This is a genomic window from Corynebacterium sp. HMSC077G07 (assembly GCF_001809225.1).
GTDB classification, from domain to species: Bacteria; Actinomycetota; Actinomycetes; order Mycobacteriales; family Mycobacteriaceae; genus Corynebacterium; species Corynebacterium jeikeium_D.
The window spans coordinates 56,868-114,538 of the sequence record NZ_KV796533.1 but is presented as its reverse complement, the minus strand read 5'-3'; the positions used below and the strand labels follow the sequence as shown (position 1 = coordinate 114,538).

Below are 57,671 nucleotides of genomic sequence, written 5' to 3'. Positions count from 1 at the left end.
CGGCAGCTGCCAGCTCAAACTCCGTCATGCCGGGCAACGCCGGTGCGTCGGCAAGCGTGAGCCCCGGCAGCATGCCCTCACTTTCCGTCGCCGCCACGCCCGCCGCCCACAGTGCTTGACGACGGTCAATCCCCAGCGACCCAAGTGCTCCTGCGCGCGCCAGTGCTTCCATGTGCCCAACACCCAGCCGAGCTCTGCGGGCGACATCTGCTGCGTTGACAAATGGCCGCGCTGCGACGATACGTTCCGCCACGTCATTGCCCACACCGGCAATGGCACCGATCCCCAAACGAATACGACCATCGATGACGCTGGCTTCCACGCCTGAAACTGCGATATCCGGACCATCGCAGCCGATACCGTGCCGGCGGGCATCGGCAATCAACGACTGCGGAGAGTAAAACCCCATGGGCTGAGCACGGAGCAACGCTACACAGAACTCCGCCGGATAGTGGTACTTAAACCAGGCCGAGAAATACACCAAGGAGGCAAACGACTGCGCGTGTGATTCAGGGAAACCGTAGGCGGCAAAGGCCACTATCTTGTTCCACAGTTGTTCCCCAATATCCGCATCAATGCCACTGGTGCGCTCCAGCCCAGCCAGAAAACGGGCATGGAGCGCTTCCATTTTGGCCACTGAGCGCTTCGACCCCATAGCGCGGCGCAGCGAGTCCGCTTCCGCCCCGCTGAAATCCGCCGCATCGACGGCCATTTGCATCAGCTGCTCTTGAAATAGCGGAATGCCCAGTGTCTTCCCGAGAGACTTCTCCAACACCGGATGCTCATAGGTCACCGGTTCGAGTCCATTTCGGCGGCGAATGTAGGGGTGCACGCTACCGCCTTGAATGGGGCCTGGGCGAATGAGTGCCACCTCCACCACCAGATCAAAGAACTCCCTCGGCTTCAGTCGGGGCAAGGTGGCCAGCTGCGCGCGCGATTCCACCTGAAACACGCCCACCGCGTCCGCGCGTGCCAACATCTCGTAAACCTCCGGTTCAGCGACATCTATTTCCCACAGGTTCACTCGGCGCCCATGCTGTTCATAGACCAAGTCAATGCAATGGTGGATGGCCTCCAGCATTCCGAGGCCAAGCAGGTCGAACTTCACCAGTCCCGCTGCCGCACAGTCATCCTTATCCCACTGCACTACTGAGCGCCCCTCCATGCGTGCCCATTCCACTGGCACGACATCCGCAATCGGCCGATCACAAATCACCATTCCGCCAGAGTGAATGCCTAAATGACGAGGCTGCCCACGAAGCTGCTCCGCCAGTTTTCGCACCGGCTCCGGCGGACACGCTTCCCGGTCTCTGACCCACGCATCGATAACGCCCGGCGAGTATCCCAACACCCGCGCCGCATCGCGCAATGCGCCGCGCCGCCGGTAGGTAATGACATTGGCTACCTGCGCGGCATTGTCACGACCATACTTTTCATAGACGTATTGGATAACCTCTTCCCTACGACCAGACTCGATGTCTACATCAATATCCGGCGGACCATCCCGTTCTGGCGACAAAAACCTCTCGAACAACAGCCCGGCACTAATGGGGTCAACATTGGTGATCCCCAGCGCAAAACACACCACCGAGTTAGCGGCCGAACCGCGCCCCTGCGCCAGAATTCCCGCCCGGCGACAGAACTCACAGATGTCGTGCACGATGAGGAAGTAGCCCGGAAAGCCCAACTCTCGAATCACAGTCAGCTCATGTTCTAACTGCGCCCACGCCCGCGCTTGCACGGAGCCGTCCCCAGCTCCATCGACCGGACCATACCGCCGCCGTGCCCCCGCACGGGCAATTTCCCGCAGCCAGGAGTCCTCATCGTGGCCCTCTGGCACTTCCCAGCGAGGCAACTCAGGCGCAATGAGGTCAAGCGTAAAAGCACACTCACCTGCAATGTCCTGTGTTGACCGCAGCACCTGCACCCCCAGATACCGTGTTGCCGCCGCTAGCTCCTCCCACGAACGCAACCAAGCTCCGCCTGCCGGCTCCAGTCGTGACTCGAACCCGCCTAAGTCCTCTCTCACAGCAAGAGCCTGTTTAGCCCCAGCCAACCGGCTTGTCGCAGGCGAAGCTGACGTCGCAGCAGAGGAAACCACCTCCCGCAGGCCATACTTCACAGCTGCGGCTGAAATAGCTTCCGCGTCATCGGCCGCCTGCGCGGTGGGGCTCACGCGGTGTTCGAGTGCCACATTCTCCGCACCGAAGGCCGCAATAAGTTCTTCCAGGTCGCCGAGCCAGTTAACGTCGGCAAGCACCTGCCAGAAACCACCTGCAGCCTCCCCCAACTTTGGCAGTGGAGGATAGCGGACGACGGACTTCTCCCCTGCCGACATATGCGCATCACACAGCGCGTGGCTCAGGCGCCGATAGCCCTCGGGCCCCCGCCCCAGCACCGTGAGGGGCCGCTGCGGAAGCCCCAGCTCCGCGCCGATGATTGTGGCAATACCAGCCTCCGCTGCAGCCTCGGCAAAACGAGCGATTCCATAGAAACCATCGCGATCTGTCAGCCCCAACACGTTTAACCCCAAACGCACAGCCTCGGACACCAATTCTTCCGGATCCGATGCGCCATGCAGGAACGAATAACTCGAACGACAGTGCAATTCCGCCTTAATATCCGCAGGCGTAAATGACATGCCACCTCTGCCACCAGCGCCGCTTTCCGGAGCTTCAAAAGCCCCAACGATGGAATCTGACAGCTGTCCCCGCCAGCCGTTGAAGCTACCATTAGGCTGTAGTTTTCCTGAAAATTTACCCGATAGAATACGCTCAATCCGCGACCAGCTCAGTGGCCGACCGGACTGCTCCGACTGTCCGTCCGAGATGTTTTCCATGCCACGAACATTAACCCACACCGCGGACTGCATTCAAACGTACTTTCGACTGGCATCTGCATTAAACGTCACCCCCGGGACGCATCCGTAAGTCACATCTCAGCCACGCTCGACTGTTTAGGCTGAAGTTGAATTTTCAGCACTACCTGGGCAAGTGCTAGCCTTAACCCCAGAATTAAAGACAGCTTGGTCTAGTTCTGCCTTAAAACTTCAGCTAACAAATCCCATTAAATAAGGAGACCCCTCGATGAACCTCAAGCGTTTTTCCGCCGGTGTACTCACTGTCGCATTCGCCGCAACCGGCCTTACTGCCTGCGGCAGCTCGGATGATGCCATTCGCATCGGCACCACGGATGCCAGCAAGAAGGCCTGGACCGTTTTCGAGCAGAAGGCTTCTGAACAGGGCATTGACCTGGATGTTCAGAACTTCTCCGACTACCAGACCCCGAACCGCGCACTCGATGAGGGCCAGCTCGACGTCAACCTCTTCCAGCACATCAAGTTCCTGGCTGAGTACAACGTCGGCGCTAAGTCGGACCTGACTCCGATTGGTTCGAGCGAGATTGTCCCGCTGGCTCTGTTCTGGAAGGACCACAAGTCGGTTGATGAGCTGAAGAAGGGCACCGAGGTCGTTATCCCGAACGACCCTTCCAACCAGGGGCGCGCTATTAACGTGCTGGCTCAGGCTGGCCTGCTAAAGCTGAAGCAGGATGACCTGCTGACTCCGTCCCCGGCCGACATCGATAAGGAAGCTTCCACAGTCACGGTCCTGCCAGTGGATGCCGCTCAGACCCCGGCCGCTTACGGCGAGGGCAAGCCTGCCATTATTAATAACTCCTTCCTGGACCGCGCCGGCATCGACCCGAACACCGCCATCTTCCAGGATGACCCGAACTCCACGGAGGCAGAGCCGTACATCAACGTCTTTGTCACCAAGGCTGAAAATGCTGACAACCCGAAGTACGCGGAGCTCTCCAAGATCTGGCACTCCAAGGAGGTCCAGGACGCAGTCGCAGAGGACTCCAAGGGCACCTCGGTTCCGGTTGACCGTTCGGCTAAGGAGCTGCAGGACATTTTGGACCGCGTCGAAGAGCAGCAGCGCGAGCAGAACTAACGCCACTGCCACTTAAGTACCGCCCAACACCAGGGAACACAGACCAAGGGGCACTGATTCATTCGTGACCAACAGGGGAACGAAGCTCGAATTCCGCGAGCTGAACAAGCAATTCGGCGACGTCACCGCGCTCGCCGACATCAACCTAACCGTTGAACCCGGCGAAATCCTCGGCGTCATCGGTTATTCCGGCGCCGGTAAATCAACGCTCATCCGTATGATTAACGGCCTGGAAAAGCCAACCTCCGGGCAGGTTTTGCTAGATGACACCGACATCGTCGGCATCTCCGAGCGCCAGCTACGGGGCTTGCGCCGCAATATCGGCATGATTTTCCAGCACTTCAACCTCTTCCATTCGCGCAACGCGATTCGCAACGTTGAATACCCGCTGGAACTGGCCGGTATGCCGAAGGCCAAGCGCCGCGCTCGCGCCCAGGAACTGCTGGAGTTCGTCGGTCTCGGCGACAAGGCGGAGTCCTTCCCCGAGCAGCTCTCGGGTGGGCAGAAGCAGCGTGTCGGCATCGCCCGTGCGCTCGCCACCGAACCGACGCTCTTGCTTGCCGACGAAGCCACCTCGGCACTCGACCCGGAAACTACTTCCGGCGTCCTGGATCTGCTGCGTCGCATCAATCGCGAAATGGGTGTCACTATCGTGCTGATTACTCATGACATGTCGGTTGTACGCGGTATCGCTGACCGCATGGCCATCATGGAAAATGGTCACATCGTCGAAACCGGTACGGTCCACGAGGTCTTTGCCAACCCCAAGACTGAGGTTGGCCGCCGCTTCGCCACCACCGCACTGCGCGATGTTCCAATTGGCCGTGAACGCGATTCGGTGAATCAGTCTGCCGAGAGCGCAGCGGCTCGCCTGGTCACCATCACTATCAATGACGGTGTTGACCTCGGTGCCCTAGCACAGGCCACTAGTGCCCACGGTGTCGCCGCCTCGGTGGCACACGGCGCAGTCGCCAATGTGCAGGCGAAGTCCTATGGTCGCCTTACTTTGCGGTTGACTCCGCTGACAGGTAATTCCGCCTCGGATTCCTCTGATTTCGATGCCGCCATTGCTGCTATTTCCGAACTGACACAGGTAGAGGAGCTTGCATCATGATCGGTCTCTTAAACTCTCTGCCATCGGTGAGTGGCAAGGACACCAACTGGGATAGCCTCGGCCCAATGCTGGGCGAGGCATTCGGCCAGACGCTCTACATGGTCTGTGTCGCCATGCTGATTGGTGGTGTTGCAGGTCTGGCAATCGGCGTGCTGCTCTACACCACCCGCGACGGTGGCGTGTTGCGCAACAAGTTTGTCTACCAGGTCCTCAATGTCCTGATTAACTTTGTTCGCCCAATCCCGTTCATCATCTTGGTTACGGCCATCGGCCCACTGACAAAGAACGTGGTCGGCACCACGATCGGCACCGAAGCCGCGGTGTTCGTCATGTCGATTGCCGCCACATTCGCCATCGCGCGACTGGTGGAGCAGAACTTGATGTCCATCGACCCCGGCGTGATTGAGGCCGCCCGTGCGATGGGCGCAAGTCCGTGGCGCATCATCCGCACGGTCGTCGTGCCGGAGGCACTGGGCCCGCTGGTACTGGGCTACACCTTCGCCTTCATCGCCGTGGTCGACATGTCAGCTATGGCCGGCTACATCGGCGGTGGCGGACTGGGCAACTTCGCAATCACCTACGGTTACCAGGCATTCGACTGGAACGTCACCCTGGTGACAACCCTGGTCATCATCTTCATCGTCCAGTTGGCGCAGATCTTCGGCAACTGGCTCTCCAAGAAGATTATGCGCAGGTAGCCGCGCACATTAGCTAGCCACTAGCTAGCGGCGGGTTACTTCGACCGCAGCCCAGCCCTTCTTTGGCCCTGGAGCATCACCGCAGGAAGACACAACGCCTTCCGTGGTGATTTTCTCCAGGGCCACTTCATATTCCACGACCTTGTCGCGGTCGCTGGGGCCGTCGTAAAGCGCGACGACTGCAGTCGTGCCGTCGACGTCAACGCGTGCGACATCGTCTACGCCCCACGTATCGGCTTGACGACGCACAGCCAACTCGGCCGCCTGCCCCTGCGGGGTGTAGATACCACGGCCGCGGCAGCCCTCTGCATGCACGATGCCCTGCTGAGCGTCTTCGATGACCCCCTTGGCATCCACCGCACTCAGACGTCCAAAGCTGTAATTCCATGGCAACAGCACACTCGCCGGCGCAAAGCGGTGCCCCTTAGAGTGCGAGGTTTCCCACACGACCTCTGGGTAGAGATTGTGCATCGCAGCAGCGAGCGGGCGACCTTTAATCGCACAGCAACGATCGCGCTTACCGTGCGTACAGATGAGAAACAGTGGATGGTCCAGACGAGTGGCCCCCTCGGTGGGCTGGCCAGGGCGGATATCCAGAGTCATCAGGTCTTCAACATCAGCAACCATGCGATGTTCGAGAAAAACCTCAGAGCCATCCACTGATTCACAATGCGCGATATAGACGTTAACGCCATCACACGGCTGCTGGCCGATTCGGCCTGGCTTTCGAATCAGCTGCAACGCGCCGCCGCGTTCAGACAACCAGGCCTCTACCTGACCGGTGATCTCTGCTCCCCATACCCCGCCGTCAAAAATATCGTGCGACCAACCGAGTTGGTGCTCCAACGCAATAAAGAGCTTTCCGGTCTTCGCAGTACCGGGAAGCGGCTCAGTCATCTGAGCAGAACAGGTGGTATCAAATTTGGCCTGGCTCATACGCCTAAGCGTAATTGAGTGCTCCCTGCGATTGGGTCTTAGGTCGCAGCGTTCACCCCTGTTTTATTACTATTGTGCAACACTTTGACAACAAATACTTCTGACCTCGACTTTTGTAGTTCAGCTTGTTGAAATTCCGTAACTGCGCACATACCGTCAGACGTATGAATACGAAATCGCTGGATGTTTCGCGCACCCGTACCCGTATCGCGGCATCCCTGTGCCTCGCATTGGGCCTGGCTCTCGGCGCTTGCTCCTCTGACTCATCCCCAGACTCGGCTGCTGCAGTGTCTATGAAGACTGACTCAACCGCTGGCACCTCCGATTTGTCAAGCAGCTCTAGCAGCTCCACTAGCTCGTCTGCGGCAGCGCAAACCACCATGGATGACGATGCTGCTCCGGAGGGCGATTTCAATAGTTCCTCCTCAGAAGCTGCCCCTTCCGATGGCGCTTACTTGGGTATTGAAGATGTTCGTGTCGGTTCCCACGACGGTTACGACCGCATTGTCTTTGAACTCACGGGCGAGGGCACTCCGGGATATTTCGTCCGTTACGAGGATGTGCCGACCCAACAGGGCTCCGGCAAACCGATTTCGGTCGACGGCACAGCCAAGCTGGTAATCGACTTGCGGGGCATGGGCTACCCCTTTGATTTCCAGATGGAGGACTTCCCCTCTGACTCGGTCAAGCCGACATCAACTTCCGTTATTAAGGAAGTCGTCGGCGCCGGCACCTTCGAGGGACAGACTCAGTATGTCGTCGGGCTCAAGGGAGATAAGACCCCATTCAAGGTTTTCTCGTTGAGCAATCCGAACCGCCTGGTTATTGACTTCCAATCGAAGTAATCGGGTTGCCCATCCCCGGTGCCGGCCCCTCGCTACGCCTCTACGCGTAAGCCCCCTCGATTCTCCATGCGCCGGCATGCCCTATGAGCAACCAGGCGGCGATGGTACCGTCATGCGCTACCGCACGGATTTGTAGTCTTGCCGCTCGGCGAGCCTCATCGGGTACCCACCAGCGCTCGTCAATCGGCCAGGGCCCAGCCCACGATGACACGCGGTACGTTGTCACTCCATGCCGCACCAGAGATGGTTCCGCCGTCATGGTCGCTCGCCCAGTTACGCCCACGATCTGCCCATTGGCATCGAGCACTTCCACCTCAGCATTAGCAGTCGCGGGAATAGTTGCCGGATTGGGAGCAAGAACGGCTCCCGGCCACGGCTGATTATTTTCCGCGGTTTTTGTGTTTTTGGGGTTTTCTCCGAAAGCGACAAATCCCACTCTTTCCCCTGGGCCACGCCCGCCCTGCATGATTGGTTGCTGTACTGCCTCTGACCCCAGTAACCCCTGCACACGCTCGGCAGCCCGGCGCGCTTTGGCTCGCGCATCATCACTACCGTGCCACAGATCCTGCTTTACGGCCCCGGCGGCGACCACATCCAGTGGCTCTAACTGCAGCTCTACAATTCCGCGGCTGTCATCTCCATCATTTTCCTCAGCGCCGTCAACAGTTCCAGCAACAGTGCCGCTGTCCCCTCGTGGCTGCTGCCGATTCCTGTTATTCAGCCAGCCATCGAGCTGCCACCGAACCCTGTCAGCCGTAGTCTGTTCTGCCAGTGGCTCAGTGCAGCGCCATACTCTGCGCACCTCTGAGCCGTCACTAAATTGCGCCACTACCGCTAAGCGGTAACACGAATACCCATGGTTAAAAAGTTTTTCATGCAGTTGCCCAGCTAGAAAGCGCGCGACGAATGAGGCCTCATCCACTCTCCGGAGTGGACTCTCCCAAGACTGGTAACTCACAGCCAGTCCGGGCGGCAAAGATCGCGGCGCCACCAACCGCACTTCCCCACGGCAGGCCAAATCGTGCCATCTAGCCCCCTGCGCCCCAAACCTGTTGGCTATATCCCGCTTCGGTAACGCAGCGACATCCCCCAATGTGCGCAGGCCGAGTTCCTGCCACGACTTCGCAAGCTCTGCGGGCATCTCCAGTGCACTTTCCGCCCTCAGCTCCACCAGAGAGATTCCCTGCCGAAATCTTTTGCCTTCATCTTCCCCGGGAGCTACCAGCACTCCCCTGCGCGCTGCCAAAATAGCTGTCACAATATCGTCCGCGAGCCCCAAGCTGCAGTCCACGCCCGGTACCGCAGCGGCATCAAGCAGCTTTTCCAAGGCCACATCCTGTCCGCCGTAATAACGCATTACCCCTCGCGCTGCCACAACCGCCAAGCCTGGCCGTAGAGCTTCGACCCCAGCTGCCACCGCCTCCAACCGTTGCAGCACGGACTCGAATTCCGCAGCGTCGCGCACCGCACTTTCCTCGACAACCTCCAGCTCCGGGCACAACGCTTCCGCATGGCGACGGCTTTGCCCGCGCCGTACCCCTGCACGGCGCGCACTCGGAGAACAAGCAGCTACTCCGCTATCACCCACAATCGCAACTGGACTGAGCGGATTAGCCTGCGACGTCACAGATGCTAGATGTGCTGCCTGCACTGGCCAATCAGGAAGCCATAGCGCCACCACACGGCTCGATTCCGCCGCTACCACTAGGACCTCCTCTGCGCGGGAAACGCGACCACATTGTTCTGTTCCACCTGTTCCCCCACCCGCCAACGGCACTGCCTCCGCGGAAACCGCGTCCCCGACACACTGACTTGGTAATCCACTGCTCGAATCCGGCCATAACCAGTGCCAAGCCCGGAAACACCAGCGACAGAGCTGGAAATTTCCGCAGCAGCGCCCGGCCACTGCTGCCCGACAAAAACCAGAGCACAACCACTCGTGCGCAGTCGTGCCTGCAGCGGACGTGCCTGCGACGGCGGCGGAGTGCGCGCCAACGAAGCCACCACCAAGTCAACGCCGTCCGCCAACAGCCCAATTACTTCAAGCGGCTGCATTCCAGGATCTGGCACACAGACAATGTTCGATAGCTTCCCGCCCAACTCCACCACGGAGAGCAACCCCTGTTCAGCGAGTCCAACTAGCGCAACATGACCTGTCTTCGTAACTTCCGCGATTAGACCTGCCAATACCGCACCGGGCTGTTCAATGACACTGACAGCCCCTTTTCGCACTGCTCCCGCCAACGTATTTTCCAACGCCTCCGGCACCGGCAGAGCCTCACCGAGCCCAAAGGTTGCACCAGTTGCAGTCCCACCAGACTGGGCTGCCATCGCCTGCCGCAATGCCGCAATAGTCTGTTCCTTAGACTGCCCCGCAGCAATATTGACCGCCGTTGTCACTTCTTGTTCCACCTCATCCCGCTGCTATCCCACTGCCATCTCACTGCCATCCCCACTGCCCTGCCCACCACGAACACTGCTCGAATATTCTTTCCCAACAAGCGGATTAAACACTACCCTAAATAGAATGTACGTTCGATATTAATGTGCGAAGAAAAGCGCCGCACACCACCGCGCGACGCTCTAACCTCAGCCGAGTACTACATTTCGTACTACTTAGGCCTTCACATCGAGAACTACATCGAATTCGAGCAAATCAGCCGACGACGACACCGGCTTGCGCTTTTCGCCCTCATGCGAAGCCTTGAAGGCACGGCCCTCACGCCACCCCTGGTAGGCCTCCTCGCTCTCCCACTCGGTAAAGACAAAGTAGCGGCTCTCTCCTGCAGTTGGACGCAGCAGCTGGAAACCAATGAAGCCCGGCACATCGCTCATCTTTGAAGAGTTTGCGGAAAAGCGACGTTCGAGCTCTTCTCCCGAACCCTCAGGAACGGTAATAGCGTTAATTTTTACAATGCTCATGGTCATAACACTAGCCACACAACTCTCAACAATCTATAGTTCCATCGCTACTAAAATTAAGAAGTATGACAGATTCCAGCCGGCACCAACACTCTTCAGGCTCTTACCAAGACGGGGCCGAACGCACGACAAAATTTATCAATAGTCCCGTGCGCCTGGGGACGGCAATTGGCGTCACCACCGCAGTGATCGCACTGCTCGCATTGCTTAAAGCCCACATCATCGGCTCCATTGGCTGGTGGATCATGATAGCGCTTTTACTGGTACTCATCGGCACCACACTTTTCGTGCGCCAGGCAAAAACACCCACCAAAGAAACTCGGCCCTCCTACTTCGCAGAGCCGATGCGTGAGTCACCAAACGACATCTCGTGGAATAGCAGTATAAGCGTGCTGCTCATCTTCCCCGGAGCATGGATCATTGCCGCCGTCGCCGAACGAATTTCCTCTACACCGGTCGCCTGCATAATGACCCTAGTTCTGTCCGCCATCACCGCTACCTGCGCAATCCTGCCGCGGCAATTCGGATTCCTCCCTCTCGCCGCGCATCTTCCTGACAATTTCGCCCAGCGCTGCCCCTACCCCGCCGACTCACCAGAGGCCCGCATCCTCACAGTCCTCTTCATCGCACGTCTACGCGACGGCTACGTCTTCTTCACCGACCAGCTCCCCTATTTCGCCATGCTTGACGACGATACCGTGAGCGCAGCTCTCCACACCCTAGCCGCCGATAAGCGCATCACCATCGCCAAGAACAATTCGGCCCTGACGGAAAAGGGCCGTGCCCGCGAGTTTGCACAACTCACAGACACGGCCCTTGCCAACTAGTGGCTTACTCCCACTCAATGGTTCCCGGTGGCTTGGAAGTCACATCCAGGACCACGCGGTTGACCTCAGGCACCTCGTTGGTGATACGAGTGGAGATTTTCTCCAGCGTATCGTAGGGAACACGAGTCCAGTCAGCGGTCATCGCATCCTCAGAGGAAACCGGGCGCAGCACGATTGGGTGGCCATAAGTACGACCATCACCCTGGACACCAACCGAGCGGACGTCGGCAAGCAGGACGACCGGGCACTGCCAGACAACCTCGTCCATACCTGCGGCCGTCATTTCCTCGCGTGCAATGGCGTCGGCGCGACGGAGGGTATCCAGACGCCCCTCATCGACAGCGCCGATGATGCGGATACCAAGACCCGGACCCGGGAACGGCTGGCGAGCGACGATTTCTTCCGGCAGCCCCAGTTCGCGACCGACCGCACGGACCTCGTCCTTAAACAGCAGGCGCAGCGGCTCAACGAGGGTGAACTCAACGTCATCCGGCAGACCGCCGACGTTGTGGTGGCTCTTAATGTTGGCGGTACCAGAACCGCCACCGGACTCAACCACATCCGGGTACAGGGTGCCCTGGACCAGGAAGTCCACGGTCTCGCCCTCCGGAGCGCCCTCCAGCGCCTGTGCGACAGCGCGCTCGAAGGAGCGGATGAACTCACGGCCGATGGTCTTACGTTTGGTCTCCGGATCGGTGATACCAGCCAGAGCATCCAGGAAGACCTTGGAATCGTCGACGGTAATCAGCTTCGCACCAGTTGCGGCAACGAAATCCTTCTCAACCTGCTCGCGCTCGCCCTGGCGCAGCAGCCCATGGTCGACGAAGACACAGGTCAGACGGTCACCAATAGCGCGTTGCACAAGTGCGGCGGCAACTGCGGAGTCAACGCCGCCAGACAGAGCGCAAATTGCGCGACCGGTCTCACCGACCTGATTACGGACCTGCTCAATCAGCTCTTCCGCGATGTTAGCGGCAGTCCAGTCCGGCTCCAGGCCAGCAATCTCATACAGGAACTTCTCCAGAACCTGCTGACCATACGGCGAGTGGTTGACCTCCGGGTGGTACTGCACACCGGCCATGCGCTTTTCCAAGCACTCGAAAGCCGCTACCGGAGCACCCTTGGTGGACGCCGTAACGGTGAAGCCCTCCGGCGCCTTAGACACCGCGTCACCGTGGCTCATCCACACCTCGTGTGTCTCCGGCACACCAGTGTGAGCGACACCGCCACCGTCGACGACGTTCAGCTGCGTGCGGCCGTACTCACGGTCACCGGTAGCAGCAATCGTGCCGCCGAGCACCTCAGTCATCGCCTGGAAGCCGTAGCAAATACCAAACACCGGAATGCCCAGCTCAAGCCACTCTGGGTTGAGCTTCGGGGCACCTTCGGCGTAGGCACTGGACGGGCCGCCGGACAGCACCAGCGCAGCCGGGTTCTTGGCCTTAATTTCTTCGGTCGTCGCATCATGCGAGACCACTTCGGAATAAATTTTTGCCTCGCGCACACGTCGCGCGATGAGCTGCGCATACTGCGCACCGAAGTCCACGACGAGGACGGGCTTAGTCACCTGTTCAGACACGCCCTAAAGCTTATCAAGACTTACGGACTGCAGGCATACCCAGGTTCAGTGCAGCCGGAGCATCTTCCGGCACAGCCGGGTTCACCGGAGCAATCGGATCCAGGCGCACGTAGGACTCACCCTGCGCCGGACGCTGATCTTCCTCACCCTTATTCGGCCACAGCGACGTTGCACGCTCCGCATTCGCGGAAATCGACAGTGACGGGTTCACTCCCGGGTTGGCTGCCATCGCCGAACCGTCGTGAATCGAGAGCGTCGGGTAACCCCACACACGCAAGTACGGATCAACAACGCCGTTTTCGGGTGAATCCGAAATCGTTGCGCCGCCAATGAAGTGAGCTGTCAAAGGAATGTTTGCCAACTCACCGATAGTGCCCCCAGCCAGCACACGACCATTCCGACCACGTGCACTGAGCTTGTCCGCCGCACGTTGCGTAGCTTCGTTACCCGACGGAATCCACGTCGGATTCGGCTCCCCCTCGCCCTGCTTACTCATCAGGAAACGCACCGGCCCGATCTTTTGCAGGTACGTCGTAATCGAGTTGTCGCGATTCTGCATCACCAGAGAAATCACGGTGCGCTGCGACCACTTACGCAGATTCACGAGCTGCGTCAGGTAGTTAGGATGCTTTACGACGGTTCCCACAGCCTGCAACCATCGCGGAGTCCGACGACCTCCTTCGGTCATAATCATCTGCAGCATTGCGATGGCATTAGAGCCCTTACCGTAGCGCACTGGCTCGATATGGGTGTCCTCGTCCGGGAAGAATGACGAAGTGATGGCTACACCGTTAGAGAAGTCATTTTCCGGGTCCACCTTCGTACCCATCGCGCCCAAAATAGCCTCGGAGTTGGTGCGGGTCAGCTTGCCCAAAGATTTCGGCAGCAGCGGCAAGTGCCCATCGGCCTGCTGGCGATGCAACAAATTCTGTGTGCCCCAGGCACCGGCGGCGAGAATGACGCGCTTAGCGCTAAACTGCTGCTTGTCCTTAGCTACCCAACGGCCAGTGCGCTCAGTGTCAATAACCCAGGAGCCATCAGCCTGAGGATGCAGGCCAGTAACGGTAGTGCGGTCAAAGACCTGCGCACCAAACTTCTCCGCCAAGTAGAGGTAGTTCTTAACCAGGGTGTTCTTGGCATTGTGACGGCAACCAGTCATGCACTCACCACATTCCGTACAAGCAGTACGGTCCGGGCCGATCCCCCCGAAGTAAGGATCGGAAACTGTTTGCCCTGGCGCACCCTGTCCACCTGTCTTGGCTCCGAAGAACACACCCACCGGAGTCGAGCGGAAAGTATGACCCACCCCCATATCTTCGGCTACCTCACGCATGACGACGTCGGCAGGCGTGTCGGATGGGTTGGTGACCACCCCGAGCATGCGAGATGCATTGTCATAGTGCGGAGTGAGTTCTGACTCCCAGTCGGTAATGTGCCCCCACTGACGGTGCTGGAAGTATTCAGTACCCGGCTTATACAGAGTGTTTGCGTAGTTAAGAGAACCACCGCCGACGCCGGCACCAGCGAGAATCATGACATCTTTCAACATGTGCACACGCTGGACACCAAAGAGTCCCAGCTTAGGAGCCCACAGGTACTTGTGAAGCCGCCAGCTGGTCTTGGCAAAGTCTTTATCTTCGAACCGTCGACCAGCTTCGAGAACTGCCACTCGGTAGCCCTTTTCGGTCAACCGCAAAGCAGAAACAGAACCACCAAAACCGGAACCGACGATTACAACATCGAAATCACGTTGTTTACTCATGGGAAAAGCCACCTTCTCTAAGGGCGTAACGCTAATGCGCGGAACTCATGTTCCTAACCCTAAGCGGAGGTGGCTTTTCAGTAAGGTAGTTTTGCGAAAAAACCATCCGATTACTTTAATTAAAAACCTTTTGGACGTACCGACAGCTCAACGCGGTGGAAGGACTTCAGGTTGGTAAAGCCGCACTTGGCCATTGCGCGACGCAGGCCACCGGCGAGATTGCGGTCACCGAACGGCGAAGCGGAAGGGCCAAACAGAGCCTCTTCCAGGCTGACCAATTCCTTCTCATCGTCGACGACCGGCCACACCGCACCGCGCGGGTACTTCGGGTGTGCCGCAACAGACGGCCAGGCGTAGCCCTGCCCCGGAGCTTCGTGGACGGTTGCCAGCACACTGGACAGTGCCACAGCATCCGCACCGCAGGCGATTGCCTTGGCAATGTCACCGACGGTATCAATGCCGCCATCGGCAATGATGTGGACGTAGCGCCCCTCGGTCTCATCGAGGTAGTCCTTACGAGCAGCTGCAGCATCCGCAATAGCGGTAGCCATTGGCACATCGATACCGAGCGCATCCGGGGACGTCGTAAAGCCCGTACCGACAATCACACCAGCGGCACCTGAACGCATTAGATGCAGCGCAGTCTGGTAGTCGACAACGCCACCGGCGATAACTGGAACGTCCAGGCTGCCGATGAAGTCCTTGAGGTTTAGCGGTTCACCCTGAGCCGTGACATGCTCTGCGGAAATCAGCGTGCCCTGGATAACCAACAAGTCGATGCCGGCCTTGATAGCCAGCGGAGCCAGCTCACGGGCATGCTGCGGGGAGACACGAACTGCAGTAATCGCGCCGGTTGCGCGAATCTCCTTGATGCGCTCAACCAACAGGTCAGTATCAATTGGAGCAGAGTGCAGTTCCTGCAGCTTGCGGTTCGCTGCCTCGGATTCACGCTTGGTGGCGGCATTCTTTGCCAACTCCACCAGCTCGGCGATCTTGTCCTGCGCATCGGCGTGACGGGCCCAGATACCCTCGGCGTTGAGAACCGCCAAACCGCCCAGGCGAGCAAACTCAGCGACGGATTCCGGGCTGGCGATGGCATCTGTCGGATGCATCATCATCGGGAGTTCGAAATCGTAGGCGTCAATTCGCCAGGAGGTATCGACGTCCTTGGACGACCGGGTACGCCGAGTGGGAACGAGTGCAATATCGTCCAACTCGTAGGTCCGGCGTGCCTCGCGGCCAATACCGATTTCAACGATGTCGCGCATGAGCTTTCCTCACATGCCCTTTCCGTGGAATTTAACTCGACTAAGCCAGTTTAGCGCTGGTAGTAGTTCGGCGCTTCGACAGTCATCTGGATATCGTGCGGGTGCGACTCGCGCAGGCCTGCAGCGGTGATCTGGACGAACTGTGCGTCGTGCAGCTGCTCGACGGTAGCGGAACCGGTGTAGCCCATAGCTGCACGCAGACCACCGACCAGCTGGTGAACGATGGAGTCGATACTGCCGCGGAACGGAACACGACCCTCAATGCCTTCCGGAACCAGCTTCTCTTCGCTCTTGACATCAGCCTGGAAGTAGCGGTCCTTGGAGTAGGAGCGCTTCTCACCGGTCAGGCCGCGGCCCTGCATAGCACCCAGCGAGCCCATGCCACGGTACATCTTGTACTGCTTGCCGTTGACGAAGGTGACCTCACCCGGAGCCTCAGCGGTACCGGCCAGCATCGAACCGAGCATGACGGAGGATGCACCGGCTGCCAGAGCCTTGGCGATGTCGCCGGAGAACTGCATACCGCCATCGGCGATAATCGGAACGCCAGCCTTCTTAGCTGCGACAGAGGCTTCCATGATGGCGGTGATCTGCGGGGCGCCCACACCTGCGACAACGCGAGTGGTGCAAATCGAGCCTGGGCCGATACCGACCTTGATGGCATCTGCACCCGCGTCAATCATGGCCTGTGCAGCGCCACGGGTAGCCAGGTTGCCGCCGATAATCTGGATGTTCTCGCCGAATTCCTTCTTAACGCGGGAGACCATCTCAAGTACACCTGAGTTGTGGGCGTGAGCGGTATCAACAACGAGCACGTCTACGCCTGCGTCAGCCAATGCGTGCGCGCGCTTCCAGGAGTCCTCGCCGGTACCGATGCCAGCACCGACCAGCAGACGGCCGGAACCATCCTTGGAAGCATTCGGGTACTGATCCTTCTTGACGAAGTCCTTGACGGTAATCAGACCAGTCAGGCGGCCTTCGCCATCGACGATCGGCAGCTTCTCCACCTTGTGAGCGCGCAGCAGGTTCAGCGCCGCATCGCCAGACACACCCTGCTCAGCCACGACCAGCGGCATCGGGGTCATGATTTCGGAAACCTTGCGGTTCAGGTCTGCCTCAAAACGCATGTCGCGGTTGGTGCAGATACCGACCAGCTTGCCGTCCTTGTCGACGACCGGCAGGCCCGAGATGCGGTAACGAGCGCACTTGGCATCTACTTCGGCGATGGTGTCATCCGGGGAACAGGTCACCGGGTCGGACACCATGCCAGCCTCAGAGCGCTTCACAATCTCGACCTGCTGAGCCTGCTCCTCGATAGACAGGTTGCGGTGCAGGATACCCATACCGCCCTGGCGGGCCATGGCAACAGCCATGCGGGCCTCGGTGACGGTGTCCATAGCAGCGGACACAACCGGAATGTTCAGACGCAGCTCACGAGTGAGCTGCGTCGAAGTATCAACGCCGGAGGGGATAACGTCCGAAGCATCCGGCAGCAGCAGGACGTCATCGAATGTAAGGCCGACTAGTGGAATCTTGTTGGGATTGTCTCCGCCGAGGCTAATTCCCGTGGGGTTGGTCATGGACTCCTCCTGCTCCACCCTTGCCGACATCCGGCCAGGGGCGCTATCGCTTCGTGGTTGCCAAACGTTATATACAGGGTAGTCCTTCAGTGATGAAACGCGACAATTAGGCGGAGCGACAGGTGCCCGACAAGGGTTAGCCGAAAGCTAGCTGAGGGTTATTCCAAGGTGAACTAAACCCCAACTAAGTGCATCGCCAATCGACAGGATTGCCGTACAGAGCTGTTACGGTAGTGGTTGTGAACCACAACTTTTTCTCATCCATGCCGCGGGATCCGTTCGAAGGAGATCCCAATGACCCGGCAAGCTTTCTCGAGCCGGATGAGCCGTTTGCTCCACTGACAGACCAGGAACGTCGAGAGGTTCTTGAAGATCTGGCCGCAGTTCGCCTATTCCGCACCGCTTTGAGCCCAGAGGGATTACTGGGCGTCTGCATGTTGTGTGAGGACTGCGGTGACGAGCACTTTTATAACTGGGAGGTTTTGGAAAACCACTACCTGATGCTCCTGTCTGGCCAGGCATCCCCGGTTCACGAGCCACAATTCGATCCAGACCCCTCCCGTTACGCCCCATGGGACTACTGCGCAGGCTTTGTCGACGGTTTGCGTTCTCGACGACCTGGCCGTTTCTAAAAATTTGGTAAGAGTTTGACGGAATTGTTTGCGTAGTATCCCGGCTGGCCTCCTTAGGTTTACCAACCGTTCATTGTTGGCCTCCACACTTGAGCTCACTGCTTCAAGAAAGCTCAATGAAGGAGACATCAATTCCGATGACGTACATCGACCACTTGCCCGGGCCCAATGCGGATTTGTGGGATTGGCAGCTGCACGGCTCTTGCCGCGGGCAGGACTCCGCGACCTTCTTCCACCCGGAAGGCGAGCGCGGACGCGCACGCAGCCTGCGTGAAGCCCGTGCGAAGGCTATCTGCCGTTCTTGCCCTGTTCTTATGCAGTGCCGTAGTCACGCACTCAAGGTTGGTGAGCCATACGGTGTCTGGGGCGGTCTCAGCGAATCTGAACGAAATGAAATCCTTCGAGCTAAGCCGGCCGCACGTGAACGCGAACTTGAACGCGTTCTAGTTACTGCCATGTAGTCCCTCCCCTCTCTCGGACTCCAGCCGGTTCACATAAAAACCAAAATGCTCCCCACCCTCAGATTGAAAGGTGGGGAGCATTTTACGTGCCAAAGGCCCGGGCACTAGCTCACTGACAATTAGTGAGCGTGATCGTGCTGCGGCTCTTCCTCCGGCTTATCCACAACGGAAGCCTCGGTGGTCAGCAGCATACGCGCCACGGAGGTTGCGTTGACGACTGCGGAGTGAGTGACCTTGACCGGGTCGATGACGCCGGACTCAATCAGGTTCTCGTAAGTGTCAGTAGCAGCGTTGTAGCCGTTGCCGTTCTCCAGCTCACCAATGTGGTAGACAACGACAGCACCGTCCTTACCAGCATTCTCAGCAATCCAGAAAGCCGGACGGGTCAGAGCCTTGGCAACTGCACGGACACCGACTGCCTCGTCGCCCTCGAACTCGTCAGCGAATGCCTCGAGTTCACGGGAGATCTGCACCAGTACGGAACCGCCGCCGGCGATGACGCCTTCCTGAGCTGCCGCACGAGCAGCGTTAATGGCATCCTCGACACGCAGCTTGCGCTCGTTGACCTCGGTCTCGGTAGCAGCGCCGACCTTAATGACAGCCACGCCGCCAGAGAGCTTCGCCAGACGCTCTTCCAGCTTCTCGCGATCCCAGTCAGAGTCAGTGCGCTCAATCTCGGCACGGATCTGGTTACGACGCTCTTCCACAGCCTCAGCGGTGCCGGCACCGTCAACCAGAACGGTCTCGTCCTTGGTAATGGTGATACGGCGTGCGTTACCCAGCACCTCAAGTCCTACGTCCTTCAGCTGCATGCCAGTGTCAGCCGTAACGACGGTTGCACCGGTGACAACTGCCAGATCATCCATGAACGCCTTACGACGGTCACCGAAGTACGGTGCCTTCACTGCGGCAACCTTCAAGGTCTTGCGCATAGCGTTGATGACCAGTGCGGACAGCGCCTCGCCCTCGATATCCTCAGCCATAATCAGAGTCGGCTTGCCGGACTCGGCAATCTTCTCCAGAATCGGCAGGAACTCCGGCAGGGAGGAAATCTTCTCACGGACCAGCAGCACCTGTGCACCGTCAAGAATTGCCTGCTGAGCCTCGACGTCGGTAATGAAGTACGGCGAGAGGAAGCCCTTGTTGAAAGACACGCCCTCGGTCACGGACAGCTCGGTGGCAATCGACTGCGACTCCTCCACAGAGACGACGCCGTCCTTGCCAACCTTGTCCATGGCACCTGCAACCAGGTCACCAATTTCAGTGTCGCGCGAGGAAACGGTTGCCACCTGTGCGATGGCAGCAGAGCTGCTGACCGAGGTGGCGCGCTGCTTCAGCAGCTCAACCGCCTTGTCGGATGCAGCGTGAATACCACGGTTCAGCGAAATCGGGTTTGCGCCGGCTGCAACGTTGCGCAGACCCTCGTGGACCAGCGCCTGTGCCAGCAGCGTTGCGGTAGTAGTACCGTCACCGGCAACGTCATTGGTCTTGACCGCAACGGACTTAACCAACTGCGCGCCGAGGTTCTCAAACGGATCCTCAACGTCGATGTCGCGGGCGATGGTCACACCATCATTGGTGACCAGCGGACCGCCGAAGGCCTTGTCCAGGACAACGTTGCGACCCTTCGGGCCAAGCGTGACCTTGACTGCGTCGGCAAGCGTGTCCACACCGCGCTTGAGGCCTTCGCGAGCCTCTTCGTTAAAAGCAATAAGCTTCGCCATGTGTGGGTACGTCCTCCCTTTAGTTCTCGATAACAGCCAGGATGTCGCGCTGCGACAGCAGCAGGTACTCTTCGCCCTGGTACTTCAGCTCAGTGCCGCCGTACTTGGAGAAGATGACGATGTCACCCTCCTTGACGTCCATAGGAATGCGGTCATCGTCATCGGCCCAACGACCCGGACCAACTGCGATAACGGTAGCTTCCTGCGGCTTCTCCTTAGCGGAGTCCGGGATAACCAGGCCAGAAGCCGTGGTGGTCTCTGCTTCGTTGATCTGGACGAGGACGCGGTCCTCCAGCGGCTTGATGTTGACGTTCGCCACGATGAATTCCTCCATACATGCGGTGATGTGATGTTCTTGTGCCGGTTGGTCTGCCGTGCACAGCCGTCGTCGCGGGTGAACAACTGTGTGTCAAACAACCTTCGTTAGCACTCTACCCCTGCAAGTGCTAACACTCAACAATAGTGAGCGCTAATGCTAATTGGTCAGCTTGTCGGGGTTACACGCCATACGACCGAACACAGTAACCGTCATTCCGTGTTCCTTGATGTACTCATCGCTAAAGCACGGGCCACCAGAACCGGTTGTGTAACGACTGTCTGGCTCCCTCCTTTGCCAGGCACCTTCGTCCCATTGGTAGACCGCCAGTCCACCACTGTTTGCGCGCCCACCCAGCGCCCACCATCCGTCACAGGCGACAATCGTAAAGTTTTCCTCCGTAGTCGGGAACGCCGATGCCTCGCAATCCCCACTAATCGGATAATCGGGCGTAGCCGTACTCGTAGTTTCCTTCTTGGCTTTCTCCGGCGACTTCACCTTCACGGTCTCCGTCGCAGTCGCAGTAACAGTGAGCTTCGGCGTTACTTCATCCTTGGCACCTGCACCAAACCATTGCTCACCTCGACCACTCACAACTAGGTAAAGCACCGCCGCTACAGCGACAATCACCACAAGCAGCAGCGCGATGACTGCCCATAGCACTCCCCGAGCACGACCGCGCTGATGTTCAACTTGCGGTGCTTGCGTTGTTTGCAGTTCACCCTGCGGCGCAAACAGCTCAGTCTGATTATGCGAATTATCGGATGGCTGAAGTTCCCACTCGCTGTAGTCTTTACTCATTTTTGGGCAAGCGCTTTCCTGTAATTGTCCTGCGATCCATGGCAGAGAAACAAGTCAAAGTCAGTTAACGAAATTTAACATGGATCCGAGGGGCAATCACTGCTTATTGCATTACAGGATCTTCCACAGGCATGGAGGGGTCGGTCGGGCAGGCGTAGCCAGAGGGCTTGACCCCCGCGGCAATGAGGTAGGCGGCAGCTGCGCCAATCATGACACCGTTGTCGGTGCACAGCTTAATCGGTGGCACGTGCAGCGTAATTCCTGCCGAGGTAGCTCGCGCCGCTGCGAGTTCACGCAACCTCGAGTTCGCAGCCACACCACCACCGAGCAGCAGCGTAGTGGCCCCCACATCCTGAGCTGCGCGAACGGCCTTCTTGGTCAATACATCGCAGACCGCCTCCTGGAAGGAAGCACAGACGTCCTCTACGGAGTATTCACGACCTTCCTTCTCTGCCGCTTCGACATAGCGGGCCACGGCGGTTTTCAAGCCGGAGAAGGAGAAGTCATGGCGCGCATCCTGCTGGCGCATCATGGCGCGAGGAAACGCGATGGCCTTGCGATTTCCCTGCTTAGCCAACTTATCGATAATCGGGCCGCCCGGGTAACCCAACCCAAGCAACCTCGAAACCTTGTCGTATGCCTCTCCGGCTGCGTCGTCAAGCGTCGATCCGAGCTCCTCCATCGGACGACCAACCCCCTGCACGCGCAGCAGCTGCGTGTGCCCGCCGGAAACCAAGAGCGCCACTGCGTTGGATAGATCCGCGCCGTCGAGAGCTCCGACAGCAACGTGGCCACCAAGGTGATTAATGCCGTAGAAAGGCACACCCCAGGCGGCGGCATAAGCCTTCGCGCCTGCCGAACCGACCAGCAGCGCACCGGCGAGACCGGGTCCCACGGTAGCGGCGACGGCATCTGGGATAAAAGTATCGATACCGAGCTTGGCAGCTGCTTGCGCGCGCGCCTCGGAGACTACTGGCTGCAGGGCTTCCAAATGAGCGCGGGAAGCAATCTCCGGGACCACACCACCGAAGCGGGCGTGCTGTTCCATGGAGGATGCGACGACGTCGGCAAGCACTTCCACCTCGGGAATGGCGGGGGCGCTGGTGTCGGTGTCGTCGTAGCGCACACGCATCACTGCAGCGCCAGTCTCATCGCAGGAACTCTCGATTGCCAGCAGGGTCAACTCGGTCATAGCAGTCATGGTACTAGCGCACCACCGGGTCACTTACCAGCGACCGAGTTTAAATTTCGAGGCGACCGAGGTTCCGCACAGCGGCACGCCAGAGAGCGTATTCCTCTGGGTAGTCATCGCGGTAGTGACGCACGGCGCGCATACCGTGCTTAATACGCTCGATTTCCTCGTCGCCGATATCCTTGCCCTCGGCGTCGACAAATACGACCGTTCCGCAAATTGCGGTGGTGGGGTCGGTAAAGAAAGCCGAGTTGCCCGTAGCAGCCTCATTGCGGCCGAGGGACGCGACCGGATTCGGTTCAGCGCCCTCAGCCTTGGCCGTCGGGTTGTAGAGAGCGGCGTAATCGGCGCCGTCTTCCTGAAACGCCACCGAAACACGGTCGGAGGAAACTCCGCCGAGGAATGTAGCAGCGGCCTCCAACTCAAATTCGACGATGCGATGCGTCAGGTCAGGGTTCACCAGAAAACCTTTAATCATGGAAACAGAGGTACCGCACCGCACCCGCTCCCGCATCTCGAGAGCGCTACCCCCACTATGGCCGCGGGATGTTGCGGAGGTTCGACCGTGCCATGTTGATCATCTGACCAACGCCGCCGCCGAAGACGGTGCGAGTAGCGGCCTTGGAGAATCCCATCAGCATGTCCCAGGTGATGTTTGCCGGGATGGACAGGGCATTCGGGTCGGTGATCATATCCACCAGCACCGGACCGTCGTATGCCAGCGCCTCTTGAATCAGGCGAGGCGCATCGGCCGGATCTTCAATTCGGATGGCCTTGATACCCAACGACTCTGCGACTCCGGCGTAGTCCACTGCGTCGTGGTCGGTCTCGTGCTCCGGCAGCCCCTGAACCAGCATTTCCAGCTTGACCATGCCGAGCGAGGAGTTGTTGAACACAAACATCTTGATGGGCAGCTGCTCCTGCTTCACGGTGATGAGCTCACCGAGCAGCATTGACAGGCCACCGTCACCGTTGAAGGTAATGACCTGACGGTCCCGGTCAGCAGCCTGCACACCAATGGCCTGCGACAGTGCATTGGCCATAGTGCCGTGACGGAAAGAACCAATCTGCTCTCGCTTGCCATTCGGCGTGACGTAGCGTGCAGCCCAGACATTGCCCATGCCGGTATCCACGGTGAAGACGGCATCGTCATCGGCGTACTTATCAATCAGGTCGGCCACATACTCCGGGTGAATCGGTCGCATGTTCTCAACGTCGTGGGTGTATGCCTCGATGACGTGGCTGAGCAGGCGCTCGTGGTTCCGCAGCTGCTTGTCCAGGAAGGAACGGTCAGTCTTTTCATCCAGGTGCGGCAGGATGGTTTCAATCGTGGCAGCCACATCGCCGACGACTGGGTACTTCACCGTGGTACGACGACCGATGGCACGACCATCGATATCGACCTGGGCGACGTTCTTGGTCGGCAGGAAGTCGTTGTACGGGAAGTCAGTACCGAGCAGAATCAACAGATCAGCATCGTTGGAGGCATCGTGGCAGGCGCCGTAGCCCAGCAGGCCGGACATGCCGACGTCATAGGGGTTGTCGTACTGGATGTACATCTTGCCACCCAGCGCATGTCCCACCGGCGACTTAATCTTCTCCGCAAGCTTGAGCACCTGTTCGCGGGCGTCCTTCACACCTGCGCCACAGAAAAGCGTGACGGTTTTAGCCTCGTTGATTGCGTCGGCAAGCGCGGCGGCCTGGCCGGCGTCAGGGAATACGACTGGGCGACCGCTGCTGATAGTGGAGGTGACGAACTCATCATTTTCCACTTCATGCGTTGTAATGTCGCCCGGCAGAACCAGCACGGAAACACCGTGGCCAGTCATGGTCGACTGGATAGCGTGATGCAAAACAACGCCACCCTGCTCAGCGGAGTTGACCATCTCGCAGTAACCGGAGCACTCGTTGAAGATGAACTCCGGATGGGTCTCCTGGAAGAAGTTCGAGCCAATCTGGCGGGAAGGAATGTGCGATGCCAGCGCCAGCACCTTTGCGCCGTTGCGGTGGGAGTCATACAGGCCCTGAATGAGGTGGGTATTACCCGGGCCGCAGGAGGCCGCACACACTGCTAATTCGCCGGTGACCAGGGACTCCGCGCCGGCGGCGAAGGCGGCAGCCTCTTCGTTGCGAACGTGCACCCACTCAATGGAGGACTCGCGCACAGCGTCGACAATGGGGTTCAAACTATCTCCAACGAGTCCGAAGATTCGCTTGACCCCCTGCTTCTCTAGGGTTTCTACGAGCTGTTTTGCAAAGGTTTTAGCCATGTGCCTGGTTTAACGCAGATTAGTCAATACGTCAACATCTAGCTGGCCAACTCAGGCCGACACATCGTGTACGCATCCGCCCCAGAGCCCGGATAATAGTTCTTTCGCAGCCCCATATTTTCGAAGCCATAGCGCCGATACATAGCGATTGCGGGTTCGTTATCTGTGCGAACTTCCAAAAACACCGGGCCCGGATCCTCCGCCACAGCTGCCATCAGCGCGTCCATCAGCTGCGTCCCAAAGCCCCGGCGCTGCCACTTCTTCCCCACCCCGATGGTGTGAATCTCGTATTCGGCGGCCCCCGCAGGCCCCAGCTTGGTAATCCCCGCATAGCCGCACAGTTCTTCGTCCTCGTCTACATCTGCAATCAGCCCGACGTAGAAATTGTTCGGCGCGGCCAGCTCTGCCATAAAGGCCGATTCCGGCCAGGGATCGTCGCCGGCAAACAGCTCCGCCTCAATCGCCGCACACGCCTTGGCCGCAGGAGGTCCGAGACGCACTAGCTTGACGACGCTCATCTCATAGCCTTCGGGACAACGGCATCCGGACGGCGCAAGTACAGCGGCACCAGTGGGCCCGGCGCGGAGTCAAAGTCGACCGCTTCAACCATGGCTGTCGGAGTGGGAAAGACTTGTTCGGCAGCAACCTCAAGCCCGGCAATTTGCTCGATGTGGCTGAGACTGCCGCGGGCCTGGCTCGGCGCGAAGTCGGCGGCTTCTGCTGCAAGTTCTTCCTTGAGCAGCTCCATGACGTCGGCTGGCTTGGCCACTGCCGGACCGAAAACCCGCTGGCCATCGCGGTAGGCGGCGAAGTACACCTCGCGGCGGCGGGCATCGGTGACGACCAGTTCATCGCCAACCCCACCCGCAAGCGAATCCAGGCTGCAGATGCCGTAGCAGGGAATTCCCAGAGCGTCGGCGAAGGAGGCTGCGGTGGCCATACCAACGCGCAAGCCCGTAAACGGCCCCGGCCCACAGCCGACAACCACGGCATCTAGCTCGGTTGCCGCCACCCCACTGTCAGTGAGGCACTGCTGAATCAGCGGCACCAGCACCTCGTTGTGCGCACGGGCATCCAGGTGCAGCTTTTCGGCCACGGTTTCACCATCGCGGACAATTCCCGCGGTGACCTGTGGAGTCGATGTGTCAACGGCCAAAATGTTCATACTCAGTAACCTACTTGAACCGACTTGAAGCTACTTGCTCCACGTCCAGGTGACGACGCGGGCATCGTCGTCACGCGAACGATCGATACTCACCTGTAGATAGCGCTCGGAGAGCACCTCGGCGAGCCCCATTCCCCACTCGGCGACCACGACGCTGTCCTCAAGGTCGGTGTCCAAATCGAGCGAGTCCAGCGCATCGAAGGCCTCGCCATCGGAGCCGGGTCCCTCTTCGCCGAAGAGTCGATAGGCGTCGACGTGGATGAGGGTGACGCCGTCGGTTGCCAGCGGACGGTGCTCGCGGGCGATTGTGAACGTCGGCGACGTCACGCGACCGCGCACATTCATGCCGCGGGCGATGCCCTGCGTGAGGGTCGTTTTGCCCGCGCCGAGTGGGCCATCGAGAATCACCAGATCCCCAGCTGCCAACTCCCGGCCAATTTCCTCGCCGAGGTCACGCATGTCCTCTGCGGTTGGCGCGATGCGGCTGCGCACCCACTTTCGCTCGCTGCGTCCCTTTGGCGCAGTGAGGATTTCGTAGTTAATGGTGCCGGATGCCTTCGCGAGGTCATCGAGACCGGGCTCCCCCAGTGCGGGATCACCAACGATAACCGCAGTGTCGCCGGCCTCGACATCGGTGTCGGGTCCCAGGTCGACGACGAATTGATCCATACACACGCGCCCTACCTGCGGATAGCGTGTGCCATTGATGCTGACCTCGAAATGCCCGGAGGCCGAGCGCATCATGCCGTCGGCATAGCCACAGGGCACGATCCCGACGGTGGTATCGCGGTCAGCTGTCCACGTCTGCCCGTAGGACACCGACTGCCCCGCCGGCAGCTTCTTGACCAAAATGACCGACGCCTCCCACCGCATCGCCGGACGCAATCCATGGGTGGCACCCACAATTGGCTCGCCACCATAAATCGCCAGCCCTGGGCGCACCATGTCGAAGGCCAGGTCCGGACGCGACAACGATGCCGGCGAATTCGCCGCATGGTTAATCAGCTCGTCCAGCCCCGCCTCACGCAGTGCCGCAATCGCAGCACGGAAATTCTGCGCCTGCTTATCGACGCTCTCGTTGCCCGGCTCATCCGCGCACGCAAAGTGCGTGAAAGCACCGGTGATATTCAGAGCACCGGTCTTGTGCAGCTCAACCAGCTGAGCGACCGCATGCTCAAAGTCCCCATTGGCCATAGAGAATCCCGAGCGGCCCAAACCCGTATCGACCATCACCGTCACACGTGGTGTCACCGACAGCGCCCGCCCGGCATTGGCCACGGCCAGCGCATGAACCATCGACGGCAGACCGAGGTCAATATCTGCAGCCACAGCTCGCTGCACCAACGAGGTGGCCGCTGCGTCCCAGATCCAGGCAAGGATGGGGATGGCGTGGCCGTCGTCAAGCGTGGCGCGGAGTTCCTCGCGGAGGGAGAGCGCCTCGTCGATTGTTGCGACACCGAGCTGCGTTGCCCCGCCGGCCAGCGCGGCACGCGCGGTCTGCAGCGCACCCTGCGAGTAGCCGTCCGCCTTGACGACGGCCATGAATTCCGACACCCCTGCGATGGCCTTGACGGTCTTCACATTGTGGGTGATCGCGTCGAGATTAACGGTATGGGTCAGGATGGCTGGTGCCGAGGAAGTCATAGCCGTATTTTGCCACTGCTGCCTTCGTTGGTGAACCATGCGGTGGCATCTCGGATGGATTCAGCGATGTCCTGGGCGCTGCAGGGTGCTGGTCCGAACTCTGTCTGCGCGGCCAAGAATGCGGCGCGAGCGTGAATAATTACTGGTACGTAGAGGGATTCGCCACGCGCTACCCAGGCGCCGAGAAGTCCGGACAGTACATCGCCGGAGCCCGGCGTGGCTGCCCAGGAGCTACCCGCGTCAACCACGACTGTGCGCTGCGTTGTCGGATTGGCAATCACGGTGCGGCGTCCCTTGAGCAGCACTTCACAGGAGAACTGCTCGGCAAGTTCACGGGCATCTGCGATGGCGTTAGTGACCTCGTGCCCGGTAAGGCGCTCAAATTCGCCGGCGTGCGGAGTGAGAACAGTGCGCAGGTTGCGCTCTTGGCCGCGCTCGCGGACGAGCTGTCGGATGTCCTCATGCTTCGACAGCAGCGTCAGTGCGTCAGCGTCGATGACGACTGGTTTGTCGGTGGCCAGAATGTCGCGCAGTTCCTCGGCCGCGCGCTCATCAGTGCCCCGGCCAGGGCCGGCAACCCAGGCGTCGACGCGTACCTCTTTACGATCCACCGAGTCCGACTGCGCAATGACCGTCGACAAGGCCGCGGTGATGCGGTTGCGGGCGGCCGCGTCGCCGACATAGATAACCGCGGGACTGGTCGCATGCACGGCAGCGGTGGCGCACAGCTGACCTGCGCCCGGATACGCTTCGCTTCCGGCAGCGATTCCTGTAACTCCAGTGGAGTACTTGTGGTCAGCTGCACCGGGTTCGAGCGGGGTCATCGCGCCAAGTGGTGCCGGAAAGCTCCCGCCTAGGGCTTCGTAGAACTCCACGGTCGGAGTCTGGTGGTGGACGGCATTGTAGGTACCGTTTTCATAGAGCGTCTGCCCCAGTCCTGGAAGTTCGAGGGAGAAGGCATCGAGCGCAATTTCGTGTAATTCGACGGTGCCACAGGATTCGGACAGCGAGTGCGCGTAGCGCAGACCGCCGAAAGTCACCGTTGTCGTGGCCTCCACGTGAGATGGCAAGTACGGGTTCTGTCTCTCCTCCAAATCAGGGTCTGGATTGATGGTCTGGGCAGGCGGGTCAAAAGCACGCCCAGTATCGGTTTCTACGCCGCTCGGCACATCAACCGCGAGAATGGGAACTTTGCCCAACCGCGCTTCGCGCACCAACCACGCGGCCTCTTCACGCAGCGCGCCGTGACCTCCGAGCCCCACGATGCCGTCGATGATCAGTGCGTAGTCTTCACTAATCGACCACAGAATCTTCGATAAATCCGTCTCCCGGTCACACCCCAACGGCAGCACCCGCCCACCTGCGAGTTCAAAAGCTTTCAGTGCCCGCTCGTGTGGCTTCGAGCCCAGCAAAACCGCATCCACGCCATGCCCATCCGAGGACAAGTTTCGGCCAGCATAGAGTGCATCGCCACCATTGCCTCCCGATCCAACCAACAGCAGCACGCGACCGCGACCAGGCTCCGGAGATGCCTCTGAGAGCATCCGCTCCGCCACCTCCGACACAGCGGCGGCTGCGTGGCGCATGAGTTCGTCGTCACGCGTTTGTGCGTCCAGATAGGGCTGTTCCGCGGCGCGAATTTCGGCAGCTGTGTAGCAGTACGTCATAAACCCAGCCTACGATTAGCCCCTATGGATGACTACTCCCCGAGCACGCGAGTTTTCGGCCCTCTACTGCGCGCCTTTCCCCAGGCATACCTGCGCTCGTTGCGTCATCCCGAATGGATCCCCCACGGCGTGCAGGACGTTCGCGAAATCCTCGACGGCAAAATCACTCCCGACCTGGACAGATACAACGGTCGCATACCAATTGTCCTGGTTCACGGCACCTGGATGAACTCGTTCAACTCCTTCGCCATGTTGGGGCCGTTCCTCGCCCGGAATCGCCCCGTATTCTCACTCGATTACGGCTCCGACCCCGCCGCGCTGGTCAGCCGTCTCCGTAGCGTCAAAGCCACCACCGATTTAAGCGATGCGCTCGCCGAAGTCACCGACCTTCTCGACCGCTTCCGAGCCCAACTCTCCCTACCCCGCATCGACCTCATCGGTCATTCCCAGGGCGGTCTACACTGCCGCAGTTACGCCAACGCGAGCATCGATTCGCTTTACGACGACGCCCTCAACCATGGCCTCAACGAAGAAGAAGCCGAGCAGTACGCCTCCGACAACAGCCCCGTGCGGGCAGTGATCTCGCTTGCGGGAAACCATCGCGGCACTACTGCGTGGGGCATGCGCCGAAGGCTCAGTGCCCTTGAGCGATGCGGCCTACCGATGCACAAGCTCGTCGACCGCCTTGTCGGCCGTGCCTGCATTCAACAGCTGCTGGACTCTGACTACATTGCGACTCTGAACCGCGCAGCGCGTGGCATTACCCGACGTGGTCCGCACTACCTGAATATCGGCACCCCTTTTGACACCGTGGTTCGCCCGTGGACCGGCGCCTTTTTGCCCGAACAAGAGGGTCACCACATTACGAACGTCAACAATGCCACTGGCGGTGGCGACTGGTCTGATCACCTCGCACTGCTCTACTCCCCCAATACGCTCGAACGCATTCACGAGTTCTTGGAGGAACTGGATGGCGCTGAAGCTGGTGATGTTCCGCATCATCCGCGACAGCGAGTCCTGCCTTTGTACGGCGCCCTGCCGAGGGGCCTCGGACGGAGGAGGCTCGGACGGAGGGGCCGGATCTAATTCAGCACAGAATTTTAGAACATATTTCCAGAATTCTATTGACAGTTTTTCAAACAGGTGTACGATTTGGGTTGTAGGGAAAATTTGTAAGCGAAAGTTCTTTGTCCGGTGCACAGGGGTTGGCGGGACTGGTTGACACAGCCTCTCCATGCTTCTCTCCACCACAGAACTCAATCTTCAATTCTCCGGCGGACACGTAGTAATCAGGGGGATAACCAATGTCATCGCCGCCCACAGAACTTCCAGCACCAGGTCAAAAGCCCTCATGGGCCAACCAGCAATCCGACGACCCGATTAGCAGCGCGGCCCGTGCCATCAACGCCGCAGACCTTCAACTGATCGATATCTGCGCTCCCGGTGAGGAGGTCGATGTCAATCACCATCTTGCCCGCATAAGCATTCGAACCGGCCTTAGCCGCGGCAAGTGTTCTACGCTGTGCGAAATTGCGCTGATGTTCGAACGCCTACCAAAAGTCCGGGCTCTCATCGAATCCACCTTCTGTTTCTCGTTAGCCCATCTCCGCGCCATCGCCAATGGCGTTGCCGGGCTGTCACCAGATCAGTTCGACACGGTAGAGCCCCATCTTTTGGAAATGCTCACTCCGACGCGACCTCGACAAGCAATGGTTGGTGTCTACACGCTGTCTCGTCTAATCGGCGACTTGGTTTCTGAGTACAACGACTGCGCCCGCAACGACGGCACCCAACGGGTTCCAGAAGGCGAAGCGGTCGCACTCTCCGACACGGGCGATGGCAAGCACAAAAAGGTCACAGCAATCCTTGAAAACGACCGCGCGACCGAGCTCATGGCCAGGATTCAGGGGATTCGCAACACAGCAATCAATCGTGGTGAACAGTGCACGCAGGCGGAAGCGCTACTACAGCTGGCACAGAAATCGACCAATGCCGAGATTGTCATCAATGTCTACCGCGAGGTCGGCGGTGGGCCAGCATGGATTGATGGCGTCGGCTGGTTGAGCGAGGTAGCCACCGAAGAATGGCTTGCCCGCGCAACTCACATCCGTATCTCCGCCGACAGCAAGGTGGATGGTTACCGCCCCACCGAGAGCCAGGTGGCTCGCGTCCGTGGGCGTGACGGTACCTGCCGCTTCCCCGGCTGCGACGTCCCGGCAGCCAAGTGCGACCTGGACCATATTCAGCCGTACAACCACGACAATCCCAAGCAGGGCGGGCCGACTGACACTGAGAATCTGCACTGTCTCTGCCGCCGACACCACAATCTAAAAACGCACGAGGGCTGGGATATCGACAGATACCCCGACGGAACAGAAGTGTGGACTTCCCGTAATGGGGACACCGCGACTAGCGTTCCGGTTGGGCCGCTAAAGAACGTCGGCAAGCAAACTTTTCATCAGCGTGTGACACGGAAGATGAAGACGATCCAGAAACGCAACCTCGATTGGATGTTGTCATTTTGCCATGTATCCGATGAGGTCTGGGACCTATCCGAGGAAGAAGCAAAACGCATCGAGTCCCTCACGGATGAAGAACTCGATGCGGAGATTGAGCAGTACCGACGAAAGCAGGACGAACTACTCGACGGTGACTGACTTAGCCAGGTTGCGCGGCTTATCGATGTCCTCGTTACCGCACTGGCGAGCGATCTCAGCTGCCAGGAACTGCATCGGAATCGTAGACAACAGCGGCTGGAGCAGCGTGGACGTCTCCGGGATTTCAATCAGGTAGTTCGCAAAAGGAACCACCGACTGATCCCCTTCTTCGGCAATCACGATGGTCTTGGCACCACGGGCACGAATCTCCTGGATGTTGGAGACAATCTTGGAGTGCAGCACGGCGCGCCCCTTCGGCGATGGCACTACGACGACCACCGGAAGATCATCCTCGATGAGTGCAATTGGGCCATGCTTGAGCTCGCCTGCCGGGAACCCCTCTGCGTGAATGTAGGCAAGCTCCTTGAGCTTCAGCGCACCTTCAAGTGCGACTGGGAAGCCAACGTGTCGGCCGAGGAAGAGCATCGTCGGGATAGCACCGATTTCCTTGGCCATGTCGATGAACTCATCGCCCTTAGCGACGACCTTGTCAATCAGTGCCGGAATGGTCTCCAGCTCTTCAAACTCGCGAGTGACCTCATCCGGGTACTTAGTGCCGCGTGCCTGGGCAAGAGCCAATCCGACCAGGTAGTTTGCGGCTACCTGCGCCAGGAACGACTTGGTTGCAGCAACACCAATCTCCGGGCCGGCGTGCGTATAGAGCACGGCGTCAGACTCACGCGGAATCTGTGCACCGTTGGTGTTACAGACAGCCAGCACGCGGGCGCCCTGGCTCTTTGCGTGTCGCACGGCCTCAAGGGTGTCCGCAGTCTCGCCCGACTGCGAAATAGCGACCACCAGCGTCTGGCGGTCCAGCACCGGATCGCGGTAGCGGAACTCGGACGCGACCTCAATCTCGACCGGGATACGAACCCAGTGCTCAATGGCGTACTTGGCCAACAAACCGGAGTGGTATGCGGTACCACAGGCGACGACGAAGACCTTCTCGATGTCACGCAGATCTTGGTCACTCAGGCGAGACTCGTCGAGAACGATGCGGCCGTCAACGAGGTGACCGGCCAACGTATCGCGGACGGCGGCAGCCTGCTCGTGGATTTCCTTCATCATGAAGGAGTCATAGCCACCCTTTTCGGCTGCGGCGAGATCCCAGTCGATGGTGAATGGTCGACCCTGCTGCTCATTGCCGGCGAAATCCAGAATGCGGTAGTCATCTGCGGTGATGATGACGACGTTGTCCTGCCCCAGCTCCACGGCCTCGCGGGTGTGCGCGATGAAAGCCGCAACATCGGAGCCGAGGAACATTTCGTTTTCGCCCACACCGACAATCAGCGGAGTGGAGCGACGAGCAGCGATGATGCGATCCGGGTGGTCTGCATGAGTAAACAGCAGCGTAAAAGCACCCTCGAGGCGGTTGAGCACGGACAGCGCAGAGGCCTCGAAATCACCAGCGGTAGATCCGCCGTCGGAACCGTCCAGGGCACGGGCGAGCATGTGCGCGGCGACCTCGGAGTCGGTTTCGGACTTCAGCTCAATGCCGGCATCCTCCAGCTCCTGACGTAGCGGAGCAAAGTTCTCGATAATGCCGTTGTGGACGATAGCCACCTTGCCGTCATAGGACTGGTGTGGGTGGGCATTCTCATCAATTGGGCGACCGTGGGTAGCCCAGCGGGTGTGCCCAATTCCGGTGGTTCCAGTGATTTTGTCGCGCCCATCCGCATCAAGGGCAGCCTCGAGGTTGGCGAGTTTACCGGCCTTCTTCTCTACAGTGATATGCCCCTGATCGTCGACAATGGCAACACCCGCGGAGTCATAGCCACGGTATTCCATGCGTCGTAGCGCATCGACAGCAATATCCAGGGCGGGCTGATGGCCCACATATCCAACGATTCCACACATGCCCTACAGAATAACCCGCGAAGCGGAAAATCGTCATAACGAAATAGACATTCTCGCTCATCCTGGCACTTTTTCAGCAAAGGTATGCACCTTATAGTTAAGCTATTCACTGTGGCTGACAACTTGAAGACTCTGACATCTAATCTTTCCAAGCGTGGACCGCACCGCGTCATGGTCGGTGATCTCGCTTTTACTGGCCTGCCGGGAAAGGTCTACACGCCTGCCGAGGGCAATGGCATCCCCGGTATCGCCTTCGCACACGATTGGCGCACACCGATTGAGGAGTACCACGCCACGCTGCGTCACCTAGCTTCGTGGGGCATCGCGGTCGCTGCTCCGGACACCGAAAATGGCATCGTGGCAGATCACCGTGGTCTCGCCAACGATTTGGAGACAGCGCTCCAGATTCTCGCTGGTGTCCGCCTCGGAGAGGGCAAGGTCGTCGTCCACCCGAAGAAACTCGGCGTTGCCGGCCACGGCATGGGCGCTGGCGTAGCCGTCCTCGCCGCCGCTGGTCACGACCTCATCTCCGGCGTTGGCTGCGTCTTCCCCGCAACTACCGCGCCTTCCTCCAGCGCCGCTGCAACTAATGTCTCGGCCCCGGGCCTCGTCCTGGCTCCTGGCGAGGATCAGTGGCTCGATCGCGGTAACCCGGCTCGCCTGGCTGTTCAGTGGAAGGGCGATGTCGTTTACCGCGAAGTAGACAAGGCTGACCAGGGCAGCTTCTCGGAAACAACTCTTCTCCGTCGTCTAGCGGGCTTCTCTTCCTCCAAGGTGAAGTACCAGGAGGTTGCACGCGCCGCGCTCACAGGCTTCCTGCTGGCCACGGTCGGTGACGACAAGAAGTACTCGGATTTCGCAGACCCGACCGCCATTATCAAGGGCACAACTAACCGCGACATGGAGTGGCTCATCAAGGAGCTGCCGGAAAACCCGGAGCACTCGCTGATTCCCGGCAAGTAGTCACTAGGCCACGCTTCAGGACACGCCCCGAATCGACTTCACCGTCGGCGTCCCTTTCCCCGCCCGCCCGAACAACCGCGTAACGGTTCCCTTCGGTCGGGCGGTTTTTTGTTGCTTTTCGACGCCCGCCGCCACCTCCCTCTCCTTAATTTCGCGTGCTTTACGACGCTCCTCCAAACCCTGCAATTCTTTCTGTGCCCTCTGTATCGCCGTATCGAACTCCTGCCTGGTCATTGCAGCAGCGTCGTAATAGTCCTGCCCAATCCGGTCATATTTCGCGGCATGCTTACTCCCCACTACCACTCACCTGCCGTTGGCGAATTGACCGCGCCCACAAGCTCCTGGGCGTTGGGCTGCTCAGGGGGCTCGGGCACAGCGGAAGCAGATTCCTGCACTGATGCTGCCGAATCCTGGGCTGGTGCTGGCTGCGGCTCTGCTTGTGGTTTTGGCTGCGGTTCCGCTCGCTGTTCTGCTTGCGGCTCCTGTGGCAGCTCGATTCCCAAGTGCTTTAGTTTCTCAGCTGGAGGAGGCGGTTCAGGAACATTTTCAGGTTCGGGCTCGGGTTCAGGTTCGGGCTTGGGTTCAGGTTCGGGCTTGGGTTCTGGTTCGGGTTCCGGCACACAGTCCTCCGGCGCAGGAGCTGGTGCTGGTGCTGGTGCTGGCGCAGGTGCCTGTTCGCACACTGGCTCTTCCGTCTCCGTGCACATGTCTAAGTTGAGCAGTGAGGACGCGACACTGCCTGCAACCCCGACAGCTCCCGCAATTCCAGCGATACTGGCCGCCCCGGCAGCGCCAATGGCACCTCCAACGGATATTCCAGCAGCAACGCCTGCCTCTATCCCAATATCAACGTTGGCAACGACCCCAATTCCACCAGCGGTAGCACCGTTGCCACCGGTTACAGTAGCTCCTTCGCCACTCCCAGACTCAGCCACCTCTGCACAGGCCGCCGAGGTAGCACCCGAACTGGCAGGAACAGTAGGAGGCTGCGGCGGGGTGGCGACCACCGCGGCCTCAGTGTCACACGCTGCCTGCTCAAGACACTGCTCGATGCAACTATTACGCGCATCGTAGAGCTGACCAGTGGAGTCGACGAGACTGTTACACACCTGCTGGGCCACTTGTGCGGCTTCGGCGCCGACCTCCGGATCGTCGACAAGCGCTTCGCACTGAGAGAGGATGCCGTCGGTTTGCTCAGCCATATCTTCGGCCTGCTTTTCGCAATCCTCCAGGACCTCGTCGACTTTCTTGCCGCACTCGCCGACGCTCTGCGCGCCATTGGCGGACTGCTCATCCTGATTCGCACAGTCCTGCGCGGCTTTATCACAGCGTTCCTTGGCGGCGTCGGCGGCATCGCCTTTCAAACCGCCCCAATCGAAAGCCATAGCAATAGTTATCGCGGAGGCTATCAACCCCACGGAGTTAGAGAACTTGGATAGGGCGCTGCCCTTCCAGCCGTCAGCGCGTCGCACCTTATCCAAGACTTTGGGCAGATTCTTGCCGATGCCGCCAACCCCGCGCTTGGCTCCAATACGGCTTCCACGGCCAATAACACGCACCAATATCGGAAGAATTCGAGCAACCCATGGCATCAGTCCACTACCTCAATTCCACCGAGGTCGGCGCTCCCGTCGCTGTCACAGCCTGCAAAGACACGCCACTGTTCCCGCACTGCCGGAGCATGATTGCCAAGTCCCGCGTACATCGATTGCCCGTGCTCACGCAGCCGCGCTGCCGCCTGCTGCAGACGACGCCCCTGGGCGGCAAAACCCTGGCCACAGTCTGCCGCGGAAATATCGGGAGCGCTTCCCCACCGCTCATGGCCTTCACGGCCGCGCTGCTCGATCTCTCGGGCAGCCGCTGTCACTGCATCTTCCGAAAAGTGCAGCAAGCCTCCGCCACTGCCTCCAGTAAAACGTGCGGACACGAAAAATCCCCTTCCCCGCGAAAAACAGTTCTTATTACTGTTAGGCGCGAAAAAAGGGGATTCGGTTCCGTTGAGGTACTAGCACGGGTGCCCCCGGGGCTAACGAGCGCGGTAGATGCGCTTACACCCCTCAACACCGGTGAAGCTGAATGGGCCGGTGCCAATCAGGGCGTCGTCTCCCAGGTTGGAGTACTCACCCGGATCTTCATGCGTCACCTGAGCGTGGCGGTAGTAGGTCGGATCATCGAGCTTTACGCGTTCATCCAGTTCACGAGCATTATCTTCGGCGCGCAGCTGGGACTCGTAGCCCTCGACCACATTGCCGGTGAGGAACTCAGCAACCGAGCCGGAACCATAGGAGACAACAGCGACCTTCTTACCAGCCAGGTCCTTCTCGGTGTCCAGCAGCGAGAGCAGGCCGAAGTAGGCCGATGCTGTGTAGGAGTTACCGATGATGCGGTTGTACTCAGTGGTTGGGCCGAGCTGGCGGGCCTCGTCCTCTGCGGTGAGCTCCACACCGTTATTGGCCGAAAGCTGCCGGTGCGCCTTGTAGGCCATCTTGGTAAACGGCTGGTGGTAGCTGAAGTAGTCAATCTCGCTGAAGTCCACACCGCCGCGGGCACGGTAGTCCTCGTAAGCACCCTGAACAGCGTCGATGTAAGCACTAATAGAGAGCTTGCCCTCCACCAACGCCTGGCTGCGGTGGTTCGGACGCCAGAAGTCCATAACTTCGCGGGTGAAGACGCCCGAAGCGGCATCGATAGCCAGGATGCGCGGATTAGCGGTCACCAGCATGGCTACAGCACCTGCGCCCTGGGTCGGCTCCGCAGCGGAGTCCAGGTCATAGCGGGCAATGTCGGAGGCGACAACGATGACCTTCTCCTCCGGATTGCGGGCCACCAGAGCGCACGCGAACTGCAGCGCCGCGGTACCGGAGTAGCAAGCCTGCTTCAGCTCGACAGATCGCGCGTGCGGGTCAAGACCGACCAACTCATGCACATAGACAGCAGCGGCCTTCGACTGGTCGATACCGGTCTCAGTGGCGAACATGATGGTGCGCACGCCGTCGATACCGTGGCGGTCGACGATCTTCTTCACCGCGGTCGCGGCCATCGTCACCGGATCTTCATCAGAGGCAACCACGCTGGAGCGTTCCTGCCCCAGGCCCTTGTGGTACTTTGCCGGTTCCGCTCCGAGTCGGGGCGCAATATCGGCGAGGTCAATGCAGTACGAACCCGTCGCAAAGGCGATGTCATCAATACCGATCGGGGTCACATTGCTTGTTGTCATCAAAACCGTGCCTTCACTACCTCTACAGATTTTTAAGAAATAACGGGCAACGAAACATCCCCCATGTCATCAGAACGGCCATCAGAGCAGTCATCAGACCACGGGATATTTTGCCCACAAAATGTTAATTGCCTACTACAGAAATCTAGCGCGTTTACCTGAGATTTGTCTTAGGTTTTGCGAATTGTCGCAAACGACTATTCACAAACCACTACTTCGCACGCTCGATAGAAACGTGCGCCTCCATCAGCTCACCCGGGTTCGTCTGTGCCGCGAGCAGGGAAAGCTCACCACACCAGACGATTGCCGCGCAGCACGCTGCTAGACGACGGGCATTCTCGCCCGGCTCACGGTCCTCCTTGCAGCCCAGCGCCGTGAGATTCTTCTCCACGAAGTCCAAGCCCTTGCCGTTGCCCACGGAACCGACGATCAAATGTGGCAGGGTGCAGCTAAAGCGCACGGAGCCGTCGTCAAGCGCCTCTACCTGCGTCAGCCCCTGCGAGCCTTCGACGATATTCGCAGCGTCCTGACCGGTAGCGAGGTAAAAGCCCAGCAGCATATTGGCGTAGTGCGCATTACCGCTGCGCAGCGAACCGGCCATGATGGAGCCGACGAGGTTCTTGCGTTCGTTGAGCTCAGCCAGGCGCTTGGCAGTTGTGCGCAGACGCTCGCGGACAACCGGCTCCGGAATGACGGCCTCGGCGATCACGTACTTACCGCGGCCCAGAATGCCATTGACTGCGGAAGTCTTCTTATCGGTACAGAAGTTGCCCGAGATCGAGCCATAGCCCAACTCTGGCATCTGTTCCATCAGGTAGGACATCAAACGCTCAGACGCCAGCGTGGCCATGTTGTGGCCCGAGGCGTCACCGGAGAAGAAGTCAAAGCGGACAAAGAGAAGACGCGATGCGATCTGGAAGTGAATATCTACCAGCTTGGCAAAACGCGAGGAGGACTCCACGACCTTCTTCAGCTCGTCATAACGAGACAGGATGTTGTCGCGCGCAATGACGGCATCAGCTGCCGAGTCGAGAGTGAAAATCACCGATCGGGTCATCTTCTCACCGACGAAAGTGCAGGTAATGCCACCTTCGATCATGCGGGAGACCTTCGCACCGCGACCACACGACGGCCACAGCGGGGTCTCGTAAGTCGCCAGCGGAATCTTCACCTCGTCATTCATGACGTTGCCACTAATGCGCACCGGACCAATCCAGCTCAGCGGTACGTGTGCATATTCCAGGTCGTGCGAGCTCTTTTCAGCCATTGTCCTAAGCGACCCTTTCTAGCTGCATGCAGCTTCGGTTCCCAGCTTCTGTAAATTTCAGCTGTCTTAAATTCTACGGTCAAAAAACTGTGGTCAAAGTTGAGCGGCCAGCTTCAGCGGCAACGGCTGGATGCCAGCGGCTTGCCAGCGCGCGGTGATGTCCGCGGCAGTCTCCTCGGCATCGGCATCTTTTGAGACTCCCACCAGCGCGATTCCACAGTCACCACCACCGGAGCCACTGCTCTTGCCCGCAGACCCCGCGCCATCGGCGATGTCGGCGAGCGCTTTCAGTTTCTCCGTCTCGATGCACACAGCACGCTCACGCTCATAGTCCTGCAGCAGCGTCCGATTCTCACGCAGGCAGGCAAACGCCGCGGTGTGGTCGCCGTCGGCAAGCGCCTGCCAGAGTCTTTCGCTTATCGACGAGACCCCGCGCACAAAATCACGGTCTGCGCCACCGGCCTTCTTCAACTGCGAGTCCGTCTTCACCGGACTGCCCGTCCAGCCGACCAACAGTTGTAGCCCACCGAGGTCGGTGCGGGCGTCAATGCGAAGATTCGGCCACGGTGCCGCCACGGCAGCGACAGGATCAGCCGCCACGAGCTCTGCGAGCGCCGTCGGATTCGGCCGGCGATAGAGCACCACCCCGCCGTGCGCGGAGCACGCGATATCGCCGCCGGAACCAGCTGCACCAGCCAGAAGCGTGGCCACCATCGCAATCTTGTACACGTCCAGTGAATCCAGCTCCAGACCCAGGTGCGTCCCCAGCGCACGAGTTACAGCCACAGCGACAGCCCCGGAGGATCCCAGGCCATACTTCGCACCACTGTCGGCGTCATCGAGGTCTGATTCAATGACGATATTTATGGGGCGCTCTGGGGTGTTTTCCAACTCGCCCGCAGCAATGCGATAGACCAGGGAAATCGTATGGGTAGCGATGTCATCTGGTGCATCGATATCAATGACACGCCCCCGCGGGCCGTAATAGCTGGAGTACACGCGAGAGACCGGCTGCGATGGTTCGGCATCGCGGCACCGAACTGTCACATAGCGGTCGACACCTGCGATGACGGCCAGCCCCTCGACATCCATCACCGCATACTCACCAGTGAGGTACAGCTTGCCGCAGCCACGACCGATGGACTCGCCTTCGATAGGTCCGCCTTTAGCGTTGCTCAACTACTCCCCCAGCTACACCAGGTATGCGCCAGGGCCGGAGCCGGAAACCAGCACGTCAATATCCTCGAACTCTGCGCGGAAACGATCCGCGATGGTCTCGGCATCGCCGCTGCGGCACAGCACCTTCACGTTCGGCCCGGCATCCATGGTGGCGTAGCACTCGGTGCCCTCGTCACGCAGCGTAGCGACGAGATCGAGAGCCGCCACCGAATCCGGATTCCAGTACCGCACCGGAGGAAGAGCCCCCAGCATAGTGGCGTGCATGCGCATGGCATTGGCCTCGGCAAGCTCGCCGACCGCAGTGAAGTCCGCAGCGGCAATGGCGGCCTTCATGTCCTCGATATCACGAGGCACCTGCTCCACCCAGGCCGGGAAGAACGGTGATGTCTCGACCGTGCGACGCATGGCGGCACGGCTGTCAATCTTCTTGCGCCCCGGGGCCAAAACCGCCACGACCAGGGAGAGATCCAGGCCGGAATCCGGCAGAGCCACTGCGTGGCTGGAAGCATCGTCATCGCCGGGCAGCCACTCAACGAGGCCGCCGAAAATAGAGCGACAGGCCGAGCCCGAACCGCGACGGGCCAGAGCCGAGAGCTTTTCCGGAGTGTAGTCCAGGCCGTAGGCCTTCGCCGCGGCCAGCGCGAGAGCGCCAAAACCCGACGCGGACGAAGCCAGACCCGCACCCGTCGGAATCTCGTTGGTGCTGGTCACCTCTGCGAAGCTCGTGCTGCCCGCACGCTCGCGGACCAAATCCAAAAACTTCTGGACACGGGAGAGGTCCTTGCCCACCATCTCCTGGCCGTTCAGAGTGCCCGAGTCGGCGGTGACGCTGGGATCGTCGATAAGCGACACCGTGGTCGTCGTCGGAGCGATGCCCAGAGTAAGGGACAGCGAACCTGTGGCCGGTAGCTGCACGGCCTCATCGCGCTTGCCCCAGTATTTAATCAGGGCGATGTTGGGATGAGCGACGGCGGTAGCGGTCGTGGTCACGAGGGATTTACCTCCACAGTCCAAGTAGCAACGGCATTGGCTCCCATCATGGCATGGCTAATCAGTTCCGCGTGATCGGCGGACTCTGCCAGCGCCATCACACAGCCACCGCAACCGGCACCAGTGAGCTTTGCCCCGTGGGCACCTGCCAGTCGGGCGGCAGTGACGAGATCGGTAATGGACTCATGCCCAACACCTAGTTCCTCTAGCGCTTCCTGCGCCGAGTCCATGCGATGTCCCAGACGGGCAAAATCGCCCTTGGCCAGGTTGTGCACCGCGCCATCGGCCAGCTGCCCCAAGTGGTCCAACAACTCTTGGCCGTGGACTCGGTGGGAATCGACGAAACCACGCACACGGGCAACGGCCAGCGACGTCGAACCACGCACACCGGTATCCCCCAGCACCAGCCACATCTTCTTGGCCACCTTCAGCGGATGGAACTCACCCTGCTTGAAGTAAACCGGACGCGACGCACGGGCAACCGTGGCATCCAGGCCAGAGGGGTTACCGTGCGCCAGACGCTCAGCTTCCTGCACCAGGTCAAAGCGCTGACGCTCGGTCAGAGTGCCATCGGCGAGGTCACGCACTGCGTCGATAAGCGCATGTGCCACTGCGGCAGAACCACCCAGCCCTGCAGCGGGTGGGATACCGGAGCGGAGACGAACCAGCAGGTCGCGTTCGGGAATACCGAAGGTGCGCAGGCCAGCGCGGAGTGCAGCGGCGATGGAGGCAAAGCGCTCCGGCAGCTCGTCGATGTCGATGACCTCGCCGTCCATGGAAAACAGGACGGGAGAATCCTCCACGCGGTCAATCCACGCCATCGTGCGCAGCGACGTCACCGGCAGCGCAATAGCCGGCTTGCCGTAGACGACAGAGTGCTCACCCAACAAAATCGACTTGGCATGGCCTTCACCGAATGCGGCACCCTGTTCATTGGCCAGGGCATAGAACTCCCCGGTCTCCAATTCCTCGGACTTGTCGAGGCCGAAGTCGTCGACGCTGGCGTTTTCTACGCTGGTCACGAAGCTACACATCCTTTTCCGAAACCGACTGCGCGGCAGCCTGCGCCTCCGCTGGGCCATGGATACCCGGCACACCCGCAATGTCGAAACCGTACTTGGAGAACTTCTCCGCCCCGACACCCCAGACGTGGTTAAACCACTCCGTCATCGGTTCGTTCGCACGACGTTCTGCGAGCTCCTGCGGGGTCACGTACACCACTTCATCGACCTCATCGGGGTTGATATCCACCGACTTCGGATCGACGATGCCGGCGTACACGTGGTTGTACTCGTGCTCCGCCAATCCCGAACGATCATCGATGACCTGGTAGATAACAATGCCGATTTCCTCCAACTGAGAGACATCCGCACCGAGCTCTTCCTTCGCACGACGCTCAACGGCATCGGCCACCGGCTCCCCCGGCAGTGGGTGCGAGCAGGTCGCATTCGTCAGTAGCAGTGGTGAGTGATACTTCGACTCCGCACGGCGCTGCAGCAGCATGCGTCCCTGCTCATCGAAGAGGAAAAGAGAAAAAGCACGGTGCAAAATTCCCGGTGGAACGTGTGCTTCAAGCTTGCCGACGGTACCGAGAACCCGACCGTCACGATCGACCACCTCTACCTGGATGTCGGCTTCACCCGGGGCAAAGCGGGCTTTAATGTCCTCTGGCGCGTCATTCATTTCCACACTCCTGACTCTAGACTGCGGCCACAACCGCAGCTAACTCCCCGGCAATCTTGCGGGCCGATTCCGCATCGGCGGCCTCCACCATGACGCGGAAGAGCTCCTCGGTGCCGGACGGGCGCAACAGCACGCGACCGGTGGGACCCAGCTTCTCCTCGGCTGCATCGATGGCGGCCTTGACCTCATCAGACTCCAGAATTGCGGCCTTGTTGGACACCGGCACGTTGATAAGAGTCTGCGGCAGCACCTTCATTACGGAGGCCAGCTCAGCCAGAGACTTACCGGTGCGTGCCATCCGCGCCATGAGGTACAGACCCGTGAGGGTGCCGTCACCAGTGGTCGCATGATCCGGAATGACCACGTGTCCCGACTGCTCACCGCCGAGCGAGTAACCGCCAGCGTTCAAATCAGCCAGCACATAGCGGTCGCCGACCTTGGTGGTACGCAGGGCGATATCGTTTTCCTCCATCGCCAGCTTGAGGCCGAGGTTACTCATCACAGTGGCCACCAGCGTGTTGTGGTGCAGTAGCCCCTCTTCCTTCATGGCGACGGCCAGGATGGCCATGATTTGGTCACCATCGACGATGTTGCCCTGCGAGTCCACAGCCAGGCAGCGGTCGGCATCGCCATCGTGAGCCAGCCCCAGATCCGCGCCGTGCTCCAGCACTGCCGCGCGCAAAACCTCAATGTGGGTGGAACCGCAGTTGTCGTTGATGTTGTAGGAGTTCGGCTTGTCATGAATAGCGACGACGTCGGCACCGGCGGCCGCGTACGCCATGGGGGCGGCCTGCGAAGCAGCACCATTTGCACAATCCACCACGACACGAATGCCGTCGAGCTTGGTGCTGACCGCACGGGAGAGGTGGAACAGGTAGCGGTCGAGCCCGTCTGGGGCCTCCTCGATGACACGCCCCACTCCGGTGCCCGTGGGTCCGGTCTCCGGCAAGTTGTGGAGAGCGTGTTCGATTTCCTTCTCCACCGCGTCGTCAAGCTTGGTGCCGCCCGCGGCGAAGAACTTGATGCCGTTGTCCGGCATGGGGTTGTGAGAAGCCGAAATCATCACACCCATGTCGGCACCGTAGTCGTCGGTGAGGAAAGCGACAGCCGGAGTGGGCAGCACGCCGACACGCAAAACGTCGACGCCCTGGGAAGCCATGCCGGCAGACAGCGCTGCGGCGAGCATCTCACCGGAGACACGCGGATCGCGGCCAACAATGGCCAGGGGACGACGCCCCGACGGATTCGTGCCGCTAGTCAGCACAGTGGCCGCAGCAGCGCCCAGCCGCATTGCCAGCGGTGCGGTCAGAGTCTTATTCGCCAAACCGCGGACGCCATCAGTTCCGAAAAGACGTGCCATTGTTGCTAGACCACTCCTTGGGGGTTTTATGAGTTTTGGTATCGCGGACTATTGCATTGTCAATGCTGTATTACTTTAGCCGGTCGCGCAGGCGAATCCAGACTAGCCACAGGACACAATTGGCTGCGGGTCATAAACCGTAGTCTGAGTTTCACGCGAGATTTCCGCGCCCGAGAGGTCCCGAATGACGCGTGTGTCGGAAGTGGTAAAGCCCTGCGCACCCGACGACGGCTGGCAAGAGCTGCCACTGACCTGCATACGCTGCGGTTGCGTGTATGCCCAACGGCCACCATTGATGGACTCGACGTTGACCTTCTTCACACCCTTGATGCGCACAGTGACGTCGGAGCCAGTAGTAACGGCTTCGATGAGAATCGGAGTGTCGGAACTGTTCTTAAACGCTAGGTCGATTGCGCCCTCGTACACCGTCGCCTCACGGCCGGCCGGGTAACGCGAAATGTAGTAGCTGTGCGGGGTGTGCGCGACATCCTCCATGCCCGCAAAGTACGAAGCATTGTACAAAGTGGTGGCGAACTGGCTAATGCCACCGCCGACAGCCTTATCCGCATGGCCGTTGAGGATGATGCCCGACTCGACAAAACCCTGCGCAGTACCGCGCGGCCCCGTGTAGCCGTTCAGGCTGAATGTATCGCCCGGCGCCACGAATGCGCCGTTGACCATCTGCGACACCAGGGCAATGTTTGTTCCCGATGCCGAGCTGAAGCCACCGGTGGTGAACTCACCAATGACATCATCGAAGGTGGCACTTTCCGCTTGTTCGGTGGTGTAGGTGGCGGGCTTGTCCTCGTAGACCGCATCGAACTCGCGCTTATCCGTCGAAGTCACACGCTCGGCGAAGTCCTTCATAGTTTCATCCCACTTCACGGCTACGCCATCAACTGAGGGGACCACTTCACGCGCACCACCGCTAAAGCGTATCGACGCATTGCGCTTATCAACCTCGGAAGCAGCCAGCCCCTCCTCGAGGATCTCGCGTGCGCGGTCGACATTGATATCGGCGGCCAATCCACCGTCGCGCGGCACAAAGCTGATGATTTCAGCCATGCGCTCCGGCGGAATTACACCATCTTTGCCATCGCGGCCCTTGGCAACAATGGGGCCCGACACCGCATCGGCGGCCTCTCCTTCAGCTGCCTCACGGACCTGATCCTCACCGATAGCCGGGTCGTGCGCGGTGGTCTCTACATCGATGCCCTCCGGCGACAACCACTTGGCGGCCAAATCCCCGCTGACCGCATTGCGGTCGACATCTTGGCCGATGACCGGTGGAGTTGTTTCCACGCGGCCGTCGACAAGCTTGACCTCGCCATCGACGGGAGCAATAGTCAGTTCGCCGACGAGACGGTCGACCTGCGGTTCGAACTTAGAGCTATCGATATCGCTGACCAAATCCAGCTCACGGGTAGTAAAGAAACTGCGCACCCAGGTAACTGGGTTCGCCGTCTGCTTGCCCGCCTGCGCGACCGTCTTCTCCCAGTCGATGCTCAGCCCCGCCTCCTCGGGCAGAACCTCCGCCGTGCGTTCGCCGGCACGAAACGCCACTGGATGAGTGGAAAGATCACCGAGCTGTTCTTCGAGCTTCGCCTCAGCGTGATTCGCGCTCAGCGTGCTGATGTCAATACCCGCGACGGTAGACCCGCGCGGGACATGGTCCTTGTTCAGCACGTAATCGACAGCGTAAAACACACCGAAGAGTGCGAAGATACCGAGGACGATGCCGAGGAAAATCTTTAATCCGCGGTGACTGGAGGAAGACTTTTGTTTGGCCACAGCCACTTACTTTACCGTGGAAACACTACTAACTAGATTTTTATTAGATTCCGCAGGTGTCCGGAATGCGTTTCTTGTTCTTCGCATACTGCTGGAAAGCATCGACCACGGCATTGGCATAGACCTCGGCGCCATCCGGGGTCGGGTGGATAAGGTCCGCGCGCAGCTTGGACAAATCGTCACGCACACCATGGCACCAGTCAGACACATAGACATTGTCGCGCTTCTTTGCCGCGTCGAGGACTTCCTTCTCCGACTGCGGCATCCACACACGATCACCGTACGGGTTGATTAGGACAATGATGCGGTCTTCACCCAGCGAATCGAGGATCTCATCCAACAGGTGTTCGTCCGATGCCGCAGCCGACTGATTGATACCAAGGCCCAGCACGACGAATGGATCGAGCGTACCCGCCGCCTTCATACTCGCGATGATCTCCGGGGCGGCCGGATAACCACGGGAAACAGCCGCATCGATATAGATACCGGGCAGCTTCTCTTCCAACGCCGACGCCGAGGCGAGCATCACAGAGTCGCCGATAGCGGTGATCTGGTCACCACGCGGCATAACACGCTTGGCCAACTCGGCTTCCTCCGCCTTTTGTGCCTGTGCACGGCGCTCAGCTGCCTCCTGTAGCTGTGCCTCCAAACGCGTCATCTTCGGCGCCGTAGCCATTCCCACAACTGCACCAACCACGACGACCAGCGCCAGCCCTGCTGCAACGCGCGGCTTCCAGGAACCGGCAAACTGCGTGCCCGAAAACTGCAACATCCAACGGCGGTAACCCATCCGGCGAATTGGCGATTCCACATTCTTGTACGACCAGTTCGCCAAAAGCAGCGATAGCGCGATGCCTGCGAAGGCAGCGAGGTTCTCATACTGCATGGCCTCATTGCGCTCCAGCAGTTCGCGGATGAGCACGATGACCGGCCAGTGCCACAGGTACAGCGAGAAGGAAATCTTTCCCAGCCAGCACAGTGGCTTGAACTCAAAAATCTGACGCACGGGTGAGACACCGCGAACGACAAGATAGAGAATCGCCGCCGACAGCAACGAGGCGAACACCAACCCACCGCGGTAAGTCGCCGACGCGGTATCCGACATCATCAGCAGAACCAACGAAAGGAAGATCAGCGGCAGCGAGGCCACTACGAAAGCCTGGGCGGAACTGCCAAAGAAGTCCCGCAGGAGGGGTTCCGTGCGTGGCCAGGAGTCCGCCTCTGCGCGTGACGACGTCGATGTCAACCACAATGCGAGGGCCGCGCCAAACAGGAGACCAAAGGCGTGAGTATCGGTACCGTAGTAGACCCTCGTGGGGTCGACCTTCGGATCATAGAGCGAGACCATCCACACGAAAGAAGCAACCGCCCCAATGCCCGCCACTGCTGCCAGCTTGCGAGATGCCAGCTTCAAGGCGAGAAGAGCCACAAAGATCAATGGCCAGAGCAAGTAGAACTGCTCCTCCACCGACAGTGACCAGTAGTGCGCTAACAGCTGCACTCCGGAATCCGCGAAATAGGACTGAGAGCCCGCAATCTGCGTCCAGTTATTGACGAAAAAGACCGTGCCGAGAAACTGCGTCGACAAGCCAACAGCGGGATCCCCGCCGACCAGACCTGCGACGGCGATGGAAATAAACAACACGAACATCGCAGCCGGAGCGATGCGGCGCAGTCGACGGAGCCAGAAATCTTTTAGATCGATGCGCCCAGTGACCGCGCGTTCGCGCACCAGAAGCGAGGTGATAAGAAATCCGGAGAGCACGAAGAAGATATCCACACCGATGTAGCCACCGGGCAGCACATTATCGAAGTAGTGGTAGATCACCACTGTGGCAACGGCCAGACCGCGCAGCCCATCAATGCCTGGTACGCGTCGAATGCGGAAGGGATGCTTCGCCACCGACGACGAGCTAGAGGAGCTCTTCGCGTCGGAGGTCTTGGTGGCTGTGGTGCTCACCGCCATACGATTTCCTTCTTCCCATCGCACTGCAATCGCACTTTCATCGCACTGCAATCGCACCGCGATAAACGATTCTCGTGGCAATTTTTAACGGATAAAAGTCTAACGTACGGGGCTTGTCTCAAAAATGCAGCCATGCCTGGTCACGGCGGACTTTAACCCAAAAAAGCACCTCGGCTTGCGTGTAATACGCAAACTGAGGTGCTTTTCGAAGCAGTAAAGCTTAACGCTTGGAGTACTGCGGTGCGCGACGGGCCTTGTGCAGACCAGCCTTCTTGCGCTCGACAGCACGAGCGTCGCGGGTGAGGAAGCCAGCCTTCTTGAGAACGCTGCGCTCCTCCGGGTTGAACTCGTTCAGGGCACGAGCAATAGCCAGGCGCAGAGCACCGGCCTGACCGGACGGGCCACCACCGTTGATGTTGGCCTTGATGTCGAACTGGCTCTCGCGCTCGACCAGGACCAACGGATCCTTGATCTCCTGCTGGTGCAGCTTGTTCGGGAAGTAATCCTCGAGCTCGCGGCCGTTGCAGACAATCTTGCCGGAACCAGCGGTCAGAACGACGCGGGCGACAGCGCGCTTACGACGACCGACAGTCTGAATCGGACGATCCAGGGTCAGCGGTGCAGCCGGAGCAGCCTCAGCCTCGGTCTCGGTAGCAACTGCGTCGCCGATGGAAGAGGTGAACTCTTCAGTGGCAGCAGCAGCGGCAGCCTGAACATCATCGTAGGAAGCCTCGGTGGCCTCTACGTTCTGGTTCTCATTGACGTCCTGTGGGTTGGTCACTGTGCCACCGCCTTGATCTCGTAGTTTTCAGGCTTCTGACCGGCGAACGGGTGCTCGGAACCGGCGAAGACGTGCAGCTTCTTGATGGACGCACGCGAAAGCTTGTTGTGCGGCATCATGCCCTCAATAGCCTCAGCGATAACACGCTCCGGGTGAACCTCGAGGGAACGACCCAGGGTCATCGACTTCAGGCCGCCCGGGAAGCCCGAGTGGCGGTAGCGCATCTCACGTTCCCGCTTGTTCGAGGAGACGTGCACCTTATCGGCGTTGATGATGATGACGTGGTCACCGCAGTCGACGTTAGGGGCGAAGTAAGCCTTGCCCTTACCGCGCAGCAAGTCTGCGGCGTGAGTAGCCAGACGGCCGAGAACAACGTCGGTAGCGTCGATGACGTACCACTTGCGCTCGATGTCACCGTCCTTCGGATGGAAAGTAGACAACATGACTCCTTTTAGGGTCCGTGTAGATTTGCCAGCCACCGTGCACACTGTTGTTATTCCCCGGCGGCCGGTGGAGACCCGAGGCAACATTCACGTGTGCGCACACAGTTTGACTACTCTACCTTGAGACGGCACTAGAACAAAAAATGCCAAAGCCAGTCTCAGCCGCAAACTGCTGAGACTGGCCTTCCCCCCCCCCCTGGAGTGCTGCTAGCAAGAATACTTCAAAGGCAGATACCTAACTGAAGATCTCAATTGAGCAATGTCCTCCCCTCCCCCGGTTACATAGCTCAATCAAAAGTGCCTCAATCAGGAACCAAGCTATCCCCAGCTAGCTGCCGCGCGGCGGTTAATATCCGCCATTCGCTGGCTACCTGCGCTGACCGTATCCGCGATAGTCGTGAGAATCATATTGAGCTCCTCCGCTGCTGTGTCCCATTCACGCTGAGCCTCCTGGTAAGAATCCGACGATTCACCCTCCCACGTAGAGACCATCGGCGCGATGCGCTTCTTCAAATCTCCGAGCAGCCCGTTGATGGTGCCAGAAGTGGACCGAATGTCATCGGCAGCACCGTCGATGCCGCCAAAACTGTACCTAATTGGTTGCATTAAGAACCCTTTCCCCAAAAGGTGATGTGTGTTGTGTGATTCAGTGTTGTGGTTGTGCGATTCGACAAAACGTTTAGAGGTTCAGCAACGACGCACCCGCTGCTGCCACCTGCTTGAACGACGACGCCCCCTCGTCCTCGCCCGCATCGAAGCTGCTGGAATTTGCGCGGATGTTATCCGCGATATCCGTCAGCGCATTGGATAGACGCATAGCTGCGTCATCCCAACGAAGCTGTCTTTAGCCTGGCCCTTCCATTCCCCCGCCAGACCGTCCACGACGCCTCGAATGCGACCCAGCTCGCCCTGTACTTCCGAGTTGACGCCATCGACGTCCCCCGCGGTAGTGGTCATTTGATCTGATTCGGCTGCAAATAGGTTTGCCACTGTTTCCCCCTTATTCGTGTTGAGTGACTGATTAACGACGGCATTTTTACCTCCCCGCGCGAGCCAGCCAGCTTCCCGCGTTAAAAACCCGTCATATTGTTTGGCGCGAAAAACCCCGATTCGGTTCCATTTTGGTTTTCCAACCTTTACCCCTGCCTACCCCCGCCCATCCCCCAGTCACTTTCTCTACGCCCCTCGCGTATTACGGCACCGGCCGAGCGCTTACTACTGCCTGGTCGCATACGGGTCGTACCGGCGCAATAGTCCTTCCTCTGAACTGGCACCCCACACTGACTTGAGTTCCGTCCATCACTTTGTGATGCCAGAGCACTATCGAATTACCTGACGGCAGCCGCTCCTCTACGACTACGACATCGGTGCCCAGTACTTGTCTGCGTTCCGGCGCGGACTTTGTCTCATCCCCGGCAACGGAGCTGCTCAAAGCGGCGGCTAGATGTTCAAGCGCCATGTCCTGCGAAAGCGGGCTAGCGAGCACCAAGACGCGCATATCTCCGCCATCCACCGCAATCAGACGGTCTAACGGACTTGCCGAGTCAAGCTCCCACCCGCCGGGAAACCGAGCTTCCACGCCCGCATTGGTCAGTTTGACTACGGGAGCAGAATCGGGACCTGGTTTCGATGTGGATGGAGGCGTCGTTACAGGAGGCGTAGTTACAGGAGGAGCCTGTGCGTGCGATGTCTCACGCTGCTTCTGTCTCCCTTCGTTCTCCCTAACTATGCCGCCACTAATGAGCCATGCAGCAATCCCAACAATCAGAACCACCACCGTCAACAAACCAACGGCAGCTACTGACACAACTGTGCTTTGATTCGACGCTGAGCTGACTTCTGCCCTGGCTGCAGGACGCCGCCCCGCGAAATCCTCCGACGGCTCCACTTCACCGGCTTCAGCGTCGCCGATGTTTTTCAACCAGGCCGGATTTACGCACTCCCCGAGCCGCGATGCTGGGCAGTCGAAGACTAAAAATCCACGGTCGCGCAGACGATCGACTAGTAGAGCTCGCCGCGGGTTCGCTAGCCCGGGTGGAACTTCGCCGACGATGAACTCAATATCCTCCTGCCAGCGGGGCGGATACTCAGTGATACCGCGCCCACCACTAACTTCCACATCATCGGGTATCCCCTGGGGCGCATCCGGATACATGGTCAGCTGATAAGCCAGCGCAATGACTGTTTCCACCAATGGTGCGCTGTCGTTCGCTCCGACCAAATGTGTCATCCGACTGGCAATGTGGCCCCCGCTCAGACGAGTGACACAGACACGCGTTTCTTCTACTTCCACCAACACGCTATGAGACACAGTTGCCTCATCGAGTTCCACAACGGCGTCGGCAAGCGTCAGGATGTACGGATTGAGTTCAGCAGCCAATAGCGCGGAGGCCAACCGGCACTGTCGCACAGCACCCCAATAGCTGGGCACAATGACTGTTTGCATGCTCTCGAGAAGCGGTCTAGGGCCATGCACCGCCAGTTCTGCGGTGTCTGCAGGTGCCGCGAGTCCCCACAGGTGCCAGGTGCCGTGGCGCAGCGTCGGGGTCTGGGTGGTGGAAGAAGATTCGACCCGAATCATCAACTGTCCTCCTGGTCACCAGCGGTATCCAACCAACCCAACTGCACAATCTGCGGACTCTGGCCGTGCGCCACCCAATAGCCACGGCCCGGCGGCTGCTCGCAGGGCTTTACGCCGAGGATGGGGCCGTCGTCGCGTGTGCCGTCCATAACAAAGACGCTGGCACCCTGGTCCTTAACCGCACCCATGACCGGGTCGTGGAGGGACCGCAACGCCCCGCTGATTCGACGGGCAAAAAAGATATTGAGCCCAATGTCGGCGGCGTGAGCGATGACTTCTGCCAGCGGCTGCAAGGGGTTACCCCGCGAGCCGGCCACGAGGTCATAGTCGTCCACGATGACATTGATGGTTGGACCACTCCACCAATTTCGGGCCTTCAACTGCGCTGGGGTGATATCCGGTTGCGGGAGACGAGCCTTCAGTACCTCTGCCAGCTCTGCCAGCATGGGTGTCGCCACCGCAGCCGAGCCCGCATAGCCGGCCAGCCGCTCTTGGGGCACGGCCTCCATTAGCCCACGGCGGTAGTCAATTACGACGAATTTCGAGTCCGACTGCGAGTACCGCAACTGGTGAACGATGCCCCTCAGCGCGGCGGTTCTGCCGCTGCCCGCCGAACCGAATATCAGTAGGTGACGATCCTTTTCTGGGTGGAATATCACCGCGCCCAGACCGGCTTCTTCGAGCCCCACTGCAATCGCACCTCTCGCAGCGGCCGCTGGTCGCGGCAAACGCGCAATATCAATCCGCCGCGGCAACAACTGGAGCTTTGGTGCCTGCTCACCGTGCGGCGCTGTCTCTGCAATCCGCTTAGTGTCCGCAGCGCCGGTGAGAGCTACCAGTATCGCAAACCCGCCCGGCGCGACTCCGCGTCCTGGGCTCTCCGGCACCAGCTCCGCTGCCTTACGGTCAATCATTGAATCCATCGACTCCGCCTGCCGCAGCTCGATCCGAGTACCAATCAGGTCGCGAACGGCAGGTCTCATGTCCGTCCAGCGATAGGCCGTGAGCAGGACATGAATTCCCACCGCCAATCCATCTGCAACCAGCGCCTGCACATCGTCACTCAGCGCCGGAAACTCCGTTTTGAACGCACCCCAGCCGTCAATGACCAACACCGAATCCGGCTGTCCTGCCGCCCGTGCTACTTCCGGAGAGAGCCATCCATTAGTGCGAAAGAGCTGTTCCCGACGACTTACCTCACGACGCAAAAAACCAATCGTACGGCGAATAAGCTCCTCGTCTCCGCGGTGTGCAACCGACGCGACATGCGGCAACTCAGCCAGGTCGCTCAAGCCGCCCGCACCACAGTCGACGATATAAAAATGCAGGTCACGGGCGCTGATGCCGTCGGCAAGCGCGAGGATCGCTGTGCGTGCGGCAGTGGTCTTTCCTGACCGCGGCGCTCCGACGATTGCCATGTGCCCGCCGGTCGTGCGCAGGTCAATACGCAGTGGGTCCTGACGCTGAAACAGCGGCTTGTCCACCAGCCCAATCACACCGGTCAATCGCTGTCGCGGCAGCTGCTCGTCGGGCTGAAGCTCGATGGCCTCCGGCAATGGTGGCAGCCACACCCGATGCGCACGTGTCGGTACGTGCGACACCGCTGCCACCACGGCACCGAGCACCGTCTGCTCCGATGTCTGCGCAGGCGGATCTACCATTCCGCCATCGCTTGACGACGCACCGAAAGCCTCCCGCGTCCAATTTTCAGCGGTAAATTCAGCGACAGCTGCGACCTGCCCCTGCAGCCCCTGCTCTGCCCCAGCCGTCGCACCGTCAATAGGCTGCGGACGGACCACCGGTCCGGAAACATACGCCGACCGGAACCGCACCGGCTCGGCGGCAGCAGATTTGATATAGCCGATGCCCGGGATGGCCGGCAGATGATAGGCGTCCGGAACGCCCAGCACGCTGCGGGACTCCGCGACGGAAAAGGTCTTCAACCCAATACGATAGGAAAGATGGCTTTCCAACCCGCGCAAGCGGCCTTCCTCCAGACGCTGACTGGCCAGCAGCAAATGCATGTGCAAACTACGCCCCAACCGACCAATCGCAACGAAGAGCTCAGCAAACTCCGGGCGTGCGGAGAGCAGCTCCGAAAACTCATCCACCACAATCAGCAACGCAGGCATGGGTGGCGCATCTATCTGCCCAGCGCGTCGGGCTTGCTCATAATCGCTGACACCGGCAAAATTCCCCGCAGCGCGTAGCTGCTCTTGACGCCGCGTCATCTCACCCCGCAGTGCGTCTTCCATGCGGTTGACCAGGATAAGCTCCTGCTCCAAGTTGGTAATCACCGCCGAAACATGAGGCAATTGATCCAGGCCCAGAAACGTCGCCCCGCCCTTGAAGTCCACCAGCACAAAGTTCAACTGATCCGGACTGTGCGTGGCTGCGAGCCCTACCACGGTCGTTCGGAGGAATTCCGACTTACCCGATCCTGTGGCGCCAACGCACAAACCGTGTGGCCCCATGCCGCCCTCGGCACTCTCCTTAAAATCCAGATAGACCGGCGCGCCGCTGTCATCAGCCCCCACAGGAATTCGCAGACGCGCACTGCCGTAGCGCGGTCGGTAGCGCAGAGTTGTCGGAGGCGGATAGAGCCCGAGCTCCTCCATCACCGGATCTTCCGAGGTCTTAACGGAATCATCTGCGCTTGTTGGCACTTCAAAACGCGCCAAGCTCCGCCCAAGCACCTCCGCTTCTGCTGGACTCAGCTGATCAGGTACGCCAATCTCCTCCCGTCCGGACGCGGTTTCCGCATGCACAGCAGTAGTGGAAACAACCAGCGCGATGCCATGGTGAACCGCTGCCTCCCACAACGTTGACTGCGCTTCCACGACGGTCAGTAGTACTACCGAGGTCTCCGACCCCGCCGCGTCAAAAATCGGTGTCAGTTCAGTGACATCGTGCTGTCCGTTCGAATCCGCCAGCACAATCAGAACTGCAGCTGGCAGTGTGTCGATAGCCGTGAGCAGCTCAGTCAGCTGCGCACACGTCGCCGCCCGCAACCGCGCTGGGCCACAGGCATCAGTAACTGCGGGGTGTCCGTGGTGTGGCGTCCATTTCAGCCATTCCCACTCATCTCCCACAACTGCAATCAGGCAATCCTCCGGATGATGCAGCGCAGCAGCTTGGGCGACCATTGCTCGAGCCAGCCCCTGCGCCGCGGTATCTCCAGTGAGCGCGATGATCTCAAAGGCTGACACATCTATGGCAAAGGGCACTCCCTCAACCTGACGAGCCGATCGAATAACTTCCCGCAGTGCTACGGCGGAAACCGGATCCAGTTTCTCGGGCGCCGGAATTGCCGGTGGTGTTACAGGCGTTGCGGGCTGCTGCGTTGCCACCCCGATGCGCAGCTGCAAGAAATCCGAGTCCCCCTTTCGACGCTCGCACGCCCGCCCCATCGCCCCCAGCTGCCACAGAGTTCCAGGCCGAGGGTGGATAAACTGCGCCGATTCACGCTGCATCCTCGCTGCTTTCGCCACCGCGCGGCGAATACTGGACAAATGCCTCTGATAGTCCTTCCGCGCCGGTGCCATGTCCTTATTTCCCGCCCCGCCCGACACCATCATGCCCACAGTGGAAAACACCATCATCAGCGGAAACATAAACGACATCGGGTTACGTCCCATCCCAGAGACAAACATCAACACCACCATGCCGACCACCGCCACGACCATGATTAACGGCATGAGTGCACGCATCAGCGGCACCGGCTGTGGCTCCGGCGCTTCTGGAGGCGCATCCGGCGCGATTGTGCCCGTCATAGGCTGCGGCCCCGCTTTTCGGGTAGCCGAAATCTCCGCCTGTGCACTAGTCACAAAAATCCCCCCCGCTATGTGTCGCCCCTTGTGTTCACTCGACGGCCAATCCCCCGACCAATCGGTGTACGCATAGCTTAAAACACACTCCGGATTCTCGCAGCGCATGACCGAAACTGATAGCGGGGGCACGCGCAGTTACTACTCCGAGTAGCGCTCTAGCGAGTTGTACGACACTCTAGAGGGACTAAAGCATGCAGAATTCATGGGGGAAATACATGCTGGGGGAACTCATTCGCGTGCGCATTGATGCCGCACACATGCCCGAAGACACCAACCGAGCACACGCAGACCTTGCGTTACCGACCAACGTCGCAATCGCCGCACTTGTACCGGATATCCTGCAAATTTTCGATATCGACATTGCGGACTTCCCGCTGGCACAGTGGCAGCTACGGACCGCCACTGGCACGATTTTGCTTGCCGACGACACCCTGAACGATGCCGGTATTGCACCAGGCGAACGCCTGGTTGTTATCAACGACCCAGGTCCCGTGCCCAAACCTCGACTCTTCGATGCCGCCGATGCTATTACCGACACCACCTATACCGATGGTATCGGGACGGCTGATTTGGTTGTTGGCTGTACCGCCGCCCTCGTGGCCACGGCTTCAATCGCAGCTGCCTCACTGAGCTTGAGCAGTACCGATTCCACACTGGCCGCGGCAATCAGCTTCATCGCGCTGCTGGCAGTAGCGGGTGGACTGCGCCTGGCGCTGTTGCGTAGCGCAAAACCGGCGATTGTCATGTCCCTGGAGCTGCAAGTGCTCATTCTGGGCACCTCTTCGGGGCTCTGCTTCGTTGGCCTCGACCTACACCGCATACTCACCGACTGGCCGCCGACTGCTGCGATTAGTGTCGCGCTTGCCGTCATCGGTTTGATTTTTCTCATTTCCAACACCGGCGACGGCGACAACCGCATCACCGTTACCCTGGGCGCGACGAGTCTCAGTGCTGCAGTTACCTTCGGTATTTACGCTGCGGCTGTCGCACTTTTCCACAACTCGGTTCAATCAGGAGCGCTCACCGCTGCTAGTGCAGTCATCCTGATACTGCTGGCACCTTCCATCGCTATCAAGGCTGCCGGTATTCGCGTACCCAAAGTCCCTGCCGCCGGCGAGAGCTTCGATGACAGCGAAACTCCCGAAATATCCCACAACGCACCTAAGCGAGCGGGGTGGATCCTCGATGGCATCCTCTGCAGTGGCACCGGAAGTCTCAGCATCTTCACCCTGGTGGTACTTTTCTCCGGAGCCTATGCGAACAAGTGGTGGCCTCTAGGCATGGCTGCTGCTGTCATAGTCTTTTGTGCAATTCACTCCCGTGGCCAAGCCCGGAAAGTAGCTTCCACCTGTACTGCTTTAGCTGGTCTTGCCGTCATTGTGGCCGTCGCCTTTCAACAGTGGTTCGAGGGCAATTGGCCAGTCGCCGCTGGCCTGGTCGTCCCCATGCTTGCAGCCACTGCCTTAGCCGCATTTCCCGCGTCACGCATCTCACCTACAACGCGCCGCATAGCTGAGCTAACCGAGGCCTGCAGCATCGCCGTCATTCTGCCCATTGCGGCCATCATTGCCGAATTCCCTGAGTTCGTAAGTGGGTTCTTCCAGTGAAAAACCCACTTTTCATGAATGCCATAAAAACTCGTCTCACCGCCACGGCCGCACTTTCCACAGTGCTTATCTCGACGTTGACGGCGGCCACCGCAGTAGTACCGTCGGGCATCGCACCAATAGCGGCTGCCCAGAACAGCCAG

General features: G+C 59.6%; 51 protein-coding genes (2 of these 51 cut by a window edge). 12 read left to right on the top strand and 39 right to left on the bottom strand.

Features of this window, described 5'->3' with window-relative positions; genetic code table 11:
• On the bottom strand, positions 1-2,839 hold the 5' portion of the coding sequence (locus HMPREF2562_RS05245) for an error-prone DNA polymerase (RefSeq protein ID WP_049170054.1). The gene continues 401 nt to the left of window position 1, outside the view; the window shows 2,839 of its 3,240 coding nt (coding positions 1-2,839); its start codon is at positions 2,837-2,839; the stop codon falls past the left edge of the window.
• A gap of 247 nt (positions 2,840-3,086) precedes the next feature.
• Between HMPREF2562_RS05245 and HMPREF2562_RS05240 the strand changes: the two genes are divergently transcribed.
• From HMPREF2562_RS05240 to HMPREF2562_RS05230, 3 genes are all read left to right on the top strand, one after another.
• On the top strand, positions 3,087-3,953 hold the full coding sequence (locus HMPREF2562_RS05240; RefSeq protein WP_049169929.1) for a MetQ/NlpA family ABC transporter substrate-binding protein: 867 nt from the start codon (positions 3,087-3,089) through the stop codon (positions 3,951-3,953).
• A gap of 64 nt (positions 3,954-4,017) precedes the next feature.
• On the top strand, positions 4,018-5,067 hold the full coding sequence (locus HMPREF2562_RS05235; RefSeq protein ID WP_049169931.1) for a methionine ABC transporter ATP-binding protein: 1,050 nt from the start codon (positions 4,018-4,020) through the stop codon (positions 5,065-5,067).
• A gap of 65 nt (positions 5,068-5,132) precedes the next feature.
• Positions 5,133-5,765, top strand: a complete 633-nt coding sequence (locus HMPREF2562_RS05230) for a methionine ABC transporter permease (RefSeq protein ID WP_224433327.1) — start codon at positions 5,133-5,135, stop codon at positions 5,763-5,765.
• Between the two features lie 24 nt (positions 5,766-5,789).
• On the opposite strand, the gene HMPREF2562_RS05225 is transcribed toward HMPREF2562_RS05230, so the two are convergent.
• The gene (locus HMPREF2562_RS05225; protein ID WP_070549721.1) at positions 5,790-6,701 is read right to left on the bottom strand and encodes a sucrase ferredoxin; all 912 of its coding nucleotides are present in this window, start codon (positions 6,699-6,701) and stop codon (positions 5,790-5,792) included.
• 164 nt (positions 6,702-6,865) lie between these two features.
• Between HMPREF2562_RS05225 and HMPREF2562_RS05220 the strand changes: the two genes are divergently transcribed.
• Positions 6,866-7,546, top strand: coding sequence for an AMIN-like domain-containing (lipo)protein (locus HMPREF2562_RS05220; protein WP_070549720.1), 681 nt, complete (start codon positions 6,866-6,868; stop codon positions 7,544-7,546).
• A 40-nt stretch (positions 7,547-7,586) separates the two neighbouring features.
• Here the strand turns inward: HMPREF2562_RS05220 and HMPREF2562_RS05215 are convergent, their stop codons facing one another.
• The 3 genes from HMPREF2562_RS05215 to HMPREF2562_RS05205 all read right to left on the bottom strand — a co-directional run bounded on the left by HMPREF2562_RS05215 (position 7,587) and on the right by HMPREF2562_RS05205 (position 10,468).
• On the bottom strand, positions 7,587-9,251 hold the full coding sequence (locus HMPREF2562_RS05215; RefSeq protein ID WP_070549719.1) for a Y-family DNA polymerase: 1,665 nt from the start codon (positions 9,249-9,251) through the stop codon (positions 7,587-7,589).
• Entirely contained in the window at positions 9,251-9,946 is a 696-nt protein-coding gene (locus tag HMPREF2562_RS05210) for a hypothetical protein (protein ID WP_048731702.1), read from the bottom strand. The genes HMPREF2562_RS05215 and HMPREF2562_RS05210 overlap by 1 nt, the downstream gene beginning before the upstream one ends.
• 216 nt (positions 9,947-10,162) lie before the next feature.
• Entirely contained in the window at positions 10,163-10,468 is a 306-nt protein-coding gene (locus tag HMPREF2562_RS05205; RefSeq protein ID WP_070549744.1) for an antibiotic biosynthesis monooxygenase family protein, read from the bottom strand.
• A 65-nt stretch (positions 10,469-10,533) separates the two neighbouring features.
• Between HMPREF2562_RS05205 and HMPREF2562_RS05200 the strand changes: the two genes are divergently transcribed.
• Positions 10,534-11,295, top strand: a complete 762-nt coding sequence (locus tag HMPREF2562_RS05200) for a hypothetical protein (RefSeq protein ID WP_016422123.1) — start codon at positions 10,534-10,536, stop codon at positions 11,293-11,295.
• A gap of 4 nt (positions 11,296-11,299) precedes the next feature.
• Here the strand turns inward: HMPREF2562_RS05200 and guaA are convergent, their stop codons facing one another.
• The 4 genes from guaA to guaB all read right to left on the bottom strand — a co-directional run bounded on the left by guaA (position 11,300) and on the right by guaB (position 17,484).
• Complete coding sequence (gene guaA / locus HMPREF2562_RS05195) at positions 11,300-12,874, bottom strand: glutamine-hydrolyzing GMP synthase (RefSeq protein WP_070549718.1); 1,575 nt, start codon at positions 12,872-12,874, stop codon at positions 11,300-11,302.
• A gap of 13 nt (positions 12,875-12,887) precedes the next feature.
• Positions 12,888-14,636, bottom strand: a complete 1,749-nt coding sequence (locus HMPREF2562_RS05190; protein WP_070549717.1) for an FAD-dependent oxidoreductase — start codon at positions 14,634-14,636, stop codon at positions 12,888-12,890.
• 119 nt (positions 14,637-14,755) lie between these two features.
• Positions 14,756-15,904: a GuaB3 family IMP dehydrogenase-related protein gene (locus HMPREF2562_RS05185; RefSeq protein ID WP_048731529.1), complete on the bottom strand. Its 1,149-nt coding sequence runs from the start codon at positions 15,902-15,904 to the stop codon at positions 14,756-14,758.
• 50 nt (positions 15,905-15,954) lie between these two features.
• Positions 15,955-17,484 (bottom strand): IMP dehydrogenase, encoded by a 1,530-nt coding sequence (guaB, locus tag HMPREF2562_RS05180; protein ID WP_016422119.1) that lies wholly within the window; start codon positions 17,482-17,484, stop codon positions 15,955-15,957.
• 263 nt (positions 17,485-17,747) lie between these two features.
• Here guaB and HMPREF2562_RS05175 point away from each other — a divergent pair, with 263 nt between their 5' ends.
• Together HMPREF2562_RS05175 and HMPREF2562_RS05170 are read left to right on the top strand one after the other, a co-directional pair.
• Positions 17,748-18,116: a DUF5319 domain-containing protein gene (locus HMPREF2562_RS05175; RefSeq protein WP_038629374.1), complete on the top strand. Its 369-nt coding sequence runs from the start codon at positions 17,748-17,750 to the stop codon at positions 18,114-18,116.
• 137 nt (positions 18,117-18,253) lie between these two features.
• On the top strand, positions 18,254-18,577 hold the full coding sequence (locus tag HMPREF2562_RS05170; protein WP_016422117.1) for a WhiB family transcriptional regulator: 324 nt from the start codon (positions 18,254-18,256) through the stop codon (positions 18,575-18,577).
• A gap of 119 nt (positions 18,578-18,696) precedes the next feature.
• Here HMPREF2562_RS05170 and groL read toward each other — a convergent pair whose 3' ends face one another.
• The 10 genes from groL to HMPREF2562_RS05120 all read right to left on the bottom strand — a co-directional run bounded on the left by groL (position 18,697) and on the right by HMPREF2562_RS05120 (position 29,356).
• Positions 18,697-20,301, bottom strand: a complete 1,605-nt coding sequence (gene groL, locus HMPREF2562_RS05165; RefSeq protein WP_016422116.1) for a chaperonin GroEL — start codon at positions 20,299-20,301, stop codon at positions 18,697-18,699.
• A gap of 19 nt (positions 20,302-20,320) precedes the next feature.
• On the bottom strand, positions 20,321-20,620 hold the full coding sequence (gene groES / locus HMPREF2562_RS05160) for a co-chaperone GroES (protein ID WP_005510054.1): 300 nt from the start codon (positions 20,618-20,620) through the stop codon (positions 20,321-20,323).
• Between the two features lie 156 nt (positions 20,621-20,776).
• Positions 20,777-21,418: a hypothetical protein gene (locus HMPREF2562_RS05155; protein ID WP_049169953.1), complete on the bottom strand. Its 642-nt coding sequence runs from the start codon at positions 21,416-21,418 to the stop codon at positions 20,777-20,779.
• A 103-nt stretch (positions 21,419-21,521) separates the two neighbouring features.
• Positions 21,522-22,601, bottom strand: coding sequence for a tRNA (adenosine(37)-N6)-threonylcarbamoyltransferase complex transferase subunit TsaD (tsaD, locus tag HMPREF2562_RS05150; protein WP_049170057.1), 1,080 nt, complete (start codon positions 22,599-22,601; stop codon positions 21,522-21,524).
• Positions 22,602-22,659: 58 nt separating this feature from the next.
• Complete coding sequence (locus HMPREF2562_RS05145; RefSeq protein ID WP_042388422.1) at positions 22,660-23,088, bottom strand: hypothetical protein; 429 nt, start codon at positions 23,086-23,088, stop codon at positions 22,660-22,662.
• 55 nt (positions 23,089-23,143) lie between these two features.
• Positions 23,144-24,880 carry a pyruvate dehydrogenase gene (locus HMPREF2562_RS05140; protein ID WP_016422112.1) on the bottom strand — a complete coding sequence of 579 codons (1,737 nt, stop codon included), beginning with the start codon at positions 24,878-24,880 and terminating at the stop codon, positions 23,144-23,146.
• A gap of 38 nt (positions 24,881-24,918) precedes the next feature.
• Positions 24,919-25,398 carry a ribosomal protein S18-alanine N-acetyltransferase gene (gene rimI, locus HMPREF2562_RS05135; protein ID WP_049190359.1) on the bottom strand — a complete coding sequence of 160 codons (480 nt, stop codon included), beginning with the start codon at positions 25,396-25,398 and terminating at the stop codon, positions 24,919-24,921.
• Entirely contained in the window at positions 25,395-26,045 is a 651-nt protein-coding gene (gene tsaB, locus HMPREF2562_RS05130; protein WP_049190362.1) for a tRNA (adenosine(37)-N6)-threonylcarbamoyltransferase complex dimerization subunit type 1 TsaB, read from the bottom strand. The genes rimI and tsaB overlap by 4 nt, the downstream gene beginning before the upstream one ends.
• 30 nt (positions 26,046-26,075) lie before the next feature.
• Entirely contained in the window at positions 26,076-27,689 is a 1,614-nt protein-coding gene (gene alr / locus HMPREF2562_RS05125) for an alanine racemase (RefSeq protein WP_070549716.1), read from the bottom strand.
• Positions 27,686-29,356 (bottom strand): bifunctional ADP-dependent NAD(P)H-hydrate dehydratase/NAD(P)H-hydrate epimerase, encoded by a 1,671-nt coding sequence (locus tag HMPREF2562_RS05120; RefSeq protein ID WP_070549715.1) that lies wholly within the window; start codon positions 29,354-29,356, stop codon positions 27,686-27,688. The genes alr and HMPREF2562_RS05120 overlap by 4 nt, the downstream gene beginning before the upstream one ends.
• Positions 29,357-29,380: 24 nt before the next feature.
• On the opposite strand from HMPREF2562_RS05120, the gene HMPREF2562_RS05115 reads away from it, so the two are divergent.
• A complete protein-coding gene (locus tag HMPREF2562_RS05115; RefSeq protein WP_070549714.1) occupies positions 29,381-30,442 on the top strand; it encodes an esterase/lipase family protein in 1,062 nt (353 codons plus the stop codon).
• Positions 30,443-30,660: 218 nt separating this feature from the next.
• Entirely contained in the window at positions 30,661-32,013 is a 1,353-nt protein-coding gene (locus HMPREF2562_RS05110) for an HNH endonuclease signature motif containing protein (protein WP_049169963.1), read from the top strand.
• On the opposite strand, the gene glmS is transcribed toward HMPREF2562_RS05110, so the two are convergent.
• Positions 31,996-33,870: a glutamine--fructose-6-phosphate transaminase (isomerizing) gene (gene glmS, locus HMPREF2562_RS05105; RefSeq protein ID WP_049190374.1), complete on the bottom strand. Its 1,875-nt coding sequence runs from the start codon at positions 33,868-33,870 to the stop codon at positions 31,996-31,998. The two genes, HMPREF2562_RS05110 and glmS, sit on opposite strands and share 18 nt — an antisense overlap.
• Before the next feature lie 84 nt (positions 33,871-33,954).
• Here glmS and HMPREF2562_RS05100 point away from each other — a divergent pair, with 84 nt between their 5' ends.
• Positions 33,955-34,833, top strand: coding sequence for a dienelactone hydrolase family protein (locus HMPREF2562_RS05100; RefSeq protein ID WP_070549713.1), 879 nt, complete (start codon positions 33,955-33,957; stop codon positions 34,831-34,833).
• A 15-nt stretch (positions 34,834-34,848) separates the two neighbouring features.
• Here HMPREF2562_RS05100 and HMPREF2562_RS05095 read toward each other — a convergent pair whose 3' ends face one another.
• From HMPREF2562_RS05095 to eccCa, 19 genes are all read right to left on the bottom strand, one after another.
• The gene (locus tag HMPREF2562_RS05095) at positions 34,849-35,130 is read right to left on the bottom strand and encodes a hypothetical protein (protein ID WP_070549712.1); all 282 of its coding nucleotides are present in this window, start codon (positions 35,128-35,130) and stop codon (positions 34,849-34,851) included.
• A complete protein-coding gene (locus HMPREF2562_RS05090; RefSeq protein WP_070549711.1) occupies positions 35,130-36,425 on the bottom strand; it encodes a hypothetical protein in 1,296 nt (431 codons plus the stop codon). Before HMPREF2562_RS05090 ends, HMPREF2562_RS05095 begins: the two co-directional genes overlap by 1 nt.
• On the bottom strand, positions 36,425-36,760 hold the full coding sequence (locus HMPREF2562_RS05085) for a hypothetical protein (protein WP_016422101.1): 336 nt from the start codon (positions 36,758-36,760) through the stop codon (positions 36,425-36,427). Before HMPREF2562_RS05085 ends, HMPREF2562_RS05090 begins: the two co-directional genes overlap by 1 nt.
• Positions 36,761-36,859: 99 nt before the next feature.
• Positions 36,860-38,050 (bottom strand): hydroxymethylglutaryl-CoA synthase, encoded by a 1,191-nt coding sequence (locus HMPREF2562_RS05080; RefSeq protein WP_016422100.1) that lies wholly within the window; start codon positions 38,048-38,050, stop codon positions 36,860-36,862.
• Between the two features lie 211 nt (positions 38,051-38,261).
• Entirely contained in the window at positions 38,262-39,317 is a 1,056-nt protein-coding gene (locus HMPREF2562_RS05075; protein WP_049190384.1) for a hydroxymethylglutaryl-CoA reductase, read from the bottom strand.
• Positions 39,318-39,410: 93 nt separating this feature from the next.
• Positions 39,411-40,496 (bottom strand): phosphomevalonate kinase, encoded by a 1,086-nt coding sequence (locus HMPREF2562_RS05070; RefSeq protein ID WP_049190387.1) that lies wholly within the window; start codon positions 40,494-40,496, stop codon positions 39,411-39,413.
• A gap of 12 nt (positions 40,497-40,508) precedes the next feature.
• The gene (mvaD, locus tag HMPREF2562_RS05065) at positions 40,509-41,486 is read right to left on the bottom strand and encodes a diphosphomevalonate decarboxylase (protein WP_049190390.1); all 978 of its coding nucleotides are present in this window, start codon (positions 41,484-41,486) and stop codon (positions 40,509-40,511) included.
• Positions 41,483-42,508 carry a mevalonate kinase gene (gene mvk / locus HMPREF2562_RS05060; protein ID WP_101687816.1) on the bottom strand — a complete coding sequence of 342 codons (1,026 nt, stop codon included), beginning with the start codon at positions 42,506-42,508 and terminating at the stop codon, positions 41,483-41,485. Before mvk ends, mvaD begins: the two co-directional genes overlap by 4 nt.
• Positions 42,509-42,512: 4 nt before the next feature.
• The gene (gene idi / locus HMPREF2562_RS05055; RefSeq protein ID WP_016422095.1) at positions 42,513-43,169 is read right to left on the bottom strand and encodes an isopentenyl-diphosphate Delta-isomerase; all 657 of its coding nucleotides are present in this window, start codon (positions 43,167-43,169) and stop codon (positions 42,513-42,515) included.
• A 16-nt stretch (positions 43,170-43,185) separates the two neighbouring features.
• A complete protein-coding gene (glmM, locus tag HMPREF2562_RS05050) occupies positions 43,186-44,529 on the bottom strand; it encodes a phosphoglucosamine mutase (protein ID WP_070549710.1) in 1,344 nt (447 codons plus the stop codon).
• Between the two features lie 102 nt (positions 44,530-44,631).
• On the bottom strand, positions 44,632-46,320 hold the full coding sequence (locus HMPREF2562_RS05045; protein WP_049193322.1) for a VanW family protein: 1,689 nt from the start codon (positions 46,318-46,320) through the stop codon (positions 44,632-44,634).
• Positions 46,321-46,363: 43 nt separating this feature from the next.
• Positions 46,364-48,286 (bottom strand): acyltransferase family protein, encoded by a 1,923-nt coding sequence (locus HMPREF2562_RS05040; RefSeq protein ID WP_070549709.1) that lies wholly within the window; start codon positions 48,284-48,286, stop codon positions 46,364-46,366.
• A 220-nt stretch (positions 48,287-48,506) separates the two neighbouring features.
• Positions 48,507-49,067 (bottom strand): 30S ribosomal protein S9, encoded by a 561-nt coding sequence (gene rpsI, locus HMPREF2562_RS05035; protein WP_016422091.1) that lies wholly within the window; start codon positions 49,065-49,067, stop codon positions 48,507-48,509.
• Positions 49,064-49,507 (bottom strand): 50S ribosomal protein L13, encoded by a 444-nt coding sequence (gene rplM / locus HMPREF2562_RS05030; RefSeq protein ID WP_005509852.1) that lies wholly within the window; start codon positions 49,505-49,507, stop codon positions 49,064-49,066. The genes rpsI and rplM overlap by 4 nt, the downstream gene beginning before the upstream one ends.
• 321 nt (positions 49,508-49,828) lie before the next feature.
• On the bottom strand, positions 49,829-50,116 hold the full coding sequence (locus HMPREF2562_RS05025) for a WXG100 family type VII secretion target (RefSeq protein WP_005509924.1): 288 nt from the start codon (positions 50,114-50,116) through the stop codon (positions 49,829-49,831).
• 73 nt (positions 50,117-50,189) lie between these two features.
• A complete protein-coding gene (locus tag HMPREF2562_RS11190) occupies positions 50,190-50,327 on the bottom strand; it encodes a hypothetical protein (protein WP_371325807.1) in 138 nt (45 codons plus the stop codon).
• On the bottom strand, positions 50,306-50,500 hold the full coding sequence (locus HMPREF2562_RS11185) for a WXG100 family type VII secretion target (protein WP_371325806.1): 195 nt from the start codon (positions 50,498-50,500) through the stop codon (positions 50,306-50,308). Before HMPREF2562_RS11185 ends, HMPREF2562_RS11190 begins: the two co-directional genes overlap by 22 nt.
• A 202-nt stretch (positions 50,501-50,702) precedes the next feature.
• The gene (locus HMPREF2562_RS05015; RefSeq protein ID WP_070549708.1) at positions 50,703-52,091 is read right to left on the bottom strand and encodes a type VII secretion-associated protein; all 1,389 of its coding nucleotides are present in this window, start codon (positions 52,089-52,091) and stop codon (positions 50,703-50,705) included.
• The gene (gene eccCa, locus HMPREF2562_RS05010) at positions 52,091-55,918 is read right to left on the bottom strand and encodes a type VII secretion protein EccCa (RefSeq protein WP_145989717.1); all 3,828 of its coding nucleotides are present in this window, start codon (positions 55,916-55,918) and stop codon (positions 52,091-52,093) included. The genes HMPREF2562_RS05015 and eccCa overlap by 1 nt, the downstream gene beginning before the upstream one ends.
• A gap of 194 nt (positions 55,919-56,112) precedes the next feature.
• Here eccCa and eccD point away from each other — a divergent pair, with 194 nt between their 5' ends.
• Entirely contained in the window at positions 56,113-57,528 is a 1,416-nt protein-coding gene (gene eccD, locus HMPREF2562_RS05005; protein WP_224783772.1) for a type VII secretion integral membrane protein EccD, read from the top strand.
• A 14-nt stretch (positions 57,529-57,542) separates the two neighbouring features.
• A protein-coding gene (mycP, locus tag HMPREF2562_RS05000) for a type VII secretion-associated serine protease mycosin (protein WP_224783771.1) crosses the window boundary here: on the top strand, positions 57,543-57,671 show its 5' portion. It continues 1,110 nt past the right edge of the window; only the first 129 of its 1,239 coding nucleotides appear in the window; its start codon is at positions 57,543-57,545; its stop codon lies beyond the right edge, outside the window.

Excerpts from the sequence above, each read along its gene's own strand:
- HMPREF2562_RS05240 (WP_049169929.1), top strand. The coding sequence starts at position 3,087 with ATGAACCTCAAGCGTTTTTCCGCCGGTGTACTCACTGTCGCATTCGCC.
- HMPREF2562_RS05230 (WP_224433327.1), top strand. The coding sequence starts at position 5,133 with ATGCTGGGCGAGGCATTCGGCCAGACGCTCTACATGGTCTGTGTCGCC.
- HMPREF2562_RS05225 (WP_070549721.1), bottom strand. The coding sequence starts at position 6,701 with ATGAGCCAGGCCAAATTTGATACCACCTGTTCTGCTCAGATGACTGAG.
- HMPREF2562_RS05220 (WP_070549720.1), top strand. The coding sequence starts at position 6,866 with ATGAATACGAAATCGCTGGATGTTTCGCGCACCCGTACCCGTATCGCG.
- HMPREF2562_RS05205 (WP_070549744.1), bottom strand. The coding sequence starts at position 10,468 with ATGAGCATTGTAAAAATTAACGCTATTACCGTTCCTGAGGGTTCGGGA.
- HMPREF2562_RS05200 (WP_016422123.1), top strand. The coding sequence starts at position 10,534 with ATGACAGATTCCAGCCGGCACCAACACTCTTCAGGCTCTTACCAAGAC.
- HMPREF2562_RS05190 (WP_070549717.1), bottom strand. The coding sequence starts at position 14,636 with ATGAGTAAACAACGTGATTTCGATGTTGTAATCGTCGGTTCCGGTTTT.
- HMPREF2562_RS05185 (WP_048731529.1), bottom strand. The coding sequence starts at position 15,904 with ATGCGCGACATCGTTGAAATCGGTATTGGCCGCGAGGCACGCCGGACC.
- guaB (WP_016422119.1), bottom strand. The coding sequence starts at position 17,484 with ATGACCAACCCCACGGGAATTAGCCTCGGCGGAGACAATCCCAACAAG.
- HMPREF2562_RS05175 (WP_038629374.1), top strand. The coding sequence starts at position 17,748 with ATGCCGCGGGATCCGTTCGAAGGAGATCCCAATGACCCGGCAAGCTTT.
- HMPREF2562_RS05170 (WP_016422117.1), top strand. The coding sequence starts at position 18,254 with ATGACGTACATCGACCACTTGCCCGGGCCCAATGCGGATTTGTGGGAT.
- groL (WP_016422116.1), bottom strand. The coding sequence starts at position 20,301 with ATGGCGAAGCTTATTGCTTTTAACGAAGAGGCTCGCGAAGGCCTCAAG.
- HMPREF2562_RS05155 (WP_049169953.1), bottom strand. The coding sequence starts at position 21,418 with ATGAGTAAAGACTACAGCGAGTGGGAACTTCAGCCATCCGATAATTCG.
- HMPREF2562_RS05145 (WP_042388422.1), bottom strand. The coding sequence starts at position 23,088 with ATGATTAAAGGTTTTCTGGTGAACCCTGACCTGACGCATCGCATCGTC.
- HMPREF2562_RS05140 (WP_016422112.1), bottom strand. The coding sequence starts at position 24,880 with ATGGCTAAAACCTTTGCAAAACAGCTCGTAGAAACCCTAGAGAAGCAG.
- rimI (WP_049190359.1), bottom strand. The coding sequence starts at position 25,398 with ATGAGCGTCGTCAAGCTAGTGCGTCTCGGACCTCCTGCGGCCAAGGCG.
- tsaB (WP_049190362.1), bottom strand. The coding sequence starts at position 26,045 with ATGAACATTTTGGCCGTTGACACATCGACTCCACAGGTCACCGCGGGA.
- alr (WP_070549716.1), bottom strand. The coding sequence starts at position 27,689 with ATGACTTCCTCGGCACCAGCCATCCTGACCCATACCGTTAATCTCGAC.
- HMPREF2562_RS05120 (WP_070549715.1), bottom strand. The coding sequence starts at position 29,356 with ATGACGTACTGCTACACAGCTGCCGAAATTCGCGCCGCGGAACAGCCC.
- HMPREF2562_RS05115 (WP_070549714.1), top strand. The coding sequence starts at position 29,381 with ATGGATGACTACTCCCCGAGCACGCGAGTTTTCGGCCCTCTACTGCGC.
- HMPREF2562_RS05110 (WP_049169963.1), top strand. The coding sequence starts at position 30,661 with ATGTCATCGCCGCCCACAGAACTTCCAGCACCAGGTCAAAAGCCCTCA.
- glmS (WP_049190374.1), bottom strand. The coding sequence starts at position 33,870 with ATGTGTGGAATCGTTGGATATGTGGGCCATCAGCCCGCCCTGGATATT.
- HMPREF2562_RS05100 (WP_070549713.1), top strand. The coding sequence starts at position 33,955 with ATGCACCTTATAGTTAAGCTATTCACTGTGGCTGACAACTTGAAGACT.
- HMPREF2562_RS05090 (WP_070549711.1), bottom strand. The coding sequence starts at position 36,425 with ATGCCATGGGTTGCTCGAATTCTTCCGATATTGGTGCGTGTTATTGGC.
- HMPREF2562_RS05080 (WP_016422100.1), bottom strand. The coding sequence starts at position 38,050 with ATGACAACAAGCAATGTGACCCCGATCGGTATTGATGACATCGCCTTT.
- HMPREF2562_RS05075 (WP_049190384.1), bottom strand. The coding sequence starts at position 39,317 with ATGGCTGAAAAGAGCTCGCACGACCTGGAATATGCACACGTACCGCTG.
- idi (WP_016422095.1), bottom strand. The coding sequence starts at position 43,169 with ATGAATGACGCGCCAGAGGACATTAAAGCCCGCTTTGCCCCGGGTGAA.
- glmM (WP_070549710.1), bottom strand. The coding sequence starts at position 44,529 with ATGGCACGTCTTTTCGGAACTGATGGCGTCCGCGGTTTGGCGAATAAG.
- HMPREF2562_RS05040 (WP_070549709.1), bottom strand. The coding sequence starts at position 48,286 with ATGGCGGTGAGCACCACAGCCACCAAGACCTCCGACGCGAAGAGCTCC.
- HMPREF2562_RS05025 (WP_005509924.1), bottom strand. The coding sequence starts at position 50,116 with ATGCAACCAATTAGGTACAGTTTTGGCGGCATCGACGGTGCTGCCGAT.
- HMPREF2562_RS11190 (WP_371325807.1), bottom strand. The coding sequence starts at position 50,327 with ATGCGTCTATCCAATGCGCTGACGGATATCGCGGATAACATCCGCGCA.
- HMPREF2562_RS05015 (WP_070549708.1), bottom strand. The coding sequence starts at position 52,091 with ATGATTCGGGTCGAATCTTCTTCCACCACCCAGACCCCGACGCTGCGC.
- eccD (WP_224783772.1), top strand. The coding sequence starts at position 56,113 with ATGCAGAATTCATGGGGGAAATACATGCTGGGGGAACTCATTCGCGTG.